This window comes from Streptomyces sp. NPDC055013 (assembly GCF_053608645.1).
The window spans coordinates 1-57,671 of record NZ_JBSGVW010000032.1 but is presented as its reverse complement, the minus strand read 5'-3'; the positions used below and the strand labels follow the sequence as shown (position 1 = coordinate 57,671).

Genomic DNA, 57,671 nt, shown 5'->3' with positions numbered 1-57,671 from the left:
CGCCCTGTCCCTAGGTGTCGGACACCCACGATCCGTCCCGCCACCTACGGGAAAGGGGCATGGAACCCGGGTCGCGCCGGCGCCGTACGGCACCGTGGGCCCCGTCGTTCGGGATGCTGGGTGCGCGACTCCCAGGAAGCCCGCACCTGGGGAGGCCGCGGCCTGGTTGCCACCGGCCGCGGTGCCGATCGTAGAGCCGTGACCAGCAACGACACGCCCCCTGACCCGCACCCCTACGTCGGCATGTGGGTGACCGCGGACGGCTGCATCCGTCAGGAACTCCTGCCCGACGGCCGCTACGACGAAGCCCGCGGCAACCGGCGCAGCGCCTATACCGGCAGCTACACCGTCATCGGCAACCACATCGACTACGTCGACGACACCGGCTTCACCGCCACCGGCGACGTCCGTGACGGCGTTCTCTTCCACGAGCACCTGGTGCTCTACCGCGAGGGCGACGAGCACACGAGGCGGGAACCTCGGCCGTAGCCAAGATCCACGTGCAGGGAAGCCGTACTGGCCTCGGCCTCGTCGCGCGACCAGCCGAGGTCACCGTCGGCGACCGGCTGGTTCCCTAGCGTTCGTGACTGCGGGGGCTATCCCGTGCGGGCGAGCCTTCCGGATGGCTGCCCGACTCAACGCTGGGGGGCTTGCGCGTCCGACTGCGGCGACTCTGTGTGCATCACGGCCGACCCTTCGGTGCGACTGTTCCGATTCCATGCGTGAGCGGGCCCGGACGGCCCCAAACAGCGCTCTGGCAGGTGAGCCGGGCATTGGGCGTGGTCGCGGCCCGTTCGCTGACGTCTTGAGCCGGTGGGCCCGGCCGCCGATTCGCTCGTAGATTGGAGGTACAGGCGGTCGCGCTCGCAGCCCTGGGAGAGCGCCGGATGACATCGGAGATTGAATTCACGGCGTTTTTCGACGCCACACCAAGCCCGTACCTGGTACTGGGCACGGACCTGGTGATCCGCTACGTCAATCAGGCATACCTGCAGGCCACCGGGCGATCCCGGAACGAGCTGGTCGGGAAGTACTTCTTCGACGCCCTGCCGGAAAACCCCCATGCCCCCGAGGAGGCGCAGCGGAACCTGAAGGCCTCACTGCTCCGGGTCCTGGAGACCGGGGAACCGGAGACCTTGGTGCTCCAGCGGTACGACATCCCCGCTCTCCAGCATCCGGGCGAATTCGAAGAGCGCTGGTGGTCGGAGATTCACACACCGATTGCCGGGCCTGACGGCAGGGTGAAGTGGATCGTTCAACGGGCCGAGGACGTGACCGTCTTCGTCCGGTCACGCCGGGCACGCGCGCTCACTGAGGGCTTCACCGAACGGGAGAAGGGCATGGCGGCCGAGCTGTTCGCTCGGGCCCGCGAGCTGCACCACCTGAATGAGGAACTGCGTCAGGCCCACGCCCGCGAACGGCAGGTTGCCGTCACCTTGCAGGAAGCCATGCTCTCCGCCCCCGACTTGAACCACCACACCGAAAACATCGCGGTCCGCTACCTGCCGGCGAGCACCTCACTGAACGTGTGCGGCGACTGGTACGACGTCGTCGACCTGCCCCCCGACCGGTACTCCGCCGCGGTCGGAGACGTCGTCGGCCACGGCCTGCACGCCGCCGCCGTCATGGGGATGCTCCGCAGCGCCCTGAGCGCGGTCATCCGCACCACTCCCAGCCCCGCCCAGGCCCTGGAAGTCCTCGGTCTGTACGCCCGCTCCTTGGACGGCGCGACGGCGGCAACCGCGGTCAAGGTACTGATCGACACCCGCAGCAAGCTGATCATCTACAGCAACGCCGGGCACCCGCCCCCCGTCCTGCTCCACTCCGACGACACCTGCGAACTCCTGGACCAAGCCACCGATCCACCGCTCGGCGCCCGTGAGCACCACGTCCCGCGCCCCCAGGCCGGCCTCGCCTACAACGTGGGGGACACCCTCGTGCTGTACACGGACGGCCTCATCGAGCGCCGTGACGAGGACATCGACGCCAGCTTGACCCGCCTGACGAAGGCCCTGGCCAAGGTCAGCTCCCTCACCCCTGACCAGCTCGCCGACGAACTGCTGACCCGCCTCGGCGTTGCAAAGGGTGCTCCCGACGACATCGCCCTCATCGTCATCCGCCTATGACTCCGTGCTTGAGCCGACGGTGTTGCAGCGCGGGCGCGGGCCGGGGCAAAGAAACCGAAGGCGATTCGATTCTCACTGCGGAGCGGGCGCGTTCACGACGTTCGGCAACCAGGGCACCCCGTTGGCGGGCGTTGGCGTTGCGTCCGGAGGAACGTGTGGAAGGCCGGGTCTGCATGAAGTGGCTGAGCAGTTGGACAGTAGGAATGATGTCTGCGCCGTGAACTGCCCGCCGAACCGAAGGCGTTGCTCGTCTTGGCCCCTCCGGCTCTGGCGCTGGCGGTCACCCCCTGGCGGCATAGGCTCCCGCCCCGGGGAACCTGCCGCTCAGCCCCGGGATCAGCACCGCCGCCACCGCCAGGTGCATCAGAGCGAGGGAGGCCCGGGTGCCGCCGTCCATACCGTCGCCGATGAAGGGCAAGAAGGACACGGCCAGTACGGCGCCGGCCACCCCGGTCCAGATGGTGCGGGCGCGACGCGCCCCGAACCGCTCCAGGGCGGCCAGCAGTCCCCAGCCGGAGAGTGACGCGAGCAGTGCGACGACCGTCACGGGCACGGCGCCGATGTCGAGCGTCTGCTCGCCGTCGGAGATCCGCAGCCGGTGCCCCAGCAGGGGATCCGCGACCAGCCACACCAGGACGGGGGCCAGGACGGCCAGGGCCGTAGCCCCCAGGCGCCTTCTCCGCGCGCTCACTTGGCGCCACCCCAGAGCGCCCCATGCAGGAAGACCTCCACCAGCTCCTGCGGGGTGAGATCCGGCTCGTCCTCCGTGCGCGGCTGGGTGAAGAGCAGCCCGAAGAACAGGGCCGCGATCTGCTCCGGCGGCCGGCGCAGGGCGGCCTTCTCGGGCTCCAGCAGCTCCGCGAGGGCCGCGCGGATACGGGTCGTCGACTCCGTACGGCCCGCGCCGCGCACCGTGCCGGGGTGCTTGCCGCCGCGATGCCCCAGCGAGCCGGCGATCGCGCCCATCCTGTCCATGTGCGCCTGTAGCGCCTCGGCCGCCTCCGCGAGCCGGTCGGGCAGCGGCTGGGACAGGTCGATCGCGTCGAGCTCGCGGACCGCGTGCTCGGGGGAGAGCGCCTCGGCCATACAGGCCTGCAGCAGCTCCTCCTTGTCGGCGAAGACCCGGAAGATCGTGCCCTCGCCGATGCCCGCGGCGCGGGCGATCTTCGCGGTCGTCACCGCCGCGCCGTACTCGGCGATCAGCGGGATCGCGGTCTGGATGATCATTTCGCGGCGCTGCTCCGGCGACATGGCGGGGGCGCGACGGCGGGTGGGTTGGTTCTCCTTGGGTTCCGTCATGACCGCGAGCTTACGGAGTGAGTGCTCACTCCGTCAATGAGTGAGCACTCACTCCGATCGCTTTGGGGGTGCGTCAGTTGAGCGACAACGGTGGTTTGCCTGCCGGCGATGGCGGTGAGCTTTGCACAGTCACCCCAAGGGGCCTACGGACCAACTCGGCACGGCCCGGGCGCTGATGGCCGAGCGCCGCCCCGACGGGCGGGTACCGCCGATGGCCGGTACCGCCGCGATCGGGGCGGTTGTGCGAGTGCCGGTCACCGCGATCGAGGAGGTCCGTAACCTGTCCTCGATGAGCGGCATCCTGGCCGGCACCGCCTGGAGTCTGCTGCCGGCCAGACGGCCCGCCTCACTTCAGGTGCCGGGCGAAGAACCGGTTCCCGTCGTCCACCTCGAACCACGGGGTACCGGTGTGCCCGCCCAGATTGGCGTGCAGCGTCTTCTCCTTGGTGCCGAAGGCGTCGAACAGGTCCAGGGCCCGCTCCCGGGGGTTCCCTTCGTCGTCCCACTGCAGCAGGAGCAGCAGCGGAACGGTGACTTGCCGGGCCTCGTCGCGCTGAGCGCGGGGGACGTAACCCCCGGCGAAGAAGCCGGCGGCCGCGATGCGTGGCTCGACCACCGCCAGCCGAATGCCGACGGCGGTCCACCCCGAGTACCCGACCGGACCGCCGATCTCGGGCAGCGAGAGGAGGGCGTCCAGGGTGGTCTGCCAATCCGGTACCGCCTTTTCGACCAGCGGGCCTACTACGGACTCGAAGATCTCATCGACCGGCTCGCCGGTTTGCATCGCCCGGCGGAGGTCGGCGCGGGCCTGCTCGTCGGCTGCGGAACGGGGCCGGTCACCGCACCCGGCGGCGTCGATGGTGGCCACCGCGTAGCCGTACGCCGCGGAGTGCCGGGCCCGGGCCACCAGCCGCGATTGCCGCCTGGGCAGGCCGTTGTTGTGGGCCATCAGGATCAGCGGGACCGGTGTGGCGGATACGGGGGTCCACAGGGTGCCGGGGATCTCGCCGAGGGTGAATTCGCGCTCGAGGACGCCGTCATCGAGGCGCTGTTCGGAAGTGAATTGCATGGTCGTGCCCTTCGGGAGTGCGCTTGAACGGCGCTCCCGGACGACCTGCCTATCGTCCGACCGTGACCCCGAAGGGGAGCACCCATGTCAGTACTGTGTTCACGGGTACCACCTCCTCGTTCTCTCGCACGGCCTCCGGAAAGTAGCAGCGGTCGCCGTGGTCCGCCAACGGGTTTCGGCGGAGGCTCGTGGCCGAAGGCCACGGAGCCACGCTCGACACCCGCCGCCTCTCCCAACACGTCGTGGCGGCCGGGACACTCTGCTGGCCTGGCTGGTCATCGGCTTGAACGGTGGCGGCCTTTCTTATGCCACCGACCCCAGTGAGGTGGTCGACCGGACGCGGACAGCATCGCTGGACGAACCCGAGGCGGACAGGGTGGCCGTTGGTGCTCATCGCCGGTGCCGACAACAGCAAGTTGGAGGCCTTGGACCGCGAGCACCACCTCGTCCTGGAGCTGATCCTCCGTAGGACTTGGTGGGTAGCCACGGCCCGGGACTTGACCGCCGTGAACTGGGTGAAGCCTGCCCGCTGCCCACCGAAGGCGACGAGCGATGGCGGACGGCAGCGGCCGTTGAATCGCGCCACCGTCGCATCATCGGACGGGTGGCTCCTAGTCGACGCCGGGCGCGGTGCTCTTCTTGCTCCGCGCATCGGCGACGGCGTACGGCAGTCCGGGAAGGAGCAGCGCCGGGGCCACCCACAGCGGCAATGTGAACAGCGCCCTGTCGCCGACCAGCCACTGGGAGAGCAGCACTGCACCCAAGCCGGCGACAAGGGCGACCGCCAGGCTCTTACCGAGCCCCAGGCGGCCGCGCCGTAGCTCCCAGGCGACCGTGACCGCTGCGACGACGACCCAGAAGGCGACCTCGTCGACGCTGACGACCCGTTCGGTGGTCCACCGGACCAGACACGTGGCCAGCAGCAGCCAGCCGATCACGAAGCAGACCATCGCGGCCGTACGCAGCAGCCGGCGGGGCAGCGGAGCGCGGGCCCGCGCCCAGGACGCGGCGAACTCCTTGACGTCGTCGCCCACGACATCCTGCGGCGTGCGGCCTGCGGCCACCGCGTCCTCCAGATGAGCGGAGAGCTCGTCGAGCATCTCCCGCACGGATCCGTCGTCGATGCCCCGGTACTCCCAGTTGCTGCGGCAGACCGCGAGTACCTGTTGGTTCGTCATGGTGCGCTGATCCGTCATGGTGCGCTTCCCCCCGTGGGTTCGTTGTCGGTCAGAATCCGCCCCACACGCCCGCTGAAGGCGTGCCACACGGCCCGGCCGCTGGTCAGTTCGGTACGTCCCGCTTCGGTCAGGCGGTAGTACTTACGTGGGGCGCCACCGCTGGCCGACGGGGCGCTGTACGAGGAGATGAGCCCCTCCCGCTCCATCCGGGCGAGCAACGGATAGATACTGCCCTCGCTCACGAGATCGAGCCCGCTGTCGGCGAGTGCCGTCACGAACTCAAAGCCGTAGCGCGGCCGTTCGGCGATCAGTGACAGCAGGCAGAGATCGAGCACTCCGCGCAGCATCTGACTACGACGCTGGTCACCGTTGGCGGGCCGCCCCTTTGTCATGCGGTACAAGATAGTCAGCCATTGCCATGCGTCGCAAGATACTTGCAGTGCATGGCAATGACTCGACGGCGCAGGTGCGGACGCCGACGGCGGCCTCCTGGTACACCACCACGGGCCGCCCGGCCGGGTTGCTTGGCAGGCCTGCTCGGCCACGTCTGCGGCCGCACGGCCGGCGCCGACCCGGAGCGCGCACGGTGGGTCGTGTCGGATTACCTCCGGGCCAGCGTGCGAGTGAGTCCGGCAGCGACGGTCGTGGCCGAGGATCCATCGGCGCCAGTTACCGGTGAGGGCGACAGCCGTAGGCCGAACTCAGTACGAGTGCCCGGGGAGTTCGGTGGTTCCGGTGGTCGACGGGTGGGTGTGCGCGGCTTCGAGGAGTCTTGCTGCGCCGCGGACGGCGGCGGTGTGCGGGGCGGCGACGGGCTTGACGGTGGCGTGCAGCCGCTCGGTGAGGGGGTAGGTGATGTCGGGGCGCAGCGCGCCTCCGCCGGCCAGGAGTACACCCCGCTGCAGGGCGTCGAGCGTCTGCGCGGTGTGGTCTTCCTCCAGCATCGTGGTCACCATCGCGGTGACCGCGTCGGCAATCTGCGTGGGCGGGGTGAGACTGTCCAGGTCGCGGGTGCCCAGGACGGCGTGGCGGGCATCGGTGACGGTGCCGTCGGCCAGCAGGACGACCTCGGTGATGTCGGCGCCGATGTCCACCACGAGCAGCGGCCGGGTCAGATCGGCACCGGCGGCCGTGGCCACGGCGCGTGCGGAGGGGACGGTCAGCACGGTGTGCGGCCGTAGGGGCTCCAGTGCGGTGCGGGCCTCCTTCCGGAAGGTGACTCCACCCAGGACGGGCGTGGTCAGGACGATCAGGCGACTGCCGAAGCGGGGCAGGACGTGGCCGAGCAGGCGGTCGAGCATCCGGGCGGTGGCGGCGGTGTCGACGATGGTGCCGCGCAGGATGGGGTGGATCGTCCCGTCGCCGGGCAACGTCACCGTGGGCACGTCGAGGACTGTTCGGCGGCCGGACACCCAGGCGCGGGTTCGCGCGCTCCCGAGGTCGAGGGCGATGCCGGAACGCTGTCGGTACAGGGGCCAGGCGCGGTTCGGGGCGGTCGCGGCACGGGGTCGGGCTGATGTCGTCATCGTCCGGCCTCTCTGACCTGCTGGCAGCGGGCGCAGTAGCGGGCTTGCGGCACGATCATCAGACGCTCGCGGGCGATGGGCCCGCGGCACAGGTGGCAGGTGCCGTAGCGACCCTGATCCATCCGCGTCAGGGCCGCCTCCACGTCGGCGAGCACCATGCGGGCGGAGGCGGCGAGCTTGACGTGCACTTCGAGGTGAGAAGCGGCCCGCCGGTCGAGCAGTGCCTCGGTGCGGCTCGTGGCGGGGACTGTCAGCTGCTGGAGCTGTTCCTGGCGGAACAGACGCTGCTCGTGCAGGTTCTCGCGCAACGCGGCGAGGTCCTCGACCGACAAGGTCGTGTCGCGGCCGCTGATGATCTGCTGGTTCACCACTTCACCCCTCGGGCAGGGCGGGAGACGGAGACTGGGTGGGCGGTTGGGTCAGGCGGCATTGCGCTGGCAGGAGACGCAGAACCGCGTGTAGGGCAGGATCTCCAGGCGTTCGACGGGCACGGGTGCGGAGCAGCCCAGGCAGATTCCGTAGCTGCCGTCGTCGACACGGGCAAAGGCAGCCTCGATCTCCTTGAGGACTCGTTCGATCGTGTCCTTCTGTACGGCCATCAGCTGCTCCGCCGCGTCAGGCCCGGCCTCGTCCATGGCCCGCAGCTGCGTCAGCCGGGAGCCTCGTTCGTGCTCCAGGCGTTGGCGGGCCTCGTGCGCCGTCAGACGCTCAGGACGGGTTGCGGTGCGGGGCGTATCGAGCGACATGGTGGGTCCCTAACTCGAAAAGGCGGATGGCGTACGGAAGCGGTGTGAGGAGCCGAGGCGTCGGGGGATCACGGTTGCCGGTCATGCCCCCACCGTGGCCGATACGCCGCGTGAAACCCATCGGGCGCGATACCCATCTGCGGCCGGTACCGGGGCCCACCGCGCCGTATGCACGCCGGGGTGCGGAAATGGGCATTGGAGCCCATCGACGGATCCGGCTGGGCGGGGCAGGCTGGCAGCAGGCCGGTCGGAGCAGTGGCCGCAGCTCAAGCTCGGGGAACGCGGTGACCGACAAGACGGACAGAGCCGTGTCACGAAAAGGAAGGCGTCATCCCGGTGTCCCTGTTCTGGCGGATCTTCGCTCTCAACGCCGTGGTGCTGGGAGGCGCGACCGCGCTGCTGCTGTGGGCTCCGGTCACGGTTTCCGTACCGGTGCTGCTGACCGAGGCGATCATCCTCGTAGCGGGCCTGGCTGTCATGCTGATCGCCAACGCGGCCCTGCTGCGCATCGGGCTCGCCCCCCTGGACCGGGTCACCCGGTTGATGACCACCGTCGACCTTCTGCGCCCCGGGCAGCGGCTGCCGGAGCACGGCCGCGGTGAGACCGCCGAGCTGATCCGCACCTTCAACGCCATGCTGGACAGGCTTGAGCATGAGCGGGCCGCGAGCAGCGCCCGCGCACTGCTCGCGCAGGAGGCCGAGCGGCGCCGCATCGCCCAGGAACTCCACGACGAGGTCGGCCAGAGCATGACCGCGGTCCTGCTGACGCTGAAACGGGCAGCGGACGCCGCCGATGAGCCCTTGCGCGGTGAGCTCCAGCAGGCTCAGGAGATCACCCGGGAGAGCCTGGACGAGGTCCGCCGCCTGGTGCGCCGGCTGCGGCCGGGCGTACTGGACGATCTCGGCCTGGTCAGCGCCCTCACCTCGCTGACCACCGAGTTCGCCACCCACACCGGGCTGCGCGTGGTGCGCCACTTTGACGTCGGCCTGCCCGAACTGGATCAGGAAACCGAACTGGTGCTGTACCGCGTCGCTCAGGAGGCCCTGACGAACGTGGCCCGCCACGCCGAGGCCGACCGGGTGGAGGTGAGCCTGAGCCACACCGACGGCACGGTCGTGCTGGCCGTTGCGGACGACGGCCGAGGGACAGGAGTCGCACGGGAAGGCGCGGGGCTCCGCGGGATGCGCGAGCGGGCTCTGCTCATCGGGGCCACGCTGGATGTCACCTCCCAGCCGGCGGCCGGCACCCAGGTCCGGCTGACCGTGCCCGTTCCCAGGAAGCAGCCATGACCCCAACCGACATGCCCGTGATCCGGATTCTCCTCGCCGACGACCACGCGCTGGTGCGGCGCGGAGTGCGGCTCATCCTGGACCAGGAGCCGGACCTTCAGGTCGTCGCCGAGGCCGGCGACGGCGCCGAGGCGATCGCATTGGCCCGCACCCACGAGGTCGACCTGGCCGTGCTGGACATCGCCATGCCCCGAATGACCGGCCTGCAGGCCGCCCGCGAACTGATCGCTCTGAAGCCCGACCTGCGCGTGCTGATGCTGACCATGCACGACAACGAGCAGTACTTCTTCCAGGCGCTCAAGGCCGGCGCCAGCGGATACGTGCTGAAGTCTGTGGCCGACCGCGACCTGGTCGCCGCCTGCCGGGCGGCCACGCGTGACGAGCCCTTCCTCTACCCGGGTGCGGTCACCGCCCTCGTCCGCAACTACCTCGACCGCGTCCGCCACGGCGAGGAACCTCCCGACCAGGTGCTGACGCCCCGGGAAGAGGAAGTGCTCAAGCTCGTTGCCGAGGGCCACTCCTCGAAGGAGATCGCCGAGATGCTTTTCATCAGCATCAAGACCGTCCACCGGCACCGGGCGAACCTGCTGCACAAGCTCGGCCTGCGGGACCGACTGGAACTCACCCGTTATGCCATCCGCGCAGGCCTCATCGAACCCTGACCTGGTTCGCCCTTCCGAACTGCCTCAAGGTTCCGGCTGTCACTCCCCAGCCGGGACCTTGAGGTATCCGACAGCCCCGCTGTCACCGAGGGATCATCAAACCAAGAAGGGGGACGGCGCATGGCACGGTCCTTGCAAGCCGTCCCCCGCGCGGGAGGCCTCGGCCCAGCCGCGGTGATCGCTGTCCTGCTGGCCCTCCTCGCTGCGGTGGTCAGCCCGCCGGCGCAGGGCACCCCTGACTTCACCGGCAGCACGGCTCTGACTCACGGAGCTGCACACGCAGCGGGCGAACCGTACGCAGACGATGGGCACTTCGCTGTCGGCAACGCGCTGGTCCGAGGCCATCGCGACATCCCCGACGAGCGTCTTGCACCGCCGGTCACCGCCACCCTCGCCTCGTACTGCAGGGCCTACAGCCCGCCGGGGTCCGCACACACGTCCCTGCCGGCGGCGAACCGGCCGGCATCTCCGCGCCTGACGGGCCGTCACCAGGGGCGGGCACCACCTCCGGCCTCAGGCACCTGAACCTCTCCCAACTTCCTCGTCACCGCTGCCACAGTCCTGGCCGCGGTGTGCCTGCCGGAGGCCCACTTTGACCCGCGCCCTACGCATCCGAGGGCTGCTCGCCCTCGCTGCTCTCGCCTTGTCGCTGTACGTCGCCCTCACCGTCCCTGTCCACCTCGGACTCGATCTGCGCGGCGGCACACAGATCGTGCTGGAGACCCGCCCCACCGACACCGCTGACGCCGACAGCGAAGCCACCGACCGAACCCTGGAGGTGCTGCGCGGCCGCATCGACGCGCTCGGCGTCGCCGAACCCACCCTCGCCCGCTCCGGCGACAACCGGATCGTCGTCGAACTGCCCGGCGTCGAGGACCCGGCCGAGGCCGCGGACCTGCTCGGCCGCACCGCCCAGCTCACCTTCCACCGTGTCGTCGGCACAGCCACCAGTGCCGACGACACCGCCGAAGCACTGCCCAAACGGCCCCGCCAGCAAGTTCTGGCCGACGAGTCCGGCCGATTCCTGCGTCTTGAAGCAGCCTCGCCGACCGGCAAGGACGTCAAGGAAGCAGCCGCCCGGTTCGACCAGCAAAGCGGTGCCGGATGGCACGTCGCCGTCGACTTCGAGGGTTCCGGCAGCGACGGCTGGGCCCGCCTGACCGGCCAGGCAGCCTGCCACCCTGCAGGGGATCCATCCCGCCGGGTCGCCATCGTCCTGGACAACAAGATCATCTCCTCGCCGCAGGTCGACCCCTCGGTCGGATGCGGCTCCGGCATCAGCGGCGGCACCACCCAGATCACCGGATCCTTCACCGCCGACGAGGCCGAGGAACTGGCCCTGCTCATCAACGGCGGCGCTCTGCCCGTACCCGTCGAAACGGTCGAACAGCGCACCGTCGGCCCCACCCTGGGCGCGCAGGCCATCACCGCCAGCGCCTGGGCCGCCGCCGCGGGCACCACGCTGACCGCGCTGTTCATCATCGTGGTCTACCGGCTCATGGGCGCTCTGGCCGCCATGGCGCTGGCCTGCTACGGCCTGATCTCCTACGCCGCGCTGGCCGCCCTGGGGGCCACCCTCACCCTGCCGGGTCTCGCCGGGTTCGTTCTGGCCATCGGCATGGCCGTCGACGCCAACGTCCTCGTCTTCGAACGCGCCCGCGAAGAGTACGCCTCCCGCAACCGACCCAGCCCGCGCTCATCCCTGACCGCGGGATTCCGCGGCGCCTTCAGCGCGATCGCCGACTCCAACGTCACCACCCTCATCGCCGCCGGCCTGCTGTTCTTCCTCGCTTCCGGGCCCGTGCGCGGCTTCGGTGTCACCCTGGGCATCGGCGTCCTCGCCTCCATGTTCAGCGCCCTGGTCATCACCCGCGCCCTTGCCGAGTACGCCGCCTCCCGGCGTTGGCTGCGCCGCCGCCCACGCCTCACCGGCATCGCCCACACCGGTGCGGTCCGCGACCACCTCACCCGCACCAACCCCCACCTGATGCGCAGCCCCCGGCGCTGGCTGGCCGCCTCCGCCGCCGTCCTGGTCCTGGCCGCCTCCGGAATCGCCGCACGCGGCCTCGACTTCGGCATTGAATTCACCGGAGGCCGCCTCATCGAGTACACCACCGCGAGCCCCGTCGACCCGGACCGCGCCCGCACCGTCCTGGCCGACGCCGGGTTCCCCCGCGCCGTTGTCCAGACATCCGGCGACACCGAGCTCACCGTCCGCACCGACCAGTTGACGAACGCGCAAGCGGCCACCGTCACCCAGACCATCGGCGCCCTGGCCGGCGACGTAGACAAGCTCCGCGACGAAGCCATCGGCCCCAGCCTCGGCAAGGAACTACGCCAGGGTGCTCTGATCGCTCTCGCAGTCGCCCTGGGCGCTCAACTGCTGTACCTCGCGGCACGTTTCCGCTGGCTGTTCGGCACCTCTGCGGTGGCTGCCCTCGCCCATGACGTGGTGATCCTCACCGGCATCTTCGCCTGGCTGGGAAAACCCGTCGACGGCGTCTTCCTCGCCGCGCTGCTCACCGTCATCGGTTACTCGGTCAACGACTCCGTCGTCGTATTCGACCGCATCAGGGACCTGAGCCGACGCGACCACAAGGCACCCTTCGCAGCCATCGCCAACCGCGCTCTCCTGCAGACCCTGCCCCGCACCATCAACACGGGCATGGGCGCCGCCTTCATCCTCACAGCCCTGGCCGTCCTAGGCGGCGACTCCCTCACCGACTTCGCCCTCGCCCTGCTCATCGGCCTCGCCGTAGGCACCTACTCCTCCATGTTCACCGCCACACCCCTCGCCATCGAACTCCACAAACGCACAGGTCACCGAAGTCGTAACCCATGACCTGCGCAGGGTGGGGTCCGTACGGCCCTCCGAAATGGGTACTGCGCCCGATGGTGAAGCCGCGCTGCTGCGTGTGACGGTGGTGTAGACCCCAACCTGCCGGTTCCCGCAAGGAGGGAGTCATGCCCCACCCCGGTACAGAACCTCTGCACGACGAAACCCGTACGCGACCAAGCGGCTCTCACGCCGCCCGCAGTCCCAGAGCGGGGCGTCAGCCGCGCGAAGACCGGCGACGACGTGGCCGGGCCTGGGCCCTGCTGACGCTCTCCGTGGCGATGCTGATCACGGGCGTGACGCTGCCGCAGGGTCTGCTCCTCGCGGCGGGTCTGGTCACGGCCGGCATGGCGACATATCTACTCGTGCCGCCTCATGGCCCGGATCGCCCCGGCCTCTTCTTACCCACGTCGGCCGGTCACGACAGCGATCACACTTGATGACAGCCCTGCACCACAAGACAGCACGTCGGGTTGCATTTGGCGGCAACTGCCACCGGTGTTGGACCCGGCCTGGTCCTCGGTGTACCGGCGTTTCGCCCAGTGGTGCCGAGCCCGGTCCCGGCACCACCGTGTCGCCCTGGACGAGCCGCCGCACATGGTGAGTTGGACTGCAAACGTCCGCCGGCTCTCTGCTGACCGGACCAAGGCCCGGGTACGGGCAAGAGTTGCACCGCATGTTGCTGGATCGGATCCGCGCGACCGGAGAGCAGGGCTGGTCCCGGTACGCGATCGACTCGGCCGGCGTCCGGGCGGTGAGGGCCCCGTCCACCGCCCGGACGCCGGCCGAGTCTTGCTTGTCATCGCAAGCCATCTGTGCGGTAGGTCGACTGACGGGCCGTTACCTCTGGCTACACCGCTCTTTACATCGATGTAATCGACGTGGTGCCATAGACAACCGCCACCTCATGTTTGCGCTGACCACAGCCAAGCCACTTCGAGAGATGTGGGGAGTCGCCGATGCGCGCTCGTTCCGTCACCACCTTGGTGACCGCCTTGTTCGCCCTGCTCGTCAGCCTGATCTGGGTACCGCAGGCCACTGCCACTGCCACTGACCGCACGGCGAACGCGACGCCGGCAGCCGCAGCAGCGGGAACCTTCCGTAATCCACTCAACACAGGACCCGACCCGTTCCTGACGTACGCGAACGGGGCCTACCACCTCACCACCACTCAGGGCGACAGCATCAAGATGTGGCGTTCCTCCTCGCTGAGCACCCTGCTCGCGGGCGACCCGATGACGGTGTGGAAAGACAGCGACGCCTCACGCAACCAGCACATCTGGGCAGCCGAGTTCTACCGCTTCAACAACCGCTGGTACATGTACTACACGGCCGATGACGGAGTGGACGACCACCACCGGCTGTACGTCCTTGAATCGCAGGCCGACGACCCGACGGGGCCTTACCACTCCAAGGCGAAGCTCACCCCGCCCAACCACACCGACGACTTCGCCATCGACCCAGGGATCCTCCAGCACAACGGCAAGCTCTACCTCGCCTACAGCGGCATCAACGCCTACCAGCACAACGGCCTGAACATCGCGCCCCTGTCGAACCCCTACACCGTCTCCGGCAACGCCATTGCCCTTGACGGGGCCGGCGGATGCCCCGAGGTCCGTGAGGGCCCCGAGTTCCTCTACCGCAACGGTCGCACCTGGATGACGTACTCGGCGTGCGACACCGGCAAGCCCGACTATCAGGTGTGGATGATGTCCCTGCCCAACGGCGCCGACCCTCTGGTACCCGGTAACTGGACCCAGCACAGCGGGCCCGTCTTCTCGCGCAACGACGCCAGGGGCGTGTTCGGTCCCGGTCACCACTCCTTCTTCCGCTCTCCCGACGGAACGGAGGACTGGATCATCTACCACGCGAAGACCACGTCGGACTTCACCTACACCAACCGCACGACCCGTGCCCAGAAGATCGGCTGGCGTGCCGACGGCAGCCCGGACCTCGGCTCCCCGCTCGCCCTGGGCGCCACACAGGACGTGCCTGCCGGCGACCCCGGGTCGGGCAATTACTGGATCAACGATGACGGCCGTTCCAGTGGCAGCGGCACAGTGACTTACCAGGGTGCCTGGAACTCGGGCACGGGCTGCGCGGCGCAATGCTTCTGGAGCGACGATCACTGGAGCGATCGGGCCGGCAACACCGCGACGTTCACATTCACCGGCACCAGGATCGCGCTGCTGTCCGTGAAGGACACAGGCAATGGAATCGCGGCCATCCGCATCGACGGGGGTGCCGAACAACGCGTCGACTTCTACGGAGCGATCCGCACCGGTGAGACAGTTCAGTACCTCGGTCCACGCCTGCCGTACGGCGCGCACACCTTGCAGATCCGCGTCACGGGGGAACATGGTTCCTCTTCCGCGGCAGCGTTCGTGAACGTGGACCGCGCCGAGGTCTACACCGACTGACAGTCCACGTACCGGGGAGACGAACGGGCCGTCTGCGCGCGGGCGGGACGTGACCGGGTCATCGGGTCGCGTTTCCGTCGGCCAGCAGGCCGGCCACGGTCGACGCGGCGGCACGGTGCCAGTGTCCGCTCCGACGGAGCATGGCGTGGCCCCCTCCGGCCATGATCTTCAGCTCGGCCCGTGAGCCGGCCGCACGCGCGCGGCTCACGAACGACGCCGACGCGTGTGGATCGGTGACTCGGTCGCGGTCACCGTGGAGCACGATCACGTCCTTGCCGCGCAGGTGGGCCACCGGCTCCCCTTCCGGACACCAGGGCGCCAGCGCGAGGACGGCCCGTACTTGCGGGTCGTCGGCAGCGCGCAACGCCGCACGGCCTCCCATGGAGTGGCCGACCAGGACGACCGGTACGTCTTCGGCCAGCGCGGCCAGTTCCCTGAGTGCCTGCCGGGTGTCGCGGACAGGATCGGCGTCGTGACCGTTCCAGCCGCACACCCTGTAGCGCACCTCTGCCAGCAGGACATCGTCATCCGCCACAGCCGCGGCGACAGCCCGCACGAAGGGTCGCATCCGGACCGGCGAGGGATACCACCTGCGCGACGTGGCCCGACTGTGCGCCTTGCCGCCGTGGAGGAACAACACGGCTGCGCGAACCGAGGGAGGACGGCGCCGTGCCAGCAGCGCGGCTGCGCTCTTGCGCGTAGCCGCGGACGTGCGTTCGTTGCCGCCCATCCATCCTCCTGAAGTGCCGCGTTCGCTGCAGCCTAGAGGGTTCACACAGGGGCCGATTCCAAAGCTACGCTTGATGCTCCGTGTGGCCAGGGGAGGCCACCGATTCACGGGGGGATGCGCGATGCGCGCCTACATTCGCCGTGCCTGTGTGCCGGCAGTGCTGTTGTCCGCCGTTCTGTTGGCGGGGTGTTCGTCGGAGAGCGACTCGGGGGATTCGGTTGCGAGCCGGGAGCCGAGGGGCGAGGCACCGGTCGATGATGCGGCCGTCGAGGCGTCGGAGTCTGCGTCCTCATCCGGTTCCGGCCCCGTTCTGGAGGTCGGGGAGTCGGGCGAGTTCGCCACCGGCGAGACGGACGAGTCCGGCGAGGAGTACAAGGTCACGTCGACCATGTCCGTCAAGGTCGTCAGTGCCGAGTACGTGACTGCTGAGCAGGTGGATCTGTCGAAGGAGCCGGAGAACGGTCAGTACGTCAAGCTGACGCTGACGATGAAGAACGTGGGCGACGCTCCGGCGAAGTTCATGACGTACGGCAGGATGGAGTGGGAGGACACCGACACGGCCGCTCAGGCCGCCTCCACGCTGGAGGGCATCGGCGACGGGCGGAGTCTCGACTCCTGGTACAAGCCCGGTCAGTCCGTCACGGGGCATCTCCTCCTCGACGTCGGCGACGAGGGTGGAACCGTCAGCTACAACGGGTCGGAGGATCCGAACGCCGAGGGTCCGTTGTTCTCCGTCAACCTCCCGGAGTAGTCGCGGCCCGGCGTCACCGCGTGACCAGCAGCACCCCGGCGTACGAGACGCCTGCCACGACCAGCCAAGCCGAGAGGCCCAGCAGCGCCGTTCGTGCGCCGGTGCGTGTGAGCGAGGGGAGGTCGACCGCGCTGCCGAGTCCGAACAGGGCTGCGGCAAGCAGGAGTTCCTGTCCGGTGTGAGCGGCCTCCAGGAGTTCGGCCGGCAGTAGCCCGGTGCTGCGCAGAGTCACCGCCGCGAGGAAGCCGACGACGAAGAGCGGAATCAGCGGTGCCTTTTTGCGGCCTGGCTTGCCCGACCCGACCATGTCACGGCCCGGGCGTCGCGTGGAGAGCGCGACGGCGGCCACTAGCGGTGCGAGCAGCGCCACCCGCACCAGCTTCACCAGCACTGCCTCGCCGAGGGCCGCGTCACCGGCTGTCTGCGCCGTGGCGACGACCTGGCCGACATCGTGCACGCTCGCGCCGACCCAGCGCCCGAACTCGGCGTCGCCCAGTCCCAGTGGCCCCTGGAGCAGGGGCAGTACGGCGATGGCGAGCGTTCCGCAGAGGGTGACCAGGGCCACCGAGGTGGCCGCGTCTCGTTCGTCGCTGCCCCTGGCCTCGCCCACCGCGCCTATGGCCGAGGCGCCGCAGATCGCGTACCCCGCGGCGATGAGCAGGGGCTGGTCCCTCGGCAGTCCCAGACGCCGCGCCAGCCACCAGGTGCCGGACAGCGTGGCCATGACGACAACCAGCGTCATGACGACCGTCGCCCAGCCGAGACGGCCCACGTCGTCGAGGCCGAGCTGCAGCCCGAGGAGGACGATGCCGACACGCATCAACCGCCTGCCGGCGTAGGCCAGCCCGGGGCGGGCGGATCCCCGTACCACCTTTCGCAGCCGGGGGAGGTGCGCGGCAAGGACCCCGAGCACCACGGCGACGGTGAGCATCGGCACGGCGGGAAGCAGCCGGTGGAGGGCGAGGGCGAAGGCGAGGCCGCATGCCGCGAGGATGAGTCCCGGGTACAGGGCGGGCGCTTCACGCACCCGGTTCCGTTGGGCAGGACGTTCCCTGAGCAGAGCCATCAGCAGTCGGCAGGCAGTTGGTAGACCCGCCGGACGCTGCTGCCCAGGCGGGAGATGTCCGCGCCGTAGACGTGCAGCGAGATCGCCGTGGAGGGGCCGGCGTTCCAGACCCGGTGGATGTCCCCGGGAGGGGCGAAGCCGCAGAACTCGCCCTCCATGTTCACCACGTCGGCGGTGGCGACGAGCCTGGCGGCGCCGTCCGCTCCCGGGAGGAGCCGGTAGCGCCGTTCGCGTTCCTGGCCCTGGTGCACCCCCGTAGTGCACCAGGACACGTGGTCGTGGACGGAGGTTCCCTGTCCGGGCAGCCAGACGAGCGCGACGACGGAGAAGCTCCCGTCGTGTTCCGCGTGCAGCAGGTGCTGCCGGTACCGGTTCGGGTCGCTCTGCCGCTGCTCCTCGGTGAGCAGGTCGGACGCGCCCAGGTGGGGTGCGAGGCGTTCACCGACGAGGTGAGCGGTCAGGTCGGGCGGAAGGCCTCGACCGACGTCCTCTCGTAATCCGGCGAGCAGGGCTTCAAGACGGTCGGTGGTGCGGGCCGCGGTGAAGGCACCCGGAGCGGTCGACGCAGAAGTCATACGCAGAGCGTCCGACCGCGCCTGCCATCACGTCCAACGACAGTTTCTTCGCATCTCCCAAGGAGCGCTTATGAATTGAGCGGTCAACAGCCCGTCTTGCTCGCCGCCACGGCCTTCAGTTCCTGGAGAACCAGCGCCGTGGCGGGGATACGCAGATGCTCCCGCAGGACGTAGGCCGAGACCTTGCGCCGGGAAGCGGGCTGGAGCGGCCGGCCGGCCACCTTGGCGCGGTGCATGAAGGTCAGCACCAGCGCGGGAACCATGGCCACGCCGAGCCCTTCCGCCACCAGGCTCTGCACCGCCATGTTGTCGTCCGTGGTGAAGGCGATGTCGGGTACGAAGCCCGCCTCCTCGCACTCGTGCAGCAGGTTGGCCCGGCAGCGTGGACATCCGGCTATCCAGCGTTCCCCTTCCAGGTCGGTGAGCTTGACGAACCTGCGCCGGGCGAGCCGGTGCCTGCTGGGCAGCAGCACGGTCAGCTGGTCCTCCAGGAGCGGGGTCTCGACCAGATCGTCCGGGACGTGCTCGTGCAGTCCCGGGTAGGTGAACGCCAGGGCGATGTCGCACTCGCCCCGCGCCAGGCGGCGAAGGGATTCCGGTGGCTCGTTCTCCAGCAGATCGATGCGTATGCCCGGGTGGGCAGCCGCGAGACGGGCCAGGGCCTCCGGCAGGAGCGTGGAGTTGGCGCTGGGGAAGGAGCAGACACGGACCTGTCCTGCGTGCAGCCGGGTGAGGGCGTTCATCTGCTCCTGCGCCGCCGACAGTGAACCGAGTATGTCGCCGGCGTGCCGTGACAGCGTCTCGCCCGCCTCGGTGAGTCGTATCCCGCGGCCCACCCGGACGAACAGCGGCATGCCGACGTCCCGTTCAAGAGCCTTCATCTGCTGGGTGATCGCCGGCTGGGTGTAGCCGAGCGCGCGTGCAGCAGCCGAGTACGAGCCGGTCCTCACCACTTCGTGAAAGGTTCGCACATACCGGGAATCGAACACCGCTGCATCATAGGGAATGCGAGGGCGCGGCGCTGCAGCCCTCTTCTCCGGGTGTGGCTCGCCGGCCTGGAACCGTGATCTAGTCGGAACGACTGCTTCAGGTAGCAATCGAGCAGGTGGCGATCGAGAAGGGTGGTCCGTGCCGTGTCCACCAACGGTGCCTGGCGGATCCGACGCGCCGAACCTGACGAGGCTCGCGAGCTTGAAGAACTCCAGGAGCGATCGTCGACTCACTGGGGGTACCCACCGGGCTACTTCGACTGGGCGGGTGATGCTCGGGCGATTCCGGACGCCTATGTCCGGGACCACCCGGTCTTCGTCCTGGAGGAGGACGGCAGGAGCCTCGGCTTCTACGGTTTCACCGAGGAGGACGGTGACCTGCTCCTGGACAAGCTCTTCGTCGACGCCGATGAGATCGGCAAGGGTTACGGCAAGCTTCTCTGGCAGCATGCGATCCGGACTGCGCGCGAGCTCGGGCGATCCGAGTTCATCATCGGTTCGGATCCGAACGCCGCTCCGTTCTACGCAGCCATGGGAGCCGTGGAGTACGCGACGAAGCCGACCGCCGAGCCGTCCTGGACCCTGCACATGTTCCGTTACACGCTCTCGAGCCAGCCTCCGCGTGCCGAGGCGGACGAACGCCGCCGCGCGGACCGGGATCCGCGCGGCGGTGGTTTCGACGGCACAGGCCCGCTCTGGGGACCCGAAGGCTGAACGGGTGGCGCAGTGCCGTTACCCAGGTTGCTCAGGGGTGACTGGTGAGGTACCCGCCCATGGAGGTGAAGTACTCGGTCGCGCCCAACTCCTGGCCGTCTTCGGTCCGTACGCGTGTGATGGCCAGGCCGTGGTTGCGGCCGGTGCGGGCGTCGGCTCCGGTGACGATCACCACACCGTCGCCCTCGCGGTAGAAAATGCGGCCGGGCGTGCCGCCGTAGCGGCCTTCGGAGACCACGGCGGCGAGGACCTCAAGTCGCCTGCCCTTGTGGAAGGTGAAGGTGCTGGGGTACGGCTCGGACTGGGCTCGGATCAGGCGCTGGAGGTCCTCCGCCGGCCAGGTCCAGTCGATTCGGCTGTCCTCGATGGACCGCTTGTGGAAGAAGCTGGCCCGGGACCGGTCCTGCTTGGTGAACTCCGTCTGCCCGGCGGCGATGAGGTCGAGCGCGCCGATGGTGACCGGGGCGATGAGGTCAACGGTCTTGTGGAAGAGGTCGGTGGCGGTGTCCGTCGGTCCGACCGGCACCGCCTCCTGCCGGACGATGTCGCCGGCGTCGAGTTCGTCGTTCATCATGTGCGCGGTGACGCCCACTTCGGGTTCGCCGTTGATCAGGGCCCAGATCAGCGGGGAGAAGCCGGCGTACTTCGGCAGCAACGAGTCGTGCACGTTCAGGGTGCCGTTGCGCGGCAGGTCGAAGATGCGTGGAGGGATCCACGTCCGCCAGTTGTTGGCCACGATGATGTCCGCGTCGGCCTCCTTGAGCCGCTCGAACAGCTCGTCGTCGTCCGGGCGGTTGCGGATGACCACCGGGACGCCGTGCTCCTCCGCGAGGTCGGCGACGGAGTCGCTCCAGATCTTCTCGTACGCGTGCTCGCTCTTGGGGTGCGTCACGACCAGGACCACGTCGTGTTCGGAGTCCAGGAGGGCTTGAAGGGTGCGATGCCCCCAGGTCTGGTAGCCGAACATGACGACCCGCATGGGCTTCCTCCTCGAGGCAGGGATTAATCGAGGTCAAGTAAAGCAAGGCTAGCCTTAGTGCACAACGGGCCCATGTGACCTGCCAGTTGGGTCGAGGCTGAAGCCGTCGATATTCACTTCGGCCCTATCGACAGCTTCACAGGATTAGCTTAGGCTCACCTAAGTTCCCAGTTTGCCGCTCCGTCAGCGTGCCCGCTTGGTACTTCCCCACGCCTGACAGGCGACTGCCCCGCACGATGGGAGAGACATGTCACAGGTTCTTCCTGGTGACGCAACACCGGTTCACGACCTCATTGGCATCGGCTTCGGACCGTCCAATGTCGCCATGGCGATCGCCCTCAGCGAGCACAACGCACAAGCCGCAGGGCAAGAGGTGATCACCGCTCACTTCTTCGAGCAGCAGCCCTCCTTCGGCTGGCACCGCGGCATGCTCATCGACGACGCGACCATGCAAGTGTCCTTCCTCAAGGACCTGGTGACGCTCCGGAACCCGGCCAGCGAGTACAGCTTCCTCTGCTACCTGAAGAGCAAGGGGCGGCTGGTCGACTTCATCAACCACAAGAACCTGTTCCCGCTGCGGGTGGAGTTCCACGACTACTTCGAGTGGGCGGCGGCCAAGGTCGAGGACATGGTCTCCTACGGTCATGAGGTCGTCGGCGTCGCGCCAGTCGTCCGTGACGGAACCGTGGAGTACCTGGAAGTGACGGTCCGTTCGGGGGAGGGGCTCCTGGTCCATCGGGCCCGCAACCTCGTCATCGGTACCGGCCTGCGCCCCCTCATGCCGGAGGGCATGGAGCGCGGCGAACGCGTCTGGCACAACTCCGAATTACTGGCGAAAGTCGATGAGTTGGAAGGCACCTCGCCTTCCCGGTTCGTCGTGGTGGGCGCCGGGCAGAGCGCCGCCGAGAACGTCGCCTACCTGCACCGCCGCTTCCCCGAGGCCGAGATCTGCGCGGTCTTCTCCCGATACGGCTACAGCCCCGCCGACGACAGCAGCTTCGCCAACCGGATCTTCGACCCCGCGGCGGTCGACGAGTACTTCGCCGCGCCGGAGAACGTCAAGCGCCGACTGATGGACTACCACGGCAACACCAACTACTCCGTGGTGGACATCGACCTGATCGACGACCTGTACCGGCAGATGTACCAGGAGAAGGTCCTCGGCACCGAGCGGCTCCGTTTCCTCAACGTCTCCAGGCTCACGGACGTCAAGGAGACGCCGGCCAAGGTCCGTGCCACGGTGACGTCCCTCGTCACCGGTGACGAGACGCCCCTCGACGCGGACGTCGTGGTCTTCGCCACCGGCTACAGTCCCGCCGACCCCATCGGCCTCCTCGGCGAGGTCGCCGACCGCTGCCTGCGCGACGACGAAGGCCGCGTCCGAGTCGAGCGCGACTACCGCATCGCAACCGACCCCGACCTGCGCTGCGGCATCTATCTGCAGGGCGGCACGGAGCACACCCACGGCATCACGTCGGCGCTGCTGTCGAACACCGCCATCAGGGTCGGCGAGATCCTGGAGTCCCTGCTCGACCGGAGCCTCAAGTCAGTTGCCGACGAGGCCCGGACGGTCGCCGACGGAACCGGCACCACCGCCGCCCGCTAGTACGCCCACTTGCCGTAAGCCACCAACAGGCCCGAATGTAGGGCATGTTGTGGGTGTGATCCTTCCTGAACCAAAAGGGACAACGTACGTCGAATGGGCACGACTGCAGTAGAGCGCCCCGCGCTCAGGGGCACAACACCGGCCCGTCGGCGACGGGTTGTGGGCTTGGGCACGCTGCTGCTGATCCTCGTGATCGCGGGGTTGGCGTCGTTGGCCGTCGGCGCGCGCGCGTTGAGTCCTGCCGAGGTGTGGCACGGACTGTTCGCGGCGCCGGACTCCGATCAGCGGCTCACCGAGATCAGGCTCATCGTGCAGACCGTGCGGGTGCCCCGGACGGTGCTCGCGATCGTCGCGGGCATCGCCCTGGGCGTCGGCGGGGCGTTGATCCAGGGATACACCCGCAACCCGATCGCCGACACGGGCCTGCTGGGGGTGAACACCGGCGCCTCGTTCGCAGTGGTGTCGGTGATCGCCCTGTTCGGGTTCAATGATCCCTTCCAGTACGTCTGGTTCGCCTTCCTGGGGGCCGCGGCCGCCGGTGTCGTCGTGTTCGGGCTGGCGAGCATCGGCAGGGGGGCGGGCAACCCGTTGACGCTCGCCCTGGCCGGGCAAGGGGTCGCGGTGTTCCTCATGGCGATGACCACCGCGGTCGCGCTGGGGGACAAGGAGTCGCTGAACGCGCTGCGATTCTGGAACGCGGGCTCCGTGGCCGGTGTCGGCTTCGACGTCATCTGGCCGGTCACCGGATTCATCGTGGTCGGGCTGGCGCTGGCGCTGACCACGTTGCCCGCCATCAACCTGCTCAACCTGGGGGACGACGTGGCGCGAGGGCTGGGCGTGAACATCGCGCTGAGTCGGACCATCGGCATCACGGCCATCACCCTGCTGGCCGGCGCGGCGACGGCCGCGTGCGGCCCCATCGCGTTCCTGGGGCTCATGGTGGCCCATGTGGCCCGGTATCTGACCGGGCCGGACTACCGCTGGCTGGTGCCGTACGCCGGTCTGCTCGGAGCCGTGATCCTCCTCGTCTGTGACATCGTGGGCCGCCTGGTGGTGCGGCCGAGCGAGCTGGACGCGGGGGTCCTCGTCGCTCTGCTCGGCGCCCCGTTCTTCGCGGTTCTGGTGTGGCGCGGAAAGTTCAAGAACGCATGAACGGGCCGGACTTGAAGCCGAGCGGGGCAGACGTGCAGTCGAACCGGACAGCCATGAAGCCGGCGGTGACGCCTGGCGTGCGGCTCGGAAGCGTGTCGTTCGTCTGGCGCCCCTGGATCGTCCTCGTCACGCTGCTGCTCGCCGCGGCGACCTTCCTGGTGTTCTGTCTGTCCATCGGTGTCGGGGACTTCCCCATCGGGCTGGACCAGGTCATCGCCACGCTTCTCGGCCGGGGTGAGCAGGTCGACGAGTTCGTCATCATGGACCTGCGGATGCCGCGTGCCCTGGCCGGGCTCGTCGTCGGGATCGCGCTGGGGGTGTCCGGGGCGATCACGCAGTCCATCGCACGCAATCCGCTGGCCAGTCCGGACATCCTGGGGATCACCGGGGGCGCCAGCGCGGTCGCCGTCTTCCTGGTGACGGTGTCGGGCGGGACCGCCGCGGCGATCGTCGACTCCGTGGGCCTGTCCGCGGCGGCGCTCGCGGGCGGACTCGGCACGGGTCTACTGGTGTACTTCCTGGCGTGGCGGCGCGGGATCGACGGCTTCCGGCTCATCCTCATCGGCATCTCGGTGAGCGCCGTGATGGAGGCGATCACGACCTGGCTGCTGGTCTCGGCCGATATCAGAGACGTGGCCCGGGCCCAGGCGTGGCTGGTCGGCTCGCTGGACGACCGGTCGTGGGACGAGGTGCGGGTGGCGATCTGGGGCACACTCGTCCTCATGGTCGTCGTGGCCTGTGTGTCCTTCCAGTTCAAGCCGCTGCATCTCGGGGACGACGTCGCCGCGGGCCTGGGTGTCCGGTACACGAGGGTGCGGGCGGTCCTCTTGCTGTGCGCGGTCCTGCTGGCCGGCGTGGCGGTGAGCGCGGCGGGCCCGGTCCCGTTCGTCGCGCTGGTGGCGCCGCAGGTGGCCATGCGACTGGCGAGGTGCCCGACGCCGCCGATGGTGGCGTCCGGCGTGACGGGCGCCCTGTTGCTGATCGGCGCGGACCTGGTCGCGCGCACGGCGCTGCCGATCAGCCTCCCGGTCGGTGTGGTCACCGCCGCGATCGGCGGCCCCTTCCTTGTCTATCTGCTGGTGCGGGCCAACCTCAGATAGCCGGAGCAAAGGTCAGGAAGCGTGAACGGAGGGGGCATGGTGGGCGCTCAGCGGACAACAACCAAGACCGAGACCGAAGTCGTGGACGACACACGGCTGGCAGCCAAAGGCATCACGGTCGGGTACGGCGCCCGGACGGTCATCGAGGATCTCGACGTGGCGATCCCGTCCGGCGTCGTCACCACGATCATCGGGCCCAACGGCTGTGGGAAGTCGACCCTGTTGCGGACGTTGTCGCGGCTGCTCAAGCCGACCCATGGGACGGTCGTGCTGGACGGCGACGACATCGCACGGCTCAGGACCAGGGACGTGGCGAAGAAGCTCGGCCTGCTGCCGCAGGCGCCGGTCGCGCCGGAGGGGCTGACGGTGGCCGACCTGGTCGCCAGGGGCCGCCATCCGCACCAGAGCTGGCTGCGGCAGTGGTCGTCGGACGACGCCGACGTCGTGGAGCGCGCGCTGGCCATGACCGGGGTGGCCGACCTGGGCGACCGCCCCGTCGACTCGCTGTCCGGCGGCCAGCGTCAACGTGTCTGGATCTCCATGACGTTGGCACAGGGAACCGACCTGCTGCTGCTCGACGAGCCGACCACCTACCTCGACCTGGCGCACGCGATCGACGTGCTCGACCTGGTGGACGATCTGCACGAGTCGGGGTGCACCGTGGTCATGGTGTTGCACGACCTCAACCTGGCCACCCGCTACAGCGACAACCTCATTGTGATGAGGGACGGTTCGATTCTGGCGCAGGGGCACCCACGCGACGTGATCACCGCCGAGCTGCTGCACGAGGCGTTCGGTCTGCGCGCCCTGGTGATCGAGGACCCGGCGGGCGACAGGCCGCTCATCGTGCCGATCGGTCGCACTCACGTCCAACTCCCGTAGATCCCGATAAAGTTGGAGAAGTTAGGCTAGGCTTACCTCATCTGCTCACGCTAGGGTTTGCCTGCCCTTAGACGGGGGTGCAGTGGAAAGCACGAAAGCAAGGGGAATGCGGATGCTCCTCACCACAACGACGCGTATGAAGCCCTGGCGGCGGCTGGCAGCCGTACTGTCCGCCGCGACTCTCGGCGTCGGCCTCCTCGCGGGGTGCGGTTCAGACTCGTCCGACTCGGCGGACAATGCGAGCGACAACAACTCGACTGCAGCCGCCGGCGTATTCCCGGTCACCGTGGAGCATGCATTCGGATCCACGAAGATCACCAAGTCTCCCGAGCGGGTCGTCACCGTCGGCTACACGGACGACCAGACGGTCCTGGCATTCGGCATCAAGCCGGTCGGCATGACCGACCAGTACCCGAACCCGGCGGGCCAGAGCCCCGACATCAACACCCAGTGGCCCTGGGTGAAGGACAAGTGGGGCGACACCAAGCCCGAGGTCATCATGAAGAACGGTGACTCCGGCCCCAACTACGAGAAGATCGCCGCCCTGCGCCCCGACCTGATCATCGCGGTCTACTCCGAGGTCGACCAGGCCGCCTACGACAAGCTCTCCAAGATCGCTCCCACCGTCGGTCGTACCAAGACCGAGAAGGAGCCGTTCAGCGCGCCCTGGCAGGACAACGCGCTGCAGATCTCCAAGGCCCTCGGCAAGGCCGACGAGGGCGAGAAGATGATCGCGGACGTGCAGGACCAGCTCGACGCGGCCAAGAAGGCGCACCCCGAGTTCGGGAAGGAGACCGCCGTCGCACTGTCCTGGTACGAGAACTCGGTGGCACCGTTCACCTCCACCGACGTACGCGGACGGCTGGTGTCGGGCATCGGCTTCAAGTACCAGACCGAGATCGACAAGGTCGCGGACGGCAGTTTCTACACCAAGCTCTCGCCCGAGCGCATCGACCTGGTCGACGTCGACCGCATCTTCGTGATCAACGACAAGGCGGACACGGAGGCGCTGAAGAAGTTCAAGCTGTTCACCAACCTGGACGCGGTCAAGAACGGCAAGGTGTCGTACCTGCTGGACAGTGAGGGCCCGGCAGTCGGGGCGGCCATCTCCCAGGGCACCCTGCTCTCCATGCCGTACGCGATCGACGAACTCGTCAAGTCGGCCGGCTAGGTGTGAGCATCACCGACACGCGCGTCGCCCCGGCAACACTGCGCACGGCGACCGGACGCGAGGCCACCCGATGGGTAGCGGCGCACTGCCGCGAAGTGCCCTGGCTTTCGGTCGCCACCGTGCTCACCACGGTGGCCGGGGCGGCGCTCCAGGTGCTCCCCGTGCTCCTGCTCGGCCGCGTGGTCGACGGGGTGGTCGAGGGCGAAGAGCGTTCGATCCTGGTCACCATCGGGGCGTTGATGGTGGCCGCCGCACTGCTCGGCGCGGCGGCCACCGCGGTGTCGACCTACCTGATCGGGCGGCTGGGGGCGGATCTGCTCGCGCGGTTGCGCGAGGGCGCCGTCCGGGCCGTCCTCGGGATGCCGAGCGCCCGGATCGAGCAGGTCGGCCGGGGAGACGTGCTCTCCCGGGTCGGTGACGACGTGGCCGTCATCTCCAAGGGCATCCGTACGGCCATCCCCACGGTGTTCTCGGCGGGCGTGCTGGTCGTCATCGCCACGGTAGGCATGTTCGGACTGGACTGGCGGCTCGGCCTGGCCGGCGCCGGCGCGCTGCCCGCCTACGTGCTGGCCCTGCGCTGGTATCTGCCCCGGTCCGCCCCGCTCTACCAGCAGCAGCGGATTGCCCAGGCCGACCGTGCGCAGGCGTTGATCAGCGGTCTGAACGGGATCGACACGGTCCGGGCGTACCGCTTGGAGGACGCCTTCCGCGAGAAGGTCACCAGCGAGTCGTGGCGGGTGCGCAATCTCGGCATCGAAGTGTTCCGGTTCTTCGGCCGGTTCGTCGGCCGGGAGAACCGCGCCGAGTTCATCGGGCTGACCCTGATCCTCCTGGTCGGATACACCTTGCTGGAGACCGATGCCGCCACCCTGGGCGAGGTGTCGGCGGCCCCGCTGCTGTTCCACCGGCTGTTCGTCCCGCTCGGCGCCATCATGTTCACCTTCGACGAGGCACAGAAGTCGGGCGCGAGCCTGACCCGCCTGGTCGGGGTGCTGGAGGAGCCCACGGAGGACCGGCTGGTGGGTGACACGGCTGTTGAGGCGGCCGGCGCCGGGTCGTACCCGGTGACGGTGGAGGGGCTGACGTTCCGCTACCCCGACGCCGAGGAGCCGGTTCTGCGGGATGTCAGCCTGACGATCCCGGCCGGCGGTTCGCTCGCCCTGGTGGGGGCGACGGGCGCGGGCAAGACGACGCTGGCCGCGCTGATCGCGGGCATCGGCACCCCGCAGTCCGGGTCGGTGCGCGTCGGGTCGACCGACCTGGCCGATCTGGACGAGGCAGCGGCGCGCGCCTTGGTGAGCATCCTGACGCAGGAGACGCACGTCTTCTCCGGCCCGCTCGCCGACGACCTGCGGCTGGCCGCACCGGACGCGACAGACACGGAGCTGACGGACGCCTTGCGCACGGTCGGCGCCCACGGGTGGGTCGACGCGCTGCCCGACGGGCTGAACACCCTGGTCGGGGAGGGTGGCGAGCGCCTGGACGTCACCAAGGAAGCCCAGATCGCCCTGGCCCGACTCGTGTTGGCCCGCTCGCCCGTCGTGGTGCTCGACGAGTCGACGGCCGAGGCGGGCAGCGAAGGCGCCGCGGAGCTGGAGCGGGCCGTGCTGGCCGCGTGTTCGGGCCGGACCACGCTGTTCGTGGCGCACCGGCTGACCCAGGCGATGGCGGCGGACCGTATCGCCGTGCTGGACGCGGGACGTGTGGTCGAGCAGGGCACGCACGAGGAACTGGTGGCTCTGGGCGGCCGGTACGCACGACTGTGGCGGGCCTGGCGCGAGGGCAGTTGAGCAACCCCTGATGTGAGTTGGGCCGACTTTCGTACGGTGGAAGGAACGCGGAGTCTTCGATGATGGAACCGAGCGCTCGTCACGTCCTGCTGTCCCCGGAGCAACTGGCCGCCGTATGCCGGCGAATCGGCGACCAATCCGACCGGACCATCGCCGAGGCGTGCGCCATCGGGCTGTCGTACTGGGCGACGGGTCTCGGCCCCGACGGTATCGACCTCACCCCCGGCACGCTCTTCACCGAGGTCCTCGGATGGGTCGACAACGGAGGGGACGGGCCCGGAGGCTGGGAGGTCGGCGCGGACGCTCGGAGCATCGCCGTCCCGGACGGCGTGGCGCTCGCCGAGGCGCAGCTCGCGCTGGACGACCTGGCCGACTTCCCGGACCGGCCCCTCGGGACCATCGGCCCGTCCAGTGTGGCGGCGAGGCTCGCAGCCCTGGCCGAGTGGAACGACACCCAGGCCGAGCGGGTCCGCCCGACCATCGTGGAGATGTTCCGCGAGCAGGCGCGGACCCGGCCGGACGCGGTCGCCATCGTCGACGAACACCGCTCACTGACTTACCGGCAGGCAGCCGAGCTCTCCGGGCAGTTGGCCCACCACCTGATCGATCGAGGTCTCGCCGCCGAACAGGTCGTCGGCATCTCGCTGGGCCGCTCCGCCGACATGGTGATCGGACTGCTCGGCGTCCTCCAGGCGGGCTGCGCCTTCGTACCGCTCGATCCGCAGTGGCCCGCCCCGCGCCGGGCCGTCGTCATCCAGGACGCCCGCGTCGTGGTCCAGCTCAACGGCTCGGGGGAGCACGCCCCGGACGAACCGGAGGCCGTGGCCGTCGACTTGGGCGACTGGAGGTTCAGCTCCTGTCCCCCCGAGGGACCCGAGGTCGCCGTCCCCGGAGACGCCCTGGCATACGTGATCTTCACCTCCGGGTCGACCGGGCGGCCCAAGGGCGCGATGATCCGGCACGAGGCGATCAGCGAGCGTCTGCTGTGGCAGGTCAACGAGATCCTGGGCTTCGGCCACGACGACGCGTCGCTGTTCAAAGCGCCGCTGTCCTTCGACATCTCCATCAACGAGATCTTCCTGCCCCTGGTGAGCGGCGCCCGGCTGGTGGTTCTGCGGCCCGGCGGCGAACGCGACCCGCACCACCTGCTGAGCGTGATCGCCGAGCAGCGCGTCACCTTCACGTACCTGGTGTCGTCCATGCTGGACGTGCTGCTGGAGATCGCGGGCGACTCCGACCGGCTGGACAGCCTGCGGCACGTATGGTGCGGCGGCGAGGTGCTGACGCCGGAGCTGTACGAGCGGTTCCGCACCAAGCTCGACATCCCCATGTACCACGGCTACGGCCCGGCCGAGACGACGATCGGCGTCTCGCACGTCATCTACCGGGGCGCCGCGGAACGCCTGTCGACGTCGATAGGCAAGGCCAACCCGAACACCCAGCTGTACGTGCTGGACGACGAGTTGCGCCCGGTCCCGGTCGGCGTCGGCGGCGAACTCTATGTGGGCGGATTCCTCCTGGGGCGTGGATACGTTGGCGCCCCGGGCCTCACGGCGTCCCGTTTCGTCGCCAACCCGTTCGCCGGCGACGGCTCCCGGCTGTACCGCACCGGTGACCTCGCGCGATTCGCCCCGGACGGGTCGCTCGACTTCCTCGGCCGGGCCGACAACCAGATCAAGATCCGCGGTATGCGGCTGGAGATCGAGGACGTGGAGGTCGGTCTCGCGGAGCACCCCGGTGTACGGCACACCTGCGTCGTCGCGAAGAAGAACACGGCCGGCGGCACCTACCTCGTGGGATACGTCATCCCGGCCGCCGGGAGCGAGGACCTGCGAGCCGACGAGATCAAGGCGTGGGCCACGGAGCACATGGTCGAGTACATGGTGCCCACCCACATCGTCGTCATGACGGAGTTCCCGCTCACCGCGAACGGCAAGCTCGACCGGAACGCGTTGCCGGAGCCGACGGTGGGAACGGGCTCGCTTACGCAGCCCACGACCGAGAACGAGCGCGCGGTGTGCGCCGCGGTCGCGGCAGTGCTGCGGCTCGAGGAGGTGGGCGTCGACCAGGACTTCTTCCAGCTCGGTGGGGACAGCATCCTCGCGATCTCGCTGCTGAGCGCGCTGCGCGAGGCCGGGCTCTACGTCACGGCACGGCAGATCTTCACCAACAGCACCGTAGGGGCGCTGGCGGCGGTGGCGAGCCGTGAGGACACCTCCACGGTGGACCGCCGTGATGTCGCGACCGGTTCCGTCGTGGGCTCGCCCATCGTGCAGTGGCTCGGCCGGACCACGGACGCGATCGACGGCTTCGTGCAGTCGGTGGTGCTCAACACCCCGGCGGACCTGACCGCAGACGCCCTCGACGGGGTTCTCACCGCCCTGGTCCGGCGCCACGACATGCTGCGCGCCAAGCTGGTGCGCGGTGAGCGCTGGAGCTTCGACATTCCGGAGGCCGAGGAGGCCGTTACCGGGTGGCAGGAGAGCGACCTGCCCCTCGACGAGTGCGTCGCGCTCGCCACCGACGGGCTGGACCCGGTGGGCGGGGTGATGCTGCGGGCCGTCTGGCGCCGCACGGCACGACAACTGGTCCTGGTCGCCCACCACGTGGTGATCGACGGGGTGTCCTGGCGCGTCCTGATGGAGGACCTGGCCACCGCCTGGCGGCAGTTCGCGGCGGGTACGCCGGTCGAGCTGCCCCCGGTGGGCACGTCGTTCCGGCGTTGGACGCAGATGCTGGAACGCGCCGCGTTCGACGCGGACAGCTCCTACTACTGGCGTGCCCTGCCAGGAGAGGACGGGCCGGTGAGCAGGCGTGCGCTGTCCGCGGCCGACACCGTCGCACGCGAGCGAATACGCACCGTCTCGGTCGGCCCCGACGTCACGGCCCGGCTGCTGGGCGAGATCCCCGCGAAGTTCCACGCGGGCGTCAACGACGTCCTGCTGACCGCGCTCGCCGTCGCCCTCGCCCGATGGCGCCGCGACCTCGGGCAGTCGCAGACCTTCGCGCACATCGAACTCGAAGGCCATGGCCGCGAGGGACAGTTCGTGGCGGGCTCCGCCGGCTTCGAGCCCGAGTTGTCGCGGACCGTGGGCTGGTTCACCACGCTGTTCCCGGTGATCGTGGACCCCGGTGCGGCGGCCGACTTCACGGCGCCCGAGTACCTGGCCGCCGCGCTCAAGGCGGTCAAGGAGAACCTCGCCGAGGTGCCGGACCACGGGGTCTCGTACGGCGCGCTGCGCTACCTGACCCACACCGAGTTCGACGCTCCCGCACCGCAGGTGCTCTTCAACTACCTGGGCCGCTTCGACGCGGGCGCCTCGGGCGACTGGCAACTCGCTGGCACCACAGGACAGTTGGGGGAGAGGCGTGACCCGAGGATGCGCCTGCCGCGTCCCCTGGAGTTCAACGCCATCGCCGAACCCGCACCCGCTTCCACCGGCGAGTACGAACTGGTCACCAGCGTCTCCTGGCCCGACGGCCTGTTCACCGACGAGGACATCGCGACCCTGGGCGAGTACTTCCGGGGCGCCCTGACAGGGCTGGCCGCGCTCGAACAGGGCGGCCATTCGCCCAGCGACTTCGCCCTGGTCCCGCTCACCCAGGCCGACGTCGACGACCTGGACAGCCCCGCACTGCGGGACGTCCTGCCGCTGACCCCGCTGCAGGAGGGCCTGTACTTCCACTCCGTCTTCGATGACGACTCCGCGGGCGCCTACGTCGAGCAGCAGCTCCTGACGCTGGACGGCGACGTGGACGCCGACCGGCTCGCGGCGGCGGCAACCCGCTTGCTCACGCTGTACCCGAACCTGGCGGCGCGGTTCGTGGCCCTGGCCGACGGCCGTGTCGTCTCCGTGCTGGAGAGCGGTGTGGAGGCGCCATTCGCCGCGCTCGACCGCCCCGGCATCACCGACGCCGAGATACGCGAGTACGCCGAGCGGGACCGCCGCGCCGGGTTCGACCTGGCCACCGGCCCGTTGATGCGGTACACCCTCATACGCGCCGGCTCCGGCCGCACCGTCCTCGTGCAGACCGTGCACCACATCATCGCCGACGGCTGGTCGGTACCGCCGATGCTCCGCGCGCTGCTGGCCGAGTACCACGCGCCGGGCACCGTCTACCCGGTCGGCGGCTTCCCCGACTACGTCGGCTGGCTCGCCGGACAGGACGCCGACGAGAGCGACCGCGTCTGGGGCGAGCAACTCGCCGGGCTGCCCGGCCCCTCGCTGGTCGCCGAGGGGCACACGCCGTCCGACCGGTTCACCGACGTCGCCGTGCAGCCGGACGACGACATCGACGCCGCCGCCCGCTCGGCCGGCGTGCCGCTGAGTGTCGCCGTGCACAGCGCCTGGGCGGTGACGTTGGGCGGCATCCTGCGCAGCACGGACGTGGTGTTCGGTTCGACGGTGTCCGGGCGGGACGCCGATGTGCCCGGCATCGCGGACATGGTGGGTCTGTTCATCAACACGATCCCCGTGCGCGCCGGTTGGGCCGGTACGACCACGGCGGGCGACCTTCTCGCCTCGGTGCGGGAGCATCAGAGCGCGGTACTGCCGCACCAGCACGTGTCGCTGGCTAGGATCGGCCGGCAGGCTCGCTCCGGCTCCCTGTTCGACACCCTGGTGGTGTTCGACGTAGCCACGGATGTGGAGGCTTTGCGGCGGCCCGGCGACTCGCTGACCATCGCCGACATCGTGAACGAGGGCGCTCCGCACTACCCCTTGACGCTGGTGGTGGAGCGAACTGTCCACGGCCGTCCGATCTTCAACCTGATCTACGACGGTGAGCTGCTGCGGAAGGCGACCGCGCAGACGATCCTGCACACGTTCTCCGCGACACTCACCGGCCTGCTCACCCGCCCGGACGCCCTTGTCGACGACCTGGCGCCCGAGAGCGACCGGCTTCCCGCGGAGATCACTCCGACGACGCTGGGAGGACTGTTCGACGCCGCCGCGCACCGTGACCCGGCGGCCGTCGCGGTCACGCAGTGCGGTCTCGACGGCGGCACCCGGTCCTTGGCGTATGGCGAACTGGCCGCGGCGAAGGACCAGTTGGCCTCGGCCCTGCGCACGGCAGGGGTCGGGCCGGGCAAGCGGGTCGCCGTCGCCGTCCCGCGTTCCGTCGAGCAGGTCGTCGCGCTGGTCGCCATCGTCAGCGCGGGCGGCGCGTACGTCCCGCTGGACCTGGCGTACCCGGACGAACGGCTGGAGTACATCCTGGCCGACGCCGCCCCGCAGGTCGTCCTCGTGGACCGCGAACAGCGGGACCGCTTCACCGAACTGCTGGCCAGGGCAGGTGCGCCGGCCCAGGTGCTCGTGCTGGGAGACGAGCTGCCGGCGGGGCATGCCGCTGAGCCCGAGGTGAGCCGGCACGATCCCGCCTACGTGATCTACACCTCCGGATCGACCGGCCGGCCCAAGGGCGTCGTCGTCCCGCACTCCAGCGTGGTCACACTCCTCGCCAACACCCAGCCCGACATGGACTTCGGCCCGCACGACGTATGGGTCCAGTTCCACTCCTTTTCCTTCGACTTCGCGGTCTGGGAGTTGTGGGGCGCTCTCGCGTACGGCGGTGAGCTGCTGGTGCCGGAGTACGGGCTGACCCGTTCCCCGGTCGACTTCCACCGGCTGGTCCGCGAGCGCGGCGTGACCGTCCTCAACCAGACTCCGTCGGCGTTCTACCAGTTCATCGAGGCCGACCGGCATGCCGACGAGTCGCTGCCCGCCCTGCGTCGGATCATCTTCGGCGGCGAGGCGCTGGAGCTGGGGCGGCTGCGCGGCTGGATCGAGCGGCACGGCACGGGCTCGCCCGAACTGGTCAACATGTACGGGATCACCGAGACCACCGTCCACGTCACCCACCGGGTGCTGACCGACGAGGACTTCGAGCGCGGTGACGACGTCAGTCCGATCGGCGGCCCGATTCCGGGCCTGGACACCTACCTGCTCGACGACCGGCTCCGGCCGGTGCCGCCGGGCCGGGTGGGTGCCATCTACGTCGCCGGCGACCAGGTTTCGCTCGGCTACCTGGGCAGGCAGGGGCTCACCGCGGGCCGGTTCGTGGCGAACCCGTTCGCGGGGGACGGCTCCCGCATGTACCACACCGGCGACCTCGCCCGCCGCACGCTCGACGGCGAGCTGGAGTTCGCCGGACGCGCCGACGATCAGGTTCAACTCAAGGGATTCCGAGTCGAGTTGGGAGAGGTGGAGTCGGCGGTCAGGGAACTCGCCGGCGTGGTCGACGTGGCTGTCACCGTGGCGGACAGCGGCGACCACTTGGTCGCGCACGTCGTGGGCGGGGTGCCGGGTGACTTCACCGAGTTGCTGTCCAGGAAGCTGCCGGTGCACATGGTGCCCGGTCGGGTGTTGCCGGTCGACGCGCTGCCGTTGACGGTCAACGGGAAGCTCGACCGCAAGGCTTTGGAGATGCGCTCCCAAGACGGTGCCACCACCGCAGCGTCGTTGTCCGCGGCCGCGCCCGGACTGGTCGCGCCCCACGGCGGAGCCGCAGATCGATTCAGCCCCGCGCCCCCCGACGGACAAGGCAGTGACTCCGCGCTCACAGCGATCGTCGGTATCTTCACCGAAACCCTGCCCGGCGCCGCGGTGGACGCCGACACCGACTTCTTCCGCGCCGGCGGCGACAGCATCGTCGCCATCACCGTCATCAACCGGGCCAGGGCGCTCGGCCTGACGATCGCGCCCCGCGACGTCTTCCTGCTCAGGACCCCCCGCGCGCTCGCCGAACACCTCGCCACGAGCACACCGAAGGCCGCCGCGCCCACCGCGGCCCGCCGCGAGGACGGTCCCCTCATACCGACGCCGATCATCCTGCGCCAGCGCGAACTGGGCGGATCTCTCGTCCGGTTCGCCCAGGCCAGGACACTCGTGGCCCCGGAGGGCACCGGCTTCGCCGACGCCGAGCGCGCGGCGAACGCCGTCATCGCCGCGCACCCGGCCCTCCGGCTCCGCCTGCGTGTCGAGCACGGGGTCTGGGCCCTGCGCACCGAACCCCACCACGACGTCAGCGTCGTACGGCCGGACACGCCCGATGCCACCGCAGCGGCGAACGAGGCCGCCGAGCGCCTCGACCCCGAGTCCGGGGAGGTCATCGCGTTCGCGTGGCTGCAGTCGAGCCGGACCCTGGTGGTCACCGTGCACCATCTCGCCGTCGACTCGGTGTCCTGGCTGGTCCTCCTGGACGACCTGGCAACGGCCCTGCGCGGGGAGCCGCTGGCGCCGCCGACCACGTCCTACGCCGAGTACGCCGAAGCGCTGACGCTTCACTCGGCCCACGCGATCGACGACCTCGGGCACTGGGCCACCACGCTCGAGGCGCCCGCGCTGCTGCCCGCCGTCGACGCGCTGCGCGAGACAACGGTCGTCCTCCCGCCCGACGTGAGCGACCGCGTCACCCGTACCGCACCCGCCGCACTCGGAACCGGTATCACCGAGTTGCTGTGCGGCGCCCTGCGCACCGCACTGACCCGCATCCAGCCGACGCCCACCGACCTCGTGATCGAACTGGAGCGACACGGCCGGGTCCCGGCCCTCGACCACCACGACTACACCCGCACCGTCGGCTGGTTCACCTCCATCGCGCCCGTACGGCTCACCGCGCACACCGACCCTGTCGCGGCGGCCCGCGAGCTCGCGGACCGCCAGCCGGACGAGCGCGCACATGTCGCCTACGGGCAGCTCCGGTACCTCAACCCGCAGACGACCCCGCTGCTCACCGCCCGCCCACAGGTACTGTTCAACTACCTGGGCCGGGGCAGCGAGTCCCAGGCGCTGCAGATCACCGGTGGTGACCAGGGCAGCCCGTACGCCGTCGAGGTCAACGCGTGGCTCGACCAGGCCACCGGCAGCCTGCACGCGGCCTTCACCCTCGCCGAGGGCATCCCCGACGAGATCACCGAGCACTGGCACAGTGCACTGGAACGCATCGCGCACGCCTCCGCGACGGCCGAGCGCACCGCGCCCGTCACCCCGCTCCAGCGCGGCCTGTTCTTCCAGGCCCAGATGGCGGGCTCGGCCGGACACTACGTCGCGCAGAGCTGGTTCACCTTCGACCGGCGTCTGGACACCGACGCGCTGACCGAGGCGATGGCGTACGTGATCGCCCGGCACCCGGTCGTGGGCGCCGGCTTCACCACCGACGACGACGGCAACCCCGTCCAGACGCTCGCGGCGGGCCGCAGCGTCGAGGTCCGTACGATCGCCCTGTCCACGGAGGCGGAGGTCGACGCGCTGCGCGTCCGTGACCGCGACACGGGATTCGATCCCGGCGAGCCGCCACTGATCCGGACGACCGTGGTACGGCTCCCCGACGACCGCGACGGCCTGCTGCTGAGCTACCACCTGCTGCTGTGGGACGGATGGTCCCGCGAGATCGTCCTCAGGGACCTGTTCGACGCCTATCAGGCCGTCCTCGCGGGCGAGTTGCCGGTCCCGACCCCGGCCACGCCGAGCTTCGAGGATCACGCACGGGCGCTCGACGCCAAGGACGCCGCCGTATCGGAACGCTTCTGGTCGGATCAGCTGGCCGGCCTCCCCGGCCCGACACTGCTCGCCGGACCGACGCCGACTCTCTCGCAGGACCTGCCGCGCGCCCTGGTGCGCACGCTGTCCGCCGAGCAGTCGGAGCTGCTCCGGGAAGCCGCCAGGGTGCACGGCGTCACCTTGAACTCGGTGCTGACCGGCGGGTTCGGCCTGCTGCTGGGCGGCCGCACGGGCCGCAGTGACGCCGTGTTCGGCGTGACCGTCTCCGGCCGGGAGGGCGAGGGGCTTTCCGACATCGTCGGCGTGCTGCTCAACACCGTGCCGATGTGGACGCGGGCGAGGCCCGACGAGACGGTCCGGGAGTACCTGTCGGCCGTGCAGACGGCCAGGGTCCAGGCGATGGAGCACGAGCACATGGGGCTCGGCGAGATCCAGCGGGCCAGCGGGCACGACACGCTGTTCGACAACCTGTTCGTGCTCCAGAACTTCCTGGACATGGACGCGTTCGCGGAGTTGAACGCCCGGCACGGCATCACCTCGGTGAAGGCGGATGACTCCACCCACTATCCGTTCACCTGGGTCGTGACGCCTGGCGACCGGCTCACGGTCAAGCTGGAGTACCGCGACGAGGACGACGAGAGCGCCCGGCGTCTCCTCGACGACTACCTGCGTGTACTCGAAGACCTGGCCCGGGCGACCGGACCGGTCGGGGCGCTGCGAGGGCTGGGGCCGCGGCCCACGCCGGGCGAGCGTACGGACGTCGGCACGGACACCGTGGTCGACCGGTTCGACCAGGCGGCGGACCGTGACCCGCAGCGGGTGGCACTGGTAGCCCACGGCTCGACCATGACCTTCGCCGAACTGCGGGACCGCAGCCGCGCGGTGGCGGGTGTGCTCGCGGCGCGTGGCATCGGACCCGAGACGACCGTGGGTCTCGCGATCCCGCGCTCCCTCGACTGGATCGTCGCGCTGTTCGCCGTCCTGCGCGTCGGCGCCGCCTACGTGCCGCTGGAGCTGGACCACCCGGACGAGCGGATTGCGGCGATCGTCGAGGACGCGCGCCCGAACGTGATCCTCACGGTGAGCGCCGTATCTCCCCGCCTGACGGGCGAGCTGCTCGAGCTGGACCGTCCCCTGCCGGCTGCCGAGCCGTTCGTGACGTTCGCGCCGGACGACCCCGACCGGCTGCGGCACCCCGCGTACACGATCTACACCTCCGGATCGACCGGGAAGCCCAAGGGCGTGGTGACCGAGTACGCAGGGCTCACCAACATGCTGATCAACCATCAGCGCCGGATCTTCGAACCGGTGCTGGCCGAGCACGGGCATCGGATCTTCCGGATAGCGCACACCGTGTCGTTCGCGTTCGACATGTCGTGGGAGGAGCTGCTGTGGCTCGCCGACGGGCATGAAGTGCACATCTGCGACGAGGAGTTGCGCCGCGACGCGCCCCGCCTGGTCGAGTACTGCCTGGAGCACGGCATCGACGTCATCAACGTGACGCCGACCTACGCTCAGCAGCTCGTCGCCGAGGGCCTGTTGGACAGTCCCGACCGGCGTCCGCCGCTGGTGCTCCTCGGTGGTGAGGCGGTCACGCCGACGCTGTGGCAGCGGCTCGCCGAGACCGAGGGGACGGTCGGCTACAACCTGTACGGACCGACCGAGTACACCATCAACACCCTGGGCGTCGGCACCTTCGAGTGCGAGGACCCGGTGGTCGGCGTGGCCATCGACAACACCGACGTGTACGTGCTGGACCCGTGGCTGAGGCCGCTTCCGGACGGCGTCCCCGGCGAGCTGTACGTCTCGGGCATCGGCATCGCGCGAGGCTACCTCGGGCAGCCCGCCCAGACCGCGCACCGCTTCGTCGCGTGCCCCTTCGGCGAACCCGGCGCGCGTATGTACCGCACCGGCGACCTCGTGTTCCGGCGGCCCGACGGCAACCTGACGTACCTGGGCCGCACCGACCAGCAGGTCAAGATCCGGGGACACCGGGTCGAACTCGGCGAGGTCGAGGCCGTCTTCGCCGCGCACCCGGCGGTCCGGTTCGTCGCCGCGGTCGCCCAGCCCGACCCGCAGGTGGACGGCGCGTACCGGCTGGCGGCCTACCTCGTGCTGGACGGCGCGGATCTTGCGTCGGTGGCCGCCGAGGTGGGCGCCGGGCTGCCGGACTTCCTGCGGCCGACGCACTACGCCCAGGTCGACGGCATCCCGCTCACGGTGAACGGGAAGGCTGACACGAAGGCGTTGCCGGAGGCCAAGCCGCTCGGCGCGCTGACCACGGCGGGGGAGCGCGGTCCCCAGACCGAGACCGAGACCGTGGTGTGCGAGTTCTTCGCCGAGGCACTGGACCTGGACGATGACGAGGTGAGCGCGGTGAGCGACTTCGTGTCCCTGGGAGGGCACTCCATGCTGGCGGTACGACTCAACGGACTGCTCCGCCGCGAGTACGGTCCAGTGATCACGATCCGAGACCTGTTCACCCTGCGAACCCCGGAAGCGATTGCCCGCCACCTCGATGACAACTCCTGACACGCAGCGACCCCGCTCGGGGTCCGACATTCTCCGGACCGCTCTGCGCCGCAACCGCGGCGCCATGGTCTGGGGCACCCTCCTCATGGGCCTGTACCAGGCGGGCGAGACGGCCTTCCCGATCGCGCTCGGCCTGATCGTCGAGCACACGATGCAGGACCGGAGCCTCGGCTCGCTGGGCCTGTCCATCGCCGCGCTGGCCGTGATCATCACGACCGTGTCGCTGTCGTGGCGGTTCGGGATGCGCGTCCTGCAGAAGGCCAACACGACCGAGGCGCACCGCTGGCGGGTGAGGGTCGCGGCCTGCGGACTCCAGCCGGTGGCCAGGGACGTCGACCTCAAGTCCGGCGAGGTTCTGACCATCGCCACCGAGGACGCCGACCAGACAGCCGACATCATCGAGGTGGTGCCGCTGCTGATCAGTTCGCTGGTCGCGGTGGTCGTCGCGGCGGTCGCGCTGGGCCTTGCCGACCTCCGGCTCGGCCTGCTGGTGATCGTGGGCACCGTCGCGATCATGTCGATCCTGAGCGTGCTGTCCAGGCGGATCGGCTCCAGCACCCAGGAACAGCAGGCCCGGGTGGCGCGGGCGGGTGCCAAGGTCGCCGACCTGATCACCGGCCTGCGTCCGCTGCACGGCTTCGGCGGCAACCACGCGGCGTTCCGGTCCTACCGGAAGGTCAGCACCGAGGCGAAGCTCCAGGCGATCACCGTCGCCAAGGTGAACGGCGCGTACGCGGGCACCGCGCTGGCCCTCAACGCGGTCCTCGCCGGCGCCGTGACCCTGACGGCGGGCTGGCTGGCCTTCGACGGGCAGATCAACATCGGGGAACTCGTCATGGCGGTGGGGCTGGCGCAGTTCATCATGGAACCGCTCAGGCTCTTCTCGGAGATGCCGAAGTACGTGATGATCGCGCGTGCCTCGGCCGAACGGATGGCGCTGGTCCTGACCGCGCCGCCGGTCACGACGCCGGGGCCCGAACGCCCGGCCGCGGGCGGGGACCTGGAGCTCGACTGCGTCCGATACGGGACATTGCGCGACCTGAAGTTCCAGGTGTCCGCCGGGGAGTTCGTGGCGATCGCCGCCTACCAGCCACGTGCGGCGGCCGACCTCGCTTCGGTCTTGGCCGTCAGCGTTCCGCCCGACGCGTACGAAGGTGCGGTGCGGGTCAGCGGACAGGAGCTCGCGGACCTGTCGATCGAGGCGGTCCGCGCGCACCTGCTGGTGAACCCGTACGACGGCGAGATCTTCGCGGGCACGCTCCGCACGAACATCGACCCGTCCGGCACCAGCCGGTCGGTCCCCGAGGCCGTCGAGGCGTCCATGCTGACGGACGTCGTGGCACTCCACCGCGACGGACTCGACTACGGCGTCCGCGACCGCGGCGCGAACCTCTCGGGCGGGCAAAGGCAACGGCTGTCCCTGGCCCGGGCGTTGGCCGCGGACACCGACGTCCTCGTCCTGCACGACCCGACGACCGCTGTCGACGCGGTCACCGAACAGCTCATCGCGCGCAACGTCGCGAAGCTGCGCCGGGGCCGCACCACCGTCGTGATCACCAGCAGCCCGGCACTCCTGGACGCCGCCGACCGTGTCCTCGTACTCGACGACGGGGCCGTCACGGCTGAGGACACGCATCGGAACCTGCTGTCCACCGACGCGGACTACTGCCGGGCTGTGGCCCGGTGACCCGACCGGCTAAGCAAGGGCCCAGGCGACATCCCTGAGCAGGGCGTGTCGCCAGCCCGCCCGGTCGTGGCCGGAGGCCGATCGCGAGACCCGTACGGTCGCACCGGCCTGTTCCGTCAGGGACTCGGTCAGTTCGCAGTGGGGCAGCATCCGTGTCTCGTGTTCCCCGACGTCGAACGCAACCCGCAGACCGGACAGGTCGGGGCGCTCCCGCAGCCGCGCGGCGATGGCGCCGCCGACCGGGCCGCCCATCGGGTCCGGTAGGTCCATGGCGTCGGGAGTCCACCAGAACGACCCCGACTGGCAGGCGACGCGGGACACCAGGTCCGGGAACTCCAGCGCCGCGTACACCGCGCTCAGTCCGCCGAGGCTCTGCCCGGCGACCACCAGCCGGTCCGGGTCGGCGGGTACGCCGGACTCCGCCACCAGCGGCAGCAGTTCGTCCCGAACCGCCGCCCACAGTTCGGGCCTGCACGCGAACTCGGCAGCCCTGTCCTTGGCCGGCAGAAACACGAGGGTGACCGGGGGTATCTCGCCACTGGCGACGGCCGAGTCGAACGCCGTCATGGCCGGATGCAGATACAGCCAGTCGTCCCCGTCGAGCAGCAGGACCACCGGTCCACCGCCACCCGCCGGATGGACGCGTACGGTACGCCGCCCGCCGAGCCCTTCGCCGGCCCAGCGGATCCGGGTGCGGGGGAGTGGCAGGACGTCGTCGGCGCCGACGACGGGCCAGTGCGGCTGGCCGGGGGCGTCCGGGGTCGCGGCGATGGACCGGTCACCGCCCGCGCCCACCGGGTTGAACGGGTCGGCGTACGCCGAGTCGCCCGCGAGCAACTGGTAGGTCACCCGCAGCCGCGCGGGCATCCTCACCTCGGCGTACCAGCAGTCCGTTTCGCCCCACCGGCGCAGCGGGACCGGCTCCGACCAGCTCTCGAAGCCGATGCTCGCCTCAGACCCGCGCCACAGGAACAGGGTCACCCAACCGCCGTCGTCGGCAGGTACCGACGGGGGCGCCCCCACCGCTGCCCAGAACGCGTCGGTGCCGGGTTTGCCGGGCAGTCCGAACTCGGCGAAGGCGTTCTCCATGTCGGCCGTGACGAGGCGCACGAACGTCTCCTTGTGAGGGGGAAGCGGCGACGGCTAAGCTCCTGTCAATTAGGCCAGGCTAACCTAATGTTGACGTTCCGAGGAGGCAACTCGCCATGAGCACCAACCCCTTCGACGACAGCGAAGGCCGTTTCCTGGTCCTGGTGAACGATGAGGGCCAGCACTCTCTCTGGCCGTCCTTCGCCGACGTGCCCGGAGGATGGACGGTCGTCTTCCAGGAGAACACCCGAGAGGCGTGCCTGGAGTACATCGAGGCCCACTGGACCGACCTGCGCCCCCGGTCCCTCTCGGCGTAGCACCGTGCAGAGAAGGTCGGGGGCGGGGGGTCACACCGCCTCGTGGGCCGGGTCCGGTGTCGTGGAAGAGGCAGCACCTCCGGTCGCGTCTCGTCCGGTGCGGGGCAGAGTGCGGAAGAGGCTGCCCGGCCACCAGAACCAGCGGCCCAGGTCGAGGGCGAGGGCGGGCACCAGGACGGTCCGGACGAGGAAGGTGTCCAGGAGGACGCCGATGCCGACGAGGACACCCATCTGGGCCATCGTCACCAGCGGCAGGCCGGCGAAGATCGCGAAGGTCGCGGCCAGGACGATGCCGGCCGAGGTGACGACGCCTCCGGTGCTGGTCAGGCCCTCCAGGACGCCGCGCTCGTGGCCCAGCTCCGCGGTTTCCTCCTTCACGCGGTGCATGAGGAAGATGTTGTAGTCGATGCCGAGGGCCACAAGGAAGACGAAGCCCATCAGCGGGATCGACCAGTCGACGCCCGCGAAGCCCAGGACGTGCTCGAAGAGGAGGTTCGAGGCGCCGAGGGCCGCGAAGTACGACAGCACGACTGTGGCCAGGAGCAGGAGCGGGGCGACCAGGGCTCGCAGCAGGAGGATCAGGACGCCCAGGACGACGAGGAGCACGATCGGAACGACCGTCGTCAGGTCTCGGTCGGCGGCCCGCTGGGTGTCGAGGGCCTCCGCGGTCGTACCCCCGACCAGAGCGTTCATCGGGTGTACCGCGTCGCGCAGGGCGTCGATCGTGTCCTTGGCGGCCTGGCTGTCCGGGGCGTCCTTCAAGACCACCGACAGCGTGGTGAGTTCACCGTCCGGCGTGCGGTCGGTGTCGCTCTCGACGCGGGCCACGCCGGCCACCGAGGCCGCCGCCGCCCTGACCTCGGCGGTGCGGTCGGTGCGGGTGACGATGTCCGCCGGGTCGGAGGCGCCCGAGGGGTAGTGCGCCGAGATCTTCTCCTGTGCCACGACCGACTCGGGCTTGTCCTGGAACATCTCCGCCTGTGTCAGGCCCATGTTGATGCCCACCGCGCTCAGTGCCAGCACGCCGGTGACGGCGACCGACATCAGCCATGACCAGCGGGGGCGCAGGGCGACGGCGGACCCGACCCGGGACCAGACGGTGCGTGGGGTCCGGACGGGCGTGCCGTGGCGCGGGACGAAGGGCCAGAACACCCAGCGGCCCGTGATGACGAGCAGCGCCGGAAGCACGGTGACCATGGCGAGCAAGCCGCAGACGACACCGACCGCGCCCACCAGGCCCAGTGAGCGGGAGGAGTTGATGTCGGCGAACGCCAGGCAGGACAGGCCGACGGCGATGGTGGCGGCGGAGGCCAGGAGCGCCGGGCCGGAGCGGCGCAGTGCGATCCGTATCGCCTCGTGCCGGTCCTCGTGGCGGTGCAGTTCCTCGCGGTAGCGGGCGATGAGGAGCAGCGCGTAGTCGGTGCCCACGCCGAAGACCAGGACCATGAGCACGCCTGAGCTCTGCGGGTCGACAGGGAGGCCGGCGTGCTTCGCCAGCAGGTAGGTGGTGACCTGGGTGAGGACGGCCGCGAAGCCCACTGACACGAGGGGCAGCAGCCACAGCACCGGGCTGCGGTAGGTGAGCAGCAGGAGGACGGCCACCACCAGGCCGGTGGCCAGCAGCAGCGTCGTGTCGAGGTCGTCGAAGACCGCCACCGAGTCGGTGAGGGAGCCGGCGGGACCGCCGACCGCTACCGCCACGCCGGGCGGTGCGTTGGCGCCGGCCACGTCACGCAGTTCGTCGACCTTCTCCGTGATGTCGTCCTCGCTGTCCAGCGGCACGATCGTCATCACGGCCCCGCCGTCCTCGGACGGGATCGGCTGCGAGACCGCCCGGCCGGTGGGGACAAAGCGCGAGAGGGCATCCCGATCGGCCGCCGCAGCGGCCTCCGCGCCCTTGCCGCCGGTGTAGACGACGACGGCCGGCATCACCGTGTCCGTACGGAACTTCTCCAGCTCCGTGTTGACCTGCGCGGACTCGGCACTGCGCGGCAGGAAGGCGTTGGGCCCGGATTCCTCGACGTCGCCGAGCTTCCCGGCCAGCGGGCCGAGGGCGACGACCAGGATCAGCCAGGCCGCCAGGACCAGCATCCCCCGGAGGGGGCGCCCCCAGCCCCGGCGTCCGCCGGGCGCACGGGCGACGCGCTGAAGCAGCGCACGCATGAGTAGTCTCCTTGGGTAGGGAGCGCGCCACCGGTCCGCTTGACGACCGGTACCAGGGCGCACGGGGCCCGCACCACGGCGCTTGCAGGTGTGATGACCTGCCGTGGTGTACGGGTGGGGTGTGTCCGAGGGGTGTGTTCTTCCTCGGTACGGCCGGGAGTTGCCGCTCCCGGCCGTACGTGCGTTTCTCGGCGCCTCTCAGTGCGCCCCGAGGGCTATTCGATCTCGCGCATCATCTTCTCCATCGAGGACACCGACAGCCGGGTCTGCGTCAGCTCGTTGAGGGTCTGCTGCTGACCCTCGGCGGTGCGACGCTGCAACTCCACGGTGTCCTCCAGTAGTTGGGCGTACTTCGCCGCGAGGTCCTTGTACTGCTGTTCGCGCGCGGCCAGCATCCGGGCCCGCCAAGTGGCGGCGACCTGCCACACGATCACGATCAGCAGGGTGAAGACCCCGGCCGCGCCCACGGCTCCGACCACAGCGCCCACGGTGTCGGCGCTGTCGGCGAGCGTCACCTGTTCCCCATTCACTTCGCTTCCTCTTTCTCGGCCTCGGTCTTCTCCGGCTGGGCTTTCTCGGCCTCGCTGAGCGTCGCGGCCGCCCGCGCGACGACGTCGGGAGTCAACCGGTAGAAGAACGGCGTGACATCGAAGTACTTCATCGCCTTGCCGTCCTCCGCGAGTTCGAGCGTGCCGACGACCAGTCCGGCCGCCTCCAGCCGCTGGAGGTGCATGTGCAGCAGCGGACGGCTCATCCCGATCTCACGAGCCAGCGCGCTGACGTAGTTCCGGCTCTCCAGCAGCGCCCCGACGATCCGCATGCGGTGCGGATTGGCGAGGGCGGAGAGCACCTTCAGCAACTCATCGCCCGTCGGTGCCGGAGGCGGGACCTCGGGCATCGCGGCCCCTTTCCGTCGTACCTGTCAGAAAAGGCTGACAGCCTCTTCCGGTACCTGTCAAAGATTCCTGACACATATCGGGGGCGGATCGGGGACAGATGGGGGTGGCATGGGGGATGTCTCAGGGTTGGCTCAGGGGCGCGTGCCGTTGGCTCGTCCGGGCGCGACTACTCCCGTCGTCGTATGCGCGCCGACCGCCTCGCTCATACGGTGAAGAGGTGACGTCCTTCGACCAGCTCGCCTCCCGGCTGCGGGCGCTGCCGCAGCGTGCCGCGGATCTGCTGGTGGTCGCCGCGGTCGCGCTGTTCACCGGCCCGGACGCGGCGGTGAACGAACCGCCCCACCGCCAGGCGGACTGGTTCACCTGGCTGCTGCTCGCCGTGTCCCTCATCGCGCTGGTGTGGAGGCGGCGGTGGCCGGTGCCGGTCGCGACGGTGACCGGGGCGGCCTGTGCCGGCTGGGCGCTCTACGGACACATCGGCGAGCTGCTGAACCTGCCGACGATCGTGGCGCTGTACACGGTCGCGGTCCGGGGCGACCGCCGCCGCACCCTGTGGACCGCCCTCGTCGCCTCCCTCACCTCGGGCGCCGTCGCACTGTGGGTCGGCAACGACGTCGTGAACCCGCAGGGGCTCCCCGTGCTGGAGATGCTGTGGCCGCTGGTGCCGCTACTGCTGGGCGAAGTGGTCCGTACGCGACGGCAGTTGCTGGCCGAGTACGCCGCCCGGGCAGCCCGCGCCGAGGAGGACCGGGAGCGGGAGGCGGCGCGCCGGGTGCGGGAGGAGCGGGTGCGGATCGCGCGCGAGCTGCACGACGTCGTCGCCCACACGGTCACGGCGATGACCGTACAGGCGGGTGTGGCCCTGGAAACGCTCGACGCCAGACCCGAGATGGCCAGGCAGGCGATGCGGCAGGTCCGGGACTCGGGCAAGGAGGCGGTGCGTGAGCTGCGGGCCACCGTGACCGTGCTGCGAGATCGCGAAGGCGATCCGCTGGAACCGGTTCCCGGGGTCGGGCAACTCGCCGAGCTGGTGGACCGATTCGACGGCAGTGGCGTCACGATCTCGCTCCGGCAGGAGGGACAGCCCGACGCCCCGCCACCGGTGGTGGGGCTGGCCGTCTACCGCATCGTGCAGGAGGCTCTCACCAACACCGTCCGCCACTCCGGCGCCCGGCACGCGGCGGTCTCCGTGGTACGGCAGGACGGCCGGCTGTCGGTGGAGGTCGTGGACGACGGGAGATCGTCCTCGTCTCTGTCTCCCGAGTCGTCGTCCGGCGGATTCGGACTGCTCGGAATGCGGGAGCGGGCCACCGCGGTCGGGGGCAGCATCGAGTACGGTCCCGTGCCCGGCGGGGGGTTCCGGGTGCGGGCGGTGCTCCCGGTCGGCAGCGGTGGGGGAGAGGAGCGGCCGTGACGGTGCGCGTGGTGCTGGCGGAGGATCAGGCCGTCGTACGGGCGGGTTTCCGTGCTCTCCTGGATCTCACCGAGGACCTCGTCGTCGTCGCGGAGGCGGCCGACGGAAGGCAGGCGGTGGAGGCGGTGCGGCTGACGCGACCCGATGTCGTCCTCATGGACATCCGCATGCCGGGCATCGACGGCATCGAGGCCACCCGGCGTATCGCCGCCGACTGCACGCTGGACGGCGTACGCGTCCTCATGCTCACCACGTACCAGGTCGACGAGTACGTCTTCGAGGCACTGCGGCACGGAGCGGCCGGGTTCCTGCTGAAGGACATCGAGCCGGACGACCTGCGGGGCGCCATCCGTACGGCTGCCGCCGGGCAGAGCCTCCTCGCGCCCGCCGTCACGCGCGCGGTGGTGGAGGAGTTCGCCCGGCTCAAGGGGCCGGACGCGGCCGGTGCCGAACGCCTCGCTGTGCTCACCGACCGGGAGCGCGCGGTGATGGCGCTGGTCGCGGGCGGGTTGAGCAACGAGGAGATCGGGCGGGAGCTCGCCATGAGCCCGCTGACCGCCAAGACCCATGTGAGCCGTGCGATGACCAAGTTGGGGGCCCGCGACCGGGCGCAGCTCGTGGTGCTGGCGTACGAGACGGGGCTGGTCAGGGCGGGGGAGCGGCGGCCACCTGGCTGACCGTCGGATCCGACGGGCCGGCGCAGCTACTCCGGCAGGAGTAGCCGCCGACTCCCGCGAGCGGATGTCCGGATCGTCCGGACTTCCTCTGGTCGTCGGCACCACCTGGCCCACCGCCTGCGTCACACCCCCGTCCACCTCTCCACTCGGCGAGTCTCCCGGCCCCTGGCATCCGGTCATGCGGGTACGCAGCCGGGTCTCCGCAGCCTGGGCCCCGTGCTCCGCTCGACCGACAGGGCGAGCCGAGCAAGGTCGAACCTTTGTGCGTCGTCAGTAGCTGTTCGACCCCGTCGGCCCGCCTCTGGGCTCGTCAGCCCTCTTCTTCTTCCTCGTCACCTTCGAAGAAGTCCCCGACCTCGTCGACGACTTCGGCCGCGACCATGCCGCCGACGACACCGACAGCGAGACCGGCGGCGCCCGCGGCGACGGCGGTGCCCATGCCGGGGCCCGAACGGTGGCCGTCGTGGCCGTGGGCGGAGTGCGAGTCGTGGGGCGCCCGGTGCTCGACGAGCCGGCGGATCCAGCCGTCGACGATCGCGTTCCAGTCGTGGTGCCCGACCTCGTCGTGGGAGACCGTGAAGCGAGTGAGCGCGTCGTGGCCCTCCGAGAAGAACCCGCCGCGCTTGTCTGCCTCCAGGACGATCTCCATGCCAGCCGGGCCGGCTAGGAAGGTCAGCTCGATCTCGTTGATCTGATGCGCGTACTGCGGTGCCGGTGTGAGCTCGATCTCCTGGTAGAAGGGCAGCTGTTGGCCGGTGCCGCCGATACGGCCGTACTCCAGGTCGGCTGACTTGAAGCCGAAGTCGAGCCGGCCGAGCGCTTCGAGGATCGCCTCCTGGACGGGCAGCGGGCCCACCGTCAGCTGGTCGAGGTCGCCCTTGTCCTTCGCGCCGGCCACCGACAGCTCCGTGCGCACACCGAGGACGATGCCCAGGCTCTGCCCGTACAGCTCGCTGATCGGGGTCTCCCACGGCAGCGTCAGGGTGAACGGGACGCTCCGCACCTCGCCCGCAGCGAGCCGGAAGCCGCCGCCGACGGTGAACCGGTCAAAGGCGACGGCACCTTCGCTCTCCCCCTCGTCATGCTCGGCCTCGACCCGCGCCACCAGCTCCAGAGTGATGTGCGCGATGTCGAAGTCGCTGTCCCCGCCCTTGAGATGGACCTGGCCGGACAGACCGCCGCCGGGGCGAGCCGGGCCGGGGTCGAGGACCGTGTCCACCGTGGGGCCACCCACACCGAGTGATCCGAGCAGTCGTTTGAACACCATCGTGGCGTCCACTCCTTCGACGTGCGTATGCGTTCTGAGGGCGGTGCGGTGGGCCCGCGTGGGCGTCACGGCACCACGTTCGTGATCTGAGCGGGTGAGAGGTGCGCGCCGCCTGGGAACAACAGGTGGCAGCGACACGTTCTCTACAGGCACGTAGAAGCATATGGTGTCGGGGCCGGTTCAGACCGTGTCCCGGCCCTGCCGACCGCCAAGGGTCTCCATGACCCGCCAGACACAGAAGGAGCGACGGTCCCGCAATGGGTGAGCCTCCCAGTACCAGCTGTGCCGTACCCCGTCCGCAGCGCGCGCTGCCCGAGCAGGAGGGAACGGGGGTGGCACGGTGACCGAGGTTCTGCTGCTCGTGCTTGCCCTCTTCCTCATACTGGCCTGCGCCCTGTTCGTCGCCGCCGAGTTCTCCCTGACCACCGTCGAGCGGGGCGAGCTGGAGCGTGCCGCCGCGGCGGGCGAGCGCGGTGCTGAGGGCGCGCTGAAGGCCGTACGGCACCTGACGTTCCAGCTCTCCGGCGCCCAACTGGGCATCACCGTCACCTCGCTGGTGATCGGCATGCTGGCCGAACCGTCGCTGGCCGCGCTGCTGCGGGGCCCGTTGGAAGCGGTCGGCCTGGGTGGTGCCGCCCCGTCGGTGGCGACGGTGCTGGGCGTGGCGGTCTCCACGGTGGTGCTGATGGTGGTGGGTGAGCTGATGCCGAAGAACTGGGCGATCTCACGCCCACTGGCGGTCGCGAAGGTGGTGGCGGGCCCGCAGCGCGGCTTCACCGCCGCCTTCGGCCCGTTCATCCGCCACTTGAACAGCACCGCGAACCGTTTCGTACGCCGCTTCGGCCTGGAACCCGCCGAGGAGCTGGCTTCCGCCCGCAGCCCCGAGGAACTCGTCGCGCTCGCCCAGCACTCGGCCGCCGAGGGCGCCCTGGAGGCGGACTCGGCCGAACTGTTCGTGCGGACGCTGCATCTGAGCGAGCTCACAGCCGAGAACGTGATGACCCCGCGGGTCGACGTCAAGGCCCTCGAAGCCCACGCGACAGCCGCCGACGCGGCGAACCTGACGCACGCCACCGGTCTGTCCCGCTTCCCGGTCTACCGCGACAGCCTCGACGAGGTCATCGGCACCGTCCACATCCGCGACGTGCTCGCCCTGGAGCCGGAGAAGCGCGCTCTCACGCCGGTCACCGACCTGGCGACCGAGCCTTTGCTGGTTCCCGACAGCCTCACCGCCGACCGGCTGCTGGAGCGGCTGCGCGAGACGCGCACCATGGCGGTCGTCATCGACGAATACGGCGGCACGGCGGGCGTGGCGACGATGGAGGACATCGTCGAGGAGGTCGTCGGCGAGGTCCGCGACGAACACGATCCCGTCGAGGTGCCCGACCTGCTGCCCTCAGCCCTGGCCAAGGACGGCCGCGCGGCGTGGGAGGCGGACGGCTCCGTCCGCCTGGACCAGCTCGCCGGGATAGGACTGACGGCGCCGGAGGGGCCGTACGAGACGTTGGCCGGGCTGGTCGCCACGCGCCTTTCCCGTATCCCTGCCAAGGGCGATGAGCTCGACGTGGACGGCTGGCGGCTTCATGTCCTCGACATCGAGCACCACCGCGCCGACCGAGTCCGCATCACCGAACCGGCCCGGGTGCCGGTCCAGGCGGGGGAGGAGTCCCGATGACCGTTCTGCAGCTCACCATCGGTGCCCTGACCCTGCTGACCAACGCCTTCTTCGTGGGGGGCGAGTTCGCCCTGATCTCGGTGCGGCGCAGCCAGATCGAGCCGCGCGCGAAGGAGGGGAACAAGCGCGCGAAGATGACACTGTGGGGCCTGGAGCACCTCTCCGCCATGATGGCCACCGCCCAGCTGGGCATCACCGTCTCCTCGCTGGTCCTCGGCGCGGTCGCCGAGCCGGCCATCGCGCATCTGCTGGAGCCCGGCTTCGAGGCGGTCCACCTGCCGCACGCCCTGGTCCACCCGGTCGCCTTCGTGATCGCGCTGACGGTGGCGACATATCTGCACATGCTGATCGGCGAGATGGTCCCGAAGAACATTGCCTTGGCCGCCCCGGTCCCGACCGCGCTGCTGCTGGGCCCGCCCTTGGTCGCCCTCACCCGGGCGCTGCGGCCGGTCGTGTTCGGCATCAACGCCTTCGCCAACGCCCTGCTGAAGCTGCTTCGGGTGGAGCCGAAGGACGAGGTGGAGGCGGTGTTCACCGACGACCAGCTCGCGCGCATGGTCGTCGACTCCAGTGAGGCCGGACTGCTCTCGCCCACCGACGGTGAGCGGCTGCGCGACGCGCTGGAGTTGGGCACCCGGCCGGTGGGCGAGATCCTGGTCCCCGCGCAGAAGATGCGCACGGTCGCCCACACGACCACCCCTGCCGAGCTGGAGAGGACTGCGGCCCAGGCGGGATACTCCCGTTTTCCGGTCACCGGCCCGGACGGCACCCTGCTGGGCTACCTGCACATCAAGGACACCCTCGGCATCACGGAACGGAACAAGCCCTTCCCGCGCAGCGCCCTGCATCCGGTCACCCGGGTCCGCATCGACACCCCGCTGGACGACACCCTCACCGCCCTGCGCGCGGACGGCAGTCATCTGGCCGCGGTGACCGGCGAGACCGGCGCGGTGCTCGGCTTCGTGACCATGGAGGACGTCCTGTCAGAGCTGGTCGGCCCGGCACGGGCCGCCGCCTGACCGCCGGGCCGTCTCGTGCGTGCTCGCGCGCGAGACGGCCCGGCAGGGCATGCCGCCGACACTCGGTGGGCGGTACGGAAGCGGACGGGTGCACGGTCGTGTCCCGCCCCGCCCGGTTCGCGGTTCGGTCACGGTCGGTGCCCTGTTCGACCGAGACTTTCGTCGAAGGGACGCGACCGCAGTGCCGACGCGGATGAGGACGTCGGCCAAGAGGCCTGCGCCAAGTTGAGAATCCTTGGACCGGCGGGCTGCTCTTCCGCCTAGGGTCTCGATCATGTTCAAGTCAGGGGTGGGGTTCCTCGCGTTGTTCGGGCTCGGCTGGTGGCTGCTGGGCTCGAGCGCATTCGGCGGGTTGATGGGGCAGGTCCTGGTCGGAGTCGGCTGTGCCGTCATGGTGGGGCTGATGCTCGCCGCGCGCCGTTTTCTTCCCTCGTCGGCAGGGGGGCCATTCCCCGTTGACCGACGTCGGCGGTTCAACCGGATCAACGGGCTCCAGTGGCTGCTGATCATCGCCATCGCCGCAGTCTGCCGTCACGTCGGGGTGCCGGTGCTCATTCCCCCGCTGATCGCGGTTGTCGTCGGCCTCCACTTCCTGCCGTTGGCGGCGGTGTTCGAGCAGCCCCGACTGCGCATACCGGCGGCCCTGTTGATCGCTTCCGGGGCGGCGGGCATGACCGTCTGGCTCACGAACGGCCCGGACGCAACTGTTCGCCTCGTGGTGGGTCTTATGGCTGCGCTCTCCCTATGGGGCATGGCGCTGTGGACAGTCGCAGGGGCGGCATCCGCTGCTGAGCAACGGGCAGGAAATGCAGGATCTGGCGGCGCGTGACAGCCAACCGGATCATGATCGCGTCACGAGCTCATGGAAAAGGATTGGAGCGAGGCTGCGCCCCGTTGCTACCTTCGTGGTGGACCGTGAAGTCGTCATTTGGAGGTGAGCCCCGTGAACACAGTTACCCATGGGTGCTCCCCCAACCCGTCACGGTCCGGCGGCTGACGTTCGGTGTCGCCAGGAGCGCCCGAGATCGAGGCACTCCTGAAGGAGACTCCGATGAACACGAAGCCTTATACATCCGGCCTGAGCGGGAACGCGATGATCATCACGCGCGTCGCGGACAGGCAATGGCATGCACTGGATGACGACTTGGTGGTCGGCCGCGGGCATGCGGAGCAGCGGCCCGACGGACGCTTGTTCGTCAGCATCGACGCCTGGCACGACGTCATCTTCGACCGGCTCGCCGCGGCGATGCTGGCGGAACTGCCGGCGCCGCTGTACACGGTGGTCGACGAGGCCGACGTCGAGCTGACGGCCGGCTGGCGGCGGGCCGGGTTCACCAACCTGCGCCGCGAGTGGGAGTACGTCGTGCCGACCGACCCGCGGGTCACTGGGCTCGACGCAGTCCTGCCGCCTCCGGGCGTGACGCTCGTGCCCGCCGGTCACGCGGACGGGAGTCTGCTGCGGGCCGTGGACCGCGCGATCCGTGACGAAGTCGAGTCGACCGCCGGGTGGCAGTCGATGCCGGCGGAGGTGATTCCCCGCCCCGACGGCGACACCGTCGTCGACCCGTCCAAGTACGCGGTGGCCGCGGCGCCGGACCGCTACCTGGGTCTGATCCGCGTGGTGACGGTGAACCGGCCGCGCATCGGGCTGCTCGCCGTCCGGGCCGGCGAGCAACGCCGCGGCATCGCGCGGGCGCTGCTGGCCCACGCACTGGGGACGCTGCACCGCACCGGGTTCGCCGCGGCCTGGACCGAAGTCCACGAGTCCAACCAAGCAGCCTCGGCGCTGTTCGAGGGCGTCGGCGCCCGACCGATGGGCAGCAACCTGGAGCTGGTGCGATGACGAGGAACAAGAACGTCATCGAAGTCGAGGGCAAGGTCGTCGAGTGCCTGCGCAGCGCCATGTTCACCGTGGAGCTCGAGAACGGCCACCAGGTGCTCGCGCACATCAGCGGGAAGATCCGCAAGAACTACATCAAGATCGTGCTGGAGGACCGGGTGCTGGTGGAGCTCCCGCCCTACGACCTGACGCGCGGCCGGATCGTGTTCCGGTACCGGAACTAGTACCGCATCAGGCGACGTTCGCCCTGTAGTTCGTGGCCCGCGCTGACTGCTTTCCGCACCCAGCCGAGACCGTGTGTCTGTACACGTTGCGTCACCCACCCCATTGCGCGCGAATGAGTGTGTCGAGTCGCTGCCATGCCGGGGACGAGGCGTTGACCGTGCTCTGGATGAGGGCGGGGATCTCGGATGTTGCATCCAGCTCGGGCGGTTCGTCGGGTCCGTAGCGCTCCCGGGTCGCCTCGGCGATCCGGCGAGCGAGGTCATCGAGGCGTGGATCGTCGGCATCGAGGTCGTGTGCGCGGTCGTAGTCCAGGAAGAGCTGCCGCAGCGCCGGGTCGGCCAGGGTCTCGGCTTGGTCGTGGAACAGGGTGATCGCGTGGCCCGGGTGGGTGGCGAACACAAGGATCCACAGGTCGCGTTGCAGGTCCACCCAGCGAGGGGTGAATCCCCAGCGGGCCAGCTGTTCCAGATGGGCTCCGACCTCGTTCGGCAGCGGTGCCAGACGGCCGGCGGCGAGCTGTCGCAGGCGCCCTTGCGTTGCCCGAAGGCCACGAATGCGGTCAGTGAGCTCGTCGTCGATCTCGCGCAGCGCCTGCTGGAACTCTTCGTCGTTCGCTGACCTGAGATCCCGGATACGCGCCAGGGGAACGCCGGCCTCGGCGAGCGTCCGGATCTTGATCAGGTCGATGGCGTCGTTGGCGCCGTACCGCCGGTAGCCGGAGGCATCGCGGTCAGGCTCAGGGAGCAGCCCCTTGTCGTGATAGACGCGGATTGTCTTGATCGACACTCCGACGGACCTGGCCAGCTGGCCGATGGTGAGCACCCGGCCATCGTCCCACTTGACCCTTCCCCTGGGGCAGGGTTGCAGCATGGCGTCATGGCGAACACGAACATCGATCGGGAGACTCTGCGCGAGCTGGCCGACGAGGGCAACGAGACCGCTTTGGACCGCCTGGCCGACCTCGCCGACGAAGCCGGCGACCTCGCAGAGCTGAGCGAGCTGTTGGACGAAGGGTCCATGCACGCCGGGTTCCTGCTCACACGACGCGCGGCCACGGCCGGCGACCTGCGCGAGCTCCAACGAATCTCCGACGCCGGCTACGACGAGGCCGGAAACGAACTGGACCGGCTGCTGAAGGCACCGGCCGACGGGCAACGGGATTGAGGATCCGACCGGCCGCTGCAGCCGCGTCATGCGGCATGGCCGGACCCATGCGCGTGACAGACGAAGAGGAGGGTCGGCGCCTACTGCGGATCACCCGCCGCGGCACTGGCTCGGTGGTCATTTGGGCGGCGGGTTCAGGTGGCCCCGTACCTGCCCGTCTGTGACGAGCGCATCAGAAACGGGATCTCCCCCGGACCACCGACCTCGTTGAGGGATGGGGGACGGCCGGCGGATCAGAGGTCAGTTGTTGACGCGGTCCATGAGCTGGTCGGGGTAGCGCGGCCCGGCAGCGGCGCCGGGAGGGAGGGCTGCGTCCAGGGCGGCGAGGTGGTCGGCGTCGAGATGGGCGTCGGCGGCTGCGGTGTTCTCCTCCAGATAGCTGATGCGCTTGGTACCGGGAATGGGGACGATGTCGTCGCCCTGGTGGAGGAGCCACGCGAGGGCGAGCTGTGTCGGGGTGAGGCCGGCCTCTGCCGCGAGGGTGCGGACCTGGTCTGCCAGGTGCAGGTTGCGGCGCAGGTTGTCGCCCTGGAAGCGGGGGTCGAAGCGGCGGTAGTCGTCTGCGGCGAGTGAAGCGGTGTCCTTGATCGCGCCGGACAGGAAGCCGCGGCCGACCGGTGAGTAGGGGACAAGGGTGATCCCGAGCTCCCGGGTGGTCGGGAGGATCTCGGTCTCCAGGCCGCGTTCCCACAAGGAGTATTCACTCTGGAGAGCGGTGATGGGGTGAACGGCGTGTGCCCGGCGCAGGGTGTCCGCGTTCACCTCGGACAGTCCGATGTGGCGGATCTTGCCTGCCGCGACGAGTTCGGCCAGGGCGCCGACGGTGTCTTCGATCGGAATGGCGGGATCACGCCGGTGGAGGTAGTACAGGTCGATGTGGGTCAGGCCCAGCCGAGTGAGGGAGGCGTCGACGGCCTTCTTGGCGTACTGCGGGGTGGAGTCGACGGTGAAGGTGCCTTCGTGCAGGCGGGAGCCGAACTTGGTGGCCACGACGGCTTCCTCCCGCCGTCGGCCCGCCAAGGCACGGCCCAGCAGGGTTTCGTTGTGGCCGGCGCCGTAGACGTCGGCGGTGTCCAGAAGGTTCACACCCAGGTCGAGGGCGCGGTGGATGGTGGCGATGGACTGGGGGTCGTCGGTGGCTCCGTAGAACTCGGACATACCCATCAGGCCGAGTCCGACGGCGGAGACCATGGGTCCGTCGATGCCCAGGATGCGCTGCTTCATGAGTGGTGGTTCCTTGCTGTGGCGGAGGGAGGTAGGTGTACAGCCGGAGCCGCACGGCTATAAAGTTATGCTGCATAACCATTATAGTCAACCCTTGTCGCGTCGAATGACTTTTCATAACCTGGAGGAATGACGGCAGACGACCCCCTGACCTCCGAGGTGATCCACCTTTTCGCGAAGGTCACCGACCGCTACGCCCGCGAGTACGAGGCCGCCGCGGCTCACCACGGCCTCACCCCTCAGCAAGTGAAGGCGCTGATCGCCCTGGACGAGGCTCCTCTGCCCATGCGTCGCGTCGCCGAACGACTGGGGGCTGAACCGTCCAACCTCACCGGCATCGTGGACCGCCTGCAGAACCGGGGTCTGGTCGAACGCCGACCGGAACCCAGCGACCGGCGAATCAAGCTTCTTGCCACCACGGACGCCGGGAAAGCGGCAGCTCAAGACCTGCGCAGCCGTCTGCGCTTCGCCCGCAACCCGCTCTCCGCCCTTGACGAAGACCAGCGCCGCGATCTGCGCGACCTGCTGCAGCTGATGACCGAGGAGTAGAGATCAGTTCGGCAGTGCACCGGGTGCGGATGTTGCGCGGTACGTCGTGCCGCGTGCGGATCGACCATGGGCTTCGGCAGCACCGCGCCCTGATGTGATCTTCGCTGCGTCGTGAGGGCGTCTTGCTGTTCCAGTCCGGGGCAGAGTCGGCGACCGGGTCGGCGTGGGCTGCGAGGCCGGGTCCTGCGGCCAGCGCGCGCAGTGCCTGAAGGGCCAGGACCTGGACCTCGAGGACCTTGTCCTCGAGGTCCCTGGGTCGCTCGACCCTGCCAGGGTGGTGCCCCTGCTGTGCGCGGGCACCACCCTGCGCTCGCCCCTCAAGCACTGGAAGGCCAGCCCCGGGGACGAAGGTCGCCGTTGGCGATGAGTGTCCATGCTGGGCATGGACGTGACGGTGCGGGCCAGGTCGTCGGTGGGGGAAGGTCTCGCGGATCTTGACCCCACCGACCTGGCGCCACCGTCAGTACTGTTCGGTCTCCGCAAAGCCCGCGTCAGCGTCGTCGGCGCCGAAGGCGTCGGCAGCGGCGGTCGGGTCGAATCCGGGCGGGCTGTCCTTGAGCGCCAGGCCCAGCCCGGCCAGCTTCGCCTTGACCTCGTCGATGGACTTCGCACCGAAGTTGCGGATGTCGAGCAGGTCGGCCTCGGAACGAGCGAGGAGCTCCCCGACAGAGTGGACACCCTCGCGCTTGAGGCAGTTGTACGACCGAACGGTGAGCTCCAGCTCCTCGATCGGCAGCGCCAGATCAGCGGCGAGCGCGGCGTCCGTCGGGGA

At 69.7% G+C, this 57,671-nt stretch carries 47 protein-coding genes; 26 read left to right on the top strand and 21 right to left on the bottom strand.

Annotated features, from left to right (window positions below; genetic code table 11):
• Positions 1-198: 198 nt before the first annotated feature.
• Together ACWGDB_RS31605 and ACWGDB_RS31600 are read left to right on the top strand one after the other, a co-directional pair.
• Positions 199-489 (top strand): Atu4866 domain-containing protein, encoded by a 291-nt coding sequence (locus tag ACWGDB_RS31605; protein WP_453825563.1) that lies wholly within the window; start codon positions 199-201, stop codon positions 487-489.
• Between the two features lie 398 nt (positions 490-887).
• On the top strand, positions 888-2,126 hold the full coding sequence (locus ACWGDB_RS31600; protein WP_453825562.1) for a SpoIIE family protein phosphatase: 1,239 nt from the start codon (positions 888-890) through the stop codon (positions 2,124-2,126).
• Positions 2,127-2,406: 280 nt separating this feature from the next.
• On the opposite strand, the gene ACWGDB_RS31595 is transcribed toward ACWGDB_RS31600, so the two are convergent.
• From ACWGDB_RS31595 to ACWGDB_RS31560, 8 genes are all read right to left on the bottom strand, one after another.
• On the bottom strand, positions 2,407-2,817 hold the full coding sequence (locus tag ACWGDB_RS31595; RefSeq protein WP_453825561.1) for a DUF6069 family protein: 411 nt from the start codon (positions 2,815-2,817) through the stop codon (positions 2,407-2,409).
• On the bottom strand, positions 2,814-3,425 hold the full coding sequence (locus ACWGDB_RS31590; RefSeq protein WP_453825560.1) for a TetR/AcrR family transcriptional regulator: 612 nt from the start codon (positions 3,423-3,425) through the stop codon (positions 2,814-2,816). Before ACWGDB_RS31590 ends, ACWGDB_RS31595 begins: the two co-directional genes overlap by 4 nt.
• 346 nt (positions 3,426-3,771) lie before the next feature.
• Positions 3,772-4,494 carry a dienelactone hydrolase family protein gene (locus ACWGDB_RS31585; RefSeq protein WP_453825559.1) on the bottom strand — a complete coding sequence of 241 codons (723 nt, stop codon included), beginning with the start codon at positions 4,492-4,494 and terminating at the stop codon, positions 3,772-3,774.
• 611 nt (positions 4,495-5,105) lie between these two features.
• On the bottom strand, positions 5,106-5,672 hold the full coding sequence (locus ACWGDB_RS31580; protein ID WP_453825558.1) for a hypothetical protein: 567 nt from the start codon (positions 5,670-5,672) through the stop codon (positions 5,106-5,108).
• Between the two features lie 14 nt (positions 5,673-5,686).
• Positions 5,687-6,064, bottom strand: a complete 378-nt coding sequence (locus ACWGDB_RS31575; RefSeq protein WP_383612202.1) for a PadR family transcriptional regulator — start codon at positions 6,062-6,064, stop codon at positions 5,687-5,689.
• Positions 6,065-6,373: 309 nt separating this feature from the next.
• Positions 6,374-7,198, bottom strand: a complete 825-nt coding sequence (locus tag ACWGDB_RS31570) for a hypothetical protein (RefSeq protein WP_453825557.1) — start codon at positions 7,196-7,198, stop codon at positions 6,374-6,376.
• Positions 7,195-7,569 (bottom strand): TraR/DksA family transcriptional regulator, encoded by a 375-nt coding sequence (locus ACWGDB_RS31565; protein ID WP_453825556.1) that lies wholly within the window; start codon positions 7,567-7,569, stop codon positions 7,195-7,197. Before ACWGDB_RS31565 ends, ACWGDB_RS31570 begins: the two co-directional genes overlap by 4 nt.
• Before the next feature lie 48 nt (positions 7,570-7,617).
• Positions 7,618-7,944: a TraR/DksA C4-type zinc finger protein gene (locus ACWGDB_RS31560; RefSeq protein WP_453825555.1), complete on the bottom strand. Its 327-nt coding sequence runs from the start codon at positions 7,942-7,944 to the stop codon at positions 7,618-7,620.
• A gap of 336 nt (positions 7,945-8,280) precedes the next feature.
• On the opposite strand from ACWGDB_RS31560, the gene ACWGDB_RS31555 reads away from it, so the two are divergent.
• From ACWGDB_RS31555 to ACWGDB_RS31540, 4 genes are all read left to right on the top strand, one after another.
• Positions 8,281-9,234 (top strand): HAMP domain-containing sensor histidine kinase, encoded by a 954-nt coding sequence (locus ACWGDB_RS31555; protein ID WP_453825554.1) that lies wholly within the window; start codon positions 8,281-8,283, stop codon positions 9,232-9,234.
• Positions 9,231-9,896 (top strand): response regulator, encoded by a 666-nt coding sequence (locus ACWGDB_RS31550; RefSeq protein ID WP_453825553.1) that lies wholly within the window; start codon positions 9,231-9,233, stop codon positions 9,894-9,896. Before ACWGDB_RS31555 ends, ACWGDB_RS31550 begins: the two co-directional genes overlap by 4 nt.
• Positions 9,897-10,488: 592 nt before the next feature.
• The gene (secD, locus tag ACWGDB_RS31545) at positions 10,489-12,738 is read left to right on the top strand and encodes a protein translocase subunit SecD (RefSeq protein ID WP_453825552.1); all 2,250 of its coding nucleotides are present in this window, start codon (positions 10,489-10,491) and stop codon (positions 12,736-12,738) included.
• A gap of 953 nt (positions 12,739-13,691) precedes the next feature.
• On the top strand, positions 13,692-15,152 hold the full coding sequence (locus ACWGDB_RS31540; protein ID WP_453825551.1) for a glycoside hydrolase family 43 protein: 1,461 nt from the start codon (positions 13,692-13,694) through the stop codon (positions 15,150-15,152).
• Positions 15,153-15,210: 58 nt separating this feature from the next.
• Here ACWGDB_RS31540 and ACWGDB_RS31535 read toward each other — a convergent pair whose 3' ends face one another.
• Positions 15,211-15,882 (bottom strand): dienelactone hydrolase family protein, encoded by a 672-nt coding sequence (locus ACWGDB_RS31535; RefSeq protein ID WP_453825550.1) that lies wholly within the window; start codon positions 15,880-15,882, stop codon positions 15,211-15,213.
• Between the two features lie 121 nt (positions 15,883-16,003).
• On the opposite strand from ACWGDB_RS31535, the gene ACWGDB_RS31530 reads away from it, so the two are divergent.
• Positions 16,004-16,633 carry a hypothetical protein gene (locus ACWGDB_RS31530; protein WP_453825549.1) on the top strand — a complete coding sequence of 210 codons (630 nt, stop codon included), beginning with the start codon at positions 16,004-16,006 and terminating at the stop codon, positions 16,631-16,633.
• A gap of 13 nt (positions 16,634-16,646) precedes the next feature.
• Here the strand turns inward: ACWGDB_RS31530 and ACWGDB_RS31525 are convergent, their stop codons facing one another.
• The 3 genes from ACWGDB_RS31525 to ACWGDB_RS31515 form a co-directional block, all read right to left on the bottom strand.
• Positions 16,647-17,699 carry a YeiH family protein gene (locus ACWGDB_RS31525; protein WP_453825548.1) on the bottom strand — a complete coding sequence of 351 codons (1,053 nt, stop codon included), beginning with the start codon at positions 17,697-17,699 and terminating at the stop codon, positions 16,647-16,649.
• Positions 17,699-18,274 carry a cysteine dioxygenase family protein gene (locus ACWGDB_RS31520; protein WP_427844354.1) on the bottom strand — a complete coding sequence of 192 codons (576 nt, stop codon included), beginning with the start codon at positions 18,272-18,274 and terminating at the stop codon, positions 17,699-17,701. Before ACWGDB_RS31520 ends, ACWGDB_RS31525 begins: the two co-directional genes overlap by 1 nt.
• Before the next feature lie 83 nt (positions 18,275-18,357).
• The gene (locus tag ACWGDB_RS31515; protein ID WP_453825547.1) at positions 18,358-19,263 is read right to left on the bottom strand and encodes a LysR family transcriptional regulator; all 906 of its coding nucleotides are present in this window, start codon (positions 19,261-19,263) and stop codon (positions 18,358-18,360) included.
• 144 nt (positions 19,264-19,407) lie between these two features.
• Here ACWGDB_RS31515 and ACWGDB_RS31510 point away from each other — a divergent pair, with 144 nt between their 5' ends.
• Positions 19,408-19,977 (top strand): GNAT family N-acetyltransferase, encoded by a 570-nt coding sequence (locus ACWGDB_RS31510; protein WP_453825546.1) that lies wholly within the window; start codon positions 19,408-19,410, stop codon positions 19,975-19,977.
• A gap of 31 nt (positions 19,978-20,008) precedes the next feature.
• On the opposite strand, the gene ACWGDB_RS31505 is transcribed toward ACWGDB_RS31510, so the two are convergent.
• Positions 20,009-20,956: a methionyl-tRNA formyltransferase gene (locus tag ACWGDB_RS31505; RefSeq protein WP_453825545.1), complete on the bottom strand. Its 948-nt coding sequence runs from the start codon at positions 20,954-20,956 to the stop codon at positions 20,009-20,011.
• A 247-nt stretch (positions 20,957-21,203) separates the two neighbouring features.
• On the opposite strand from ACWGDB_RS31505, the gene ACWGDB_RS31500 reads away from it, so the two are divergent.
• From ACWGDB_RS31500 to ACWGDB_RS31465, 8 genes are all read left to right on the top strand, one after another.
• Positions 21,204-22,562 carry a lysine N(6)-hydroxylase/L-ornithine N(5)-oxygenase family protein gene (locus ACWGDB_RS31500; protein WP_453825544.1) on the top strand — a complete coding sequence of 453 codons (1,359 nt, stop codon included), beginning with the start codon at positions 21,204-21,206 and terminating at the stop codon, positions 22,560-22,562.
• A 93-nt stretch (positions 22,563-22,655) separates the two neighbouring features.
• Entirely contained in the window at positions 22,656-23,714 is a 1,059-nt protein-coding gene (locus tag ACWGDB_RS31495) for a FecCD family ABC transporter permease (protein ID WP_453825543.1), read from the top strand.
• Entirely contained in the window at positions 23,711-24,814 is a 1,104-nt protein-coding gene (locus ACWGDB_RS31490) for a FecCD family ABC transporter permease (RefSeq protein WP_453825542.1), read from the top strand. Before ACWGDB_RS31495 ends, ACWGDB_RS31490 begins: the two co-directional genes overlap by 4 nt.
• A gap of 36 nt (positions 24,815-24,850) precedes the next feature.
• Positions 24,851-25,696, top strand: a complete 846-nt coding sequence (locus ACWGDB_RS31485) for an ABC transporter ATP-binding protein (protein ID WP_453825541.1) — start codon at positions 24,851-24,853, stop codon at positions 25,694-25,696.
• A 112-nt stretch (positions 25,697-25,808) separates the two neighbouring features.
• Entirely contained in the window at positions 25,809-26,867 is a 1,059-nt protein-coding gene (locus ACWGDB_RS31480) for an ABC transporter substrate-binding protein (RefSeq protein ID WP_453825540.1), read from the top strand.
• Positions 26,868-26,869: 2 nt separating this feature from the next.
• Positions 26,870-28,657 (top strand): ABC transporter ATP-binding protein, encoded by a 1,788-nt coding sequence (locus ACWGDB_RS31475; RefSeq protein WP_453825539.1) that lies wholly within the window; start codon positions 26,870-26,872, stop codon positions 28,655-28,657.
• A gap of 59 nt (positions 28,658-28,716) precedes the next feature.
• Positions 28,717-39,690: an amino acid adenylation domain-containing protein gene (locus ACWGDB_RS31470; RefSeq protein WP_453825538.1), complete on the top strand. Its 10,974-nt coding sequence runs from the start codon at positions 28,717-28,719 to the stop codon at positions 39,688-39,690.
• The gene (locus ACWGDB_RS31465; protein WP_453825537.1) at positions 39,677-41,377 is read left to right on the top strand and encodes an ABC transporter ATP-binding protein; all 1,701 of its coding nucleotides are present in this window, start codon (positions 39,677-39,679) and stop codon (positions 41,375-41,377) included. Before ACWGDB_RS31470 ends, ACWGDB_RS31465 begins: the two co-directional genes overlap by 14 nt.
• A gap of 9 nt (positions 41,378-41,386) precedes the next feature.
• Here ACWGDB_RS31465 and ACWGDB_RS31460 read toward each other — a convergent pair whose 3' ends face one another.
• A complete protein-coding gene (locus ACWGDB_RS31460; RefSeq protein ID WP_453825605.1) occupies positions 41,387-42,466 on the bottom strand; it encodes an alpha/beta hydrolase-fold protein in 1,080 nt (359 codons plus the stop codon).
• A 116-nt stretch (positions 42,467-42,582) separates the two neighbouring features.
• Here ACWGDB_RS31460 and ACWGDB_RS31455 point away from each other — a divergent pair, with 116 nt between their 5' ends.
• Entirely contained in the window at positions 42,583-42,783 is a 201-nt protein-coding gene (locus tag ACWGDB_RS31455; RefSeq protein WP_453825536.1) for an MbtH family protein, read from the top strand.
• Between the two features lie 30 nt (positions 42,784-42,813).
• On the opposite strand, the gene ACWGDB_RS31450 is transcribed toward ACWGDB_RS31455, so the two are convergent.
• From ACWGDB_RS31450 to ACWGDB_RS31440, 3 genes are all read right to left on the bottom strand, one after another.
• Positions 42,814-44,946 carry an MMPL family transporter gene (locus ACWGDB_RS31450; RefSeq protein WP_453825535.1) on the bottom strand — a complete coding sequence of 711 codons (2,133 nt, stop codon included), beginning with the start codon at positions 44,944-44,946 and terminating at the stop codon, positions 42,814-42,816.
• A 215-nt stretch (positions 44,947-45,161) separates the two neighbouring features.
• Positions 45,162-45,476 carry a hypothetical protein gene (locus ACWGDB_RS31445; protein WP_453825534.1) on the bottom strand — a complete coding sequence of 105 codons (315 nt, stop codon included), beginning with the start codon at positions 45,474-45,476 and terminating at the stop codon, positions 45,162-45,164.
• Entirely contained in the window at positions 45,473-45,844 is a 372-nt protein-coding gene (locus ACWGDB_RS31440; RefSeq protein ID WP_453825533.1) for an ArsR/SmtB family transcription factor, read from the bottom strand. Before ACWGDB_RS31440 ends, ACWGDB_RS31445 begins: the two co-directional genes overlap by 4 nt.
• 218 nt (positions 45,845-46,062) lie before the next feature.
• On the opposite strand from ACWGDB_RS31440, the gene ACWGDB_RS31435 reads away from it, so the two are divergent.
• Positions 46,063-47,259 carry a sensor histidine kinase gene (locus ACWGDB_RS31435; RefSeq protein WP_453825532.1) on the top strand — a complete coding sequence of 399 codons (1,197 nt, stop codon included), beginning with the start codon at positions 46,063-46,065 and terminating at the stop codon, positions 47,257-47,259.
• A complete protein-coding gene (locus ACWGDB_RS31430) occupies positions 47,256-47,936 on the top strand; it encodes a response regulator (protein ID WP_453825531.1) in 681 nt (226 codons plus the stop codon). Before ACWGDB_RS31435 ends, ACWGDB_RS31430 begins: the two co-directional genes overlap by 4 nt.
• Before the next feature lie 310 nt (positions 47,937-48,246).
• On the opposite strand, the gene ACWGDB_RS31425 is transcribed toward ACWGDB_RS31430, so the two are convergent.
• On the bottom strand, positions 48,247-49,203 hold the full coding sequence (locus ACWGDB_RS31425) for a sporulation protein (protein WP_453825530.1): 957 nt from the start codon (positions 49,201-49,203) through the stop codon (positions 48,247-48,249).
• A gap of 340 nt (positions 49,204-49,543) precedes the next feature.
• On the opposite strand from ACWGDB_RS31425, the gene ACWGDB_RS31420 reads away from it, so the two are divergent.
• The 5 genes from ACWGDB_RS31420 to infA all read left to right on the top strand — a co-directional run bounded on the left by ACWGDB_RS31420 (position 49,544) and on the right by infA (position 53,961).
• Entirely contained in the window at positions 49,544-50,878 is a 1,335-nt protein-coding gene (locus ACWGDB_RS31420; RefSeq protein WP_453825529.1) for a hemolysin family protein, read from the top strand.
• Positions 50,875-51,897 carry a hemolysin family protein gene (locus tag ACWGDB_RS31415; RefSeq protein ID WP_453825528.1) on the top strand — a complete coding sequence of 341 codons (1,023 nt, stop codon included), beginning with the start codon at positions 50,875-50,877 and terminating at the stop codon, positions 51,895-51,897. The genes ACWGDB_RS31420 and ACWGDB_RS31415 overlap by 4 nt, the downstream gene beginning before the upstream one ends.
• Positions 51,898-52,171: 274 nt before the next feature.
• On the top strand, positions 52,172-52,726 hold the full coding sequence (locus ACWGDB_RS31410) for a hypothetical protein (RefSeq protein WP_453825527.1): 555 nt from the start codon (positions 52,172-52,174) through the stop codon (positions 52,724-52,726).
• A 222-nt stretch (positions 52,727-52,948) separates the two neighbouring features.
• Positions 52,949-53,740 carry a GNAT family N-acetyltransferase gene (locus ACWGDB_RS31405; RefSeq protein WP_453825526.1) on the top strand — a complete coding sequence of 264 codons (792 nt, stop codon included), beginning with the start codon at positions 52,949-52,951 and terminating at the stop codon, positions 53,738-53,740.
• Positions 53,737-53,961, top strand: a complete 225-nt coding sequence (gene infA, locus ACWGDB_RS31400; RefSeq protein WP_453825525.1) for a translation initiation factor IF-1 — start codon at positions 53,737-53,739, stop codon at positions 53,959-53,961. Before ACWGDB_RS31405 ends, infA begins: the two co-directional genes overlap by 4 nt.
• 91 nt (positions 53,962-54,052) lie before the next feature.
• On the opposite strand, the gene ACWGDB_RS31395 is transcribed toward infA, so the two are convergent.
• On the bottom strand, positions 54,053-54,784 hold the full coding sequence (locus tag ACWGDB_RS31395; protein ID WP_453825524.1) for a MerR family transcriptional regulator: 732 nt from the start codon (positions 54,782-54,784) through the stop codon (positions 54,053-54,055).
• Between the two features lie 54 nt (positions 54,785-54,838).
• On the opposite strand from ACWGDB_RS31395, the gene ACWGDB_RS31390 reads away from it, so the two are divergent.
• The gene (locus tag ACWGDB_RS31390; protein WP_453825523.1) at positions 54,839-55,126 is read left to right on the top strand and encodes a hypothetical protein; all 288 of its coding nucleotides are present in this window, start codon (positions 54,839-54,841) and stop codon (positions 55,124-55,126) included.
• Between the two features lie 240 nt (positions 55,127-55,366).
• Here ACWGDB_RS31390 and ACWGDB_RS31385 read toward each other — a convergent pair whose 3' ends face one another.
• On the bottom strand, positions 55,367-56,350 hold the full coding sequence (locus ACWGDB_RS31385) for an aldo/keto reductase (RefSeq protein ID WP_453825522.1): 984 nt from the start codon (positions 56,348-56,350) through the stop codon (positions 55,367-55,369).
• Between the two features lie 129 nt (positions 56,351-56,479).
• On the opposite strand from ACWGDB_RS31385, the gene ACWGDB_RS31380 reads away from it, so the two are divergent.
• Positions 56,480-56,899, top strand: a complete 420-nt coding sequence (locus tag ACWGDB_RS31380; protein WP_453825521.1) for a MarR family winged helix-turn-helix transcriptional regulator — start codon at positions 56,480-56,482, stop codon at positions 56,897-56,899.
• Positions 56,900-57,359: 460 nt separating this feature from the next.
• On the opposite strand, the gene ACWGDB_RS31375 is transcribed toward ACWGDB_RS31380, so the two are convergent.
• A partial coding sequence (locus ACWGDB_RS31375; protein WP_383612302.1) for a DNA-directed RNA polymerase subunit alpha C-terminal domain-containing protein occupies positions 57,360-57,671 on the bottom strand: 312 nt, incomplete at its 5' end.

Excerpts from the sequence above, each read along its gene's own strand:
- ACWGDB_RS31600 (WP_453825562.1), top strand. The coding sequence starts at position 888 with ATGACATCGGAGATTGAATTCACGGCGTTTTTCGACGCCACACCAAGC.
- ACWGDB_RS31590 (WP_453825560.1), bottom strand. The coding sequence starts at position 3,425 with ATGACGGAACCCAAGGAGAACCAACCCACCCGCCGTCGCGCCCCCGCC.
- ACWGDB_RS31585 (WP_453825559.1), bottom strand. The coding sequence starts at position 4,494 with ATGCAATTCACTTCCGAACAGCGCCTCGATGACGGCGTCCTCGAGCGC.
- ACWGDB_RS31580 (WP_453825558.1), bottom strand. The coding sequence starts at position 5,672 with ATGACGAACCAACAGGTACTCGCGGTCTGCCGCAGCAACTGGGAGTAC.
- ACWGDB_RS31575 (WP_383612202.1), bottom strand. The coding sequence starts at position 6,064 with ATGACAAAGGGGCGGCCCGCCAACGGTGACCAGCGTCGTAGTCAGATG.
- ACWGDB_RS31570 (WP_453825557.1), bottom strand. The coding sequence starts at position 7,198 with ATGACGACATCAGCCCGACCCCGTGCCGCGACCGCCCCGAACCGCGCC.
- ACWGDB_RS31560 (WP_453825555.1), bottom strand. The coding sequence starts at position 7,944 with ATGTCGCTCGATACGCCCCGCACCGCAACCCGTCCTGAGCGTCTGACG.
- ACWGDB_RS31550 (WP_453825553.1), top strand. The coding sequence starts at position 9,231 with ATGACCCCAACCGACATGCCCGTGATCCGGATTCTCCTCGCCGACGAC.
- ACWGDB_RS31540 (WP_453825551.1), top strand. The coding sequence starts at position 13,692 with ATGCGCGCTCGTTCCGTCACCACCTTGGTGACCGCCTTGTTCGCCCTG.
- ACWGDB_RS31535 (WP_453825550.1), bottom strand. The coding sequence starts at position 15,882 with ATGGGCGGCAACGAACGCACGTCCGCGGCTACGCGCAAGAGCGCAGCC.
- ACWGDB_RS31530 (WP_453825549.1), top strand. The coding sequence starts at position 16,004 with ATGCGCGCCTACATTCGCCGTGCCTGTGTGCCGGCAGTGCTGTTGTCC.
- ACWGDB_RS31525 (WP_453825548.1), bottom strand. The coding sequence starts at position 17,699 with ATGGCTCTGCTCAGGGAACGTCCTGCCCAACGGAACCGGGTGCGTGAA.
- ACWGDB_RS31520 (WP_427844354.1), bottom strand. The coding sequence starts at position 18,274 with ATGACTTCTGCGTCGACCGCTCCGGGTGCCTTCACCGCGGCCCGCACC.
- ACWGDB_RS31505 (WP_453825545.1), bottom strand. The coding sequence starts at position 20,956 with ATGCGGGTCGTCATGTTCGGCTACCAGACCTGGGGGCATCGCACCCTT.
- ACWGDB_RS31500 (WP_453825544.1), top strand. The coding sequence starts at position 21,204 with ATGTCACAGGTTCTTCCTGGTGACGCAACACCGGTTCACGACCTCATT.
- ACWGDB_RS31495 (WP_453825543.1), top strand. The coding sequence starts at position 22,656 with ATGGGCACGACTGCAGTAGAGCGCCCCGCGCTCAGGGGCACAACACCG.
- ACWGDB_RS31490 (WP_453825542.1), top strand. The coding sequence starts at position 23,711 with ATGAACGGGCCGGACTTGAAGCCGAGCGGGGCAGACGTGCAGTCGAAC.
- ACWGDB_RS31485 (WP_453825541.1), top strand. The coding sequence starts at position 24,851 with ATGGTGGGCGCTCAGCGGACAACAACCAAGACCGAGACCGAAGTCGTG.
- ACWGDB_RS31480 (WP_453825540.1), top strand. The coding sequence starts at position 25,809 with ATGCTCCTCACCACAACGACGCGTATGAAGCCCTGGCGGCGGCTGGCA.
- ACWGDB_RS31470 (WP_453825538.1), top strand. The coding sequence starts at position 28,717 with ATGATGGAACCGAGCGCTCGTCACGTCCTGCTGTCCCCGGAGCAACTG.
- ACWGDB_RS31465 (WP_453825537.1), top strand. The coding sequence starts at position 39,677 with ATGACAACTCCTGACACGCAGCGACCCCGCTCGGGGTCCGACATTCTC.
- ACWGDB_RS31460 (WP_453825605.1), bottom strand. The coding sequence starts at position 42,466 with ATGGAGAACGCCTTCGCCGAGTTCGGACTGCCCGGCAAACCCGGCACC.
- ACWGDB_RS31455 (WP_453825536.1), top strand. The coding sequence starts at position 42,583 with ATGAGCACCAACCCCTTCGACGACAGCGAAGGCCGTTTCCTGGTCCTG.
- ACWGDB_RS31450 (WP_453825535.1), bottom strand. The coding sequence starts at position 44,946 with ATGCGTGCGCTGCTTCAGCGCGTCGCCCGTGCGCCCGGCGGACGCCGG.
- ACWGDB_RS31440 (WP_453825533.1), bottom strand. The coding sequence starts at position 45,844 with ATGCCCGAGGTCCCGCCTCCGGCACCGACGGGCGATGAGTTGCTGAAG.
- ACWGDB_RS31425 (WP_453825530.1), bottom strand. The coding sequence starts at position 49,203 with ATGGTGTTCAAACGACTGCTCGGATCACTCGGTGTGGGTGGCCCCACG.
- ACWGDB_RS31415 (WP_453825528.1), top strand. The coding sequence starts at position 50,875 with ATGACCGTTCTGCAGCTCACCATCGGTGCCCTGACCCTGCTGACCAAC.
- ACWGDB_RS31410 (WP_453825527.1), top strand. The coding sequence starts at position 52,172 with ATGTTCAAGTCAGGGGTGGGGTTCCTCGCGTTGTTCGGGCTCGGCTGG.
- ACWGDB_RS31405 (WP_453825526.1), top strand. The coding sequence starts at position 52,949 with ATGAACACGAAGCCTTATACATCCGGCCTGAGCGGGAACGCGATGATC.
- infA (WP_453825525.1), top strand. The coding sequence starts at position 53,737 with ATGACGAGGAACAAGAACGTCATCGAAGTCGAGGGCAAGGTCGTCGAG.
- ACWGDB_RS31390 (WP_453825523.1), top strand. The coding sequence starts at position 54,839 with ATGGCGAACACGAACATCGATCGGGAGACTCTGCGCGAGCTGGCCGAC.
- ACWGDB_RS31385 (WP_453825522.1), bottom strand. The coding sequence starts at position 56,350 with ATGAAGCAGCGCATCCTGGGCATCGACGGACCCATGGTCTCCGCCGTC.
- ACWGDB_RS31380 (WP_453825521.1), top strand. The coding sequence starts at position 56,480 with ATGACGGCAGACGACCCCCTGACCTCCGAGGTGATCCACCTTTTCGCG.